48 protein-coding genes and 4 pseudogenes are annotated in these 48,507 nt (G+C 69.7%); 22 read left to right on the top strand and 30 right to left on the bottom strand.

Annotated features, from left to right (window positions below; genetic code table 11):
- Position 1 precedes the first annotated feature (1 nt).
- From narH to RB628_RS25210, 9 genes and pseudogenes are all read left to right on the top strand, one after another.
- Positions 2-1,516: a nitrate reductase subunit beta gene (gene narH, locus RB628_RS25250; protein WP_318322811.1), complete on the top strand. Its 1,515-nt coding sequence runs from the start codon at positions 2-4 to the stop codon at positions 1,514-1,516.
- On the top strand, positions 1,513-2,340 hold the full coding sequence (gene narJ / locus RB628_RS25245) for a nitrate reductase molybdenum cofactor assembly chaperone (protein ID WP_318322810.1): 828 nt from the start codon (positions 1,513-1,515) through the stop codon (positions 2,338-2,340). Before narH ends, narJ begins: the two co-directional genes overlap by 4 nt.
- Positions 2,337-3,113 (top strand): respiratory nitrate reductase subunit gamma, encoded by a 777-nt coding sequence (narI, locus tag RB628_RS25240; protein ID WP_318322809.1) that lies wholly within the window; start codon positions 2,337-2,339, stop codon positions 3,111-3,113. Before narJ ends, narI begins: the two co-directional genes overlap by 4 nt.
- Positions 3,114-3,118: 5 nt before the next feature.
- The gene (locus RB628_RS25235) at positions 3,119-3,754 is read left to right on the top strand and encodes a vitamin K epoxide reductase family protein (protein ID WP_318322808.1); all 636 of its coding nucleotides are present in this window, start codon (positions 3,119-3,121) and stop codon (positions 3,752-3,754) included.
- 111 nt (positions 3,755-3,865) lie between these two features.
- Positions 3,866-4,318, top strand: a pseudogene (locus tag RB628_RS25230) (peptidoglycan bridge formation glycyltransferase FemA/FemB family protein); the annotation flags it as partial.
- Entirely contained in the window at positions 4,300-4,581 is a 282-nt protein-coding gene (locus tag RB628_RS25225) for a hypothetical protein (protein WP_318322807.1), read from the top strand. The pseudogene RB628_RS25230 and the gene RB628_RS25225, both read left to right, overlap by 19 nt.
- 193 nt (positions 4,582-4,774) lie before the next feature.
- The gene (locus RB628_RS25220; RefSeq protein ID WP_318322806.1) at positions 4,775-5,218 is read left to right on the top strand and encodes a pyridoxal-phosphate dependent enzyme; all 444 of its coding nucleotides are present in this window, start codon (positions 4,775-4,777) and stop codon (positions 5,216-5,218) included.
- 436 nt (positions 5,219-5,654) lie between these two features.
- Positions 5,655-5,846: a hypothetical protein gene (locus RB628_RS25215; RefSeq protein WP_318322805.1), complete on the top strand. Its 192-nt coding sequence runs from the start codon at positions 5,655-5,657 to the stop codon at positions 5,844-5,846.
- Between the two features lie 13 nt (positions 5,847-5,859).
- Positions 5,860-6,210, top strand: coding sequence for a cupin domain-containing protein (locus tag RB628_RS25210; RefSeq protein WP_318322804.1), 351 nt, complete (start codon positions 5,860-5,862; stop codon positions 6,208-6,210).
- A 29-nt stretch (positions 6,211-6,239) separates the two neighbouring features.
- Here the strand turns inward: RB628_RS25210 and RB628_RS25205 are convergent, their stop codons facing one another.
- Positions 6,240-6,941, bottom strand: coding sequence for a PE-PGRS family protein (locus RB628_RS25205; RefSeq protein ID WP_318322803.1), 702 nt, complete (start codon positions 6,939-6,941; stop codon positions 6,240-6,242).
- A gap of 439 nt (positions 6,942-7,380) precedes the next feature.
- Entirely contained in the window at positions 7,381-8,376 is a 996-nt protein-coding gene (locus RB628_RS25200) for an Acg family FMN-binding oxidoreductase (protein ID WP_318322802.1), read from the bottom strand.
- 717 nt (positions 8,377-9,093) lie between these two features.
- On the opposite strand from RB628_RS25200, the gene RB628_RS25195 reads away from it, so the two are divergent.
- The 6 genes from RB628_RS25195 to RB628_RS25170 all read left to right on the top strand — a co-directional run bounded on the left by RB628_RS25195 (position 9,094) and on the right by RB628_RS25170 (position 16,386).
- Complete coding sequence (locus tag RB628_RS25195; protein WP_318322801.1) at positions 9,094-9,486, top strand: hypothetical protein; 393 nt, start codon at positions 9,094-9,096, stop codon at positions 9,484-9,486.
- Positions 9,487-9,570: 84 nt separating this feature from the next.
- Positions 9,571-10,464, top strand: a complete 894-nt coding sequence (locus RB628_RS25190) for a terpene synthase family protein (protein WP_318322800.1) — start codon at positions 9,571-9,573, stop codon at positions 10,462-10,464.
- Between the two features lie 290 nt (positions 10,465-10,754).
- Positions 10,755-12,146 (top strand): prenyltransferase/squalene oxidase repeat-containing protein, encoded by a 1,392-nt coding sequence (locus RB628_RS25185; RefSeq protein WP_318322799.1) that lies wholly within the window; start codon positions 10,755-10,757, stop codon positions 12,144-12,146.
- Complete coding sequence (locus tag RB628_RS25180) at positions 12,143-13,519, top strand: SDR family NAD(P)-dependent oxidoreductase (RefSeq protein WP_318322798.1); 1,377 nt, start codon at positions 12,143-12,145, stop codon at positions 13,517-13,519. Before RB628_RS25185 ends, RB628_RS25180 begins: the two co-directional genes overlap by 4 nt.
- Positions 13,520-13,559: 40 nt before the next feature.
- Complete coding sequence (locus RB628_RS25175) at positions 13,560-15,194, top strand: wax ester/triacylglycerol synthase domain-containing protein (RefSeq protein WP_318322797.1); 1,635 nt, start codon at positions 13,560-13,562, stop codon at positions 15,192-15,194.
- A 151-nt stretch (positions 15,195-15,345) separates the two neighbouring features.
- Entirely contained in the window at positions 15,346-16,386 is a 1,041-nt protein-coding gene (locus tag RB628_RS25170; RefSeq protein ID WP_318322796.1) for a beta-ketoacyl-ACP synthase III, read from the top strand.
- Positions 16,387-16,443: 57 nt separating this feature from the next.
- Here the strand turns inward: RB628_RS25170 and RB628_RS42695 are convergent.
- The 6 genes and pseudogenes from RB628_RS42695 to RB628_RS25145 form a co-directional block, all read right to left on the bottom strand.
- Positions 16,444-16,677 (bottom strand): annotated as a pseudogene (locus RB628_RS42695) (DUF3375 family protein); the annotation flags it as partial.
- 168 nt (positions 16,678-16,845) lie between these two features.
- Positions 16,846-17,679, bottom strand: coding sequence for a citryl-CoA lyase (locus RB628_RS25165; RefSeq protein ID WP_318322795.1), 834 nt, complete (start codon positions 17,677-17,679; stop codon positions 16,846-16,848).
- The gene (locus RB628_RS25160; protein ID WP_318322794.1) at positions 17,672-18,862 is read right to left on the bottom strand and encodes a CoA transferase; all 1,191 of its coding nucleotides are present in this window, start codon (positions 18,860-18,862) and stop codon (positions 17,672-17,674) included. Before RB628_RS25160 ends, RB628_RS25165 begins: the two co-directional genes overlap by 8 nt.
- A 3-nt stretch (positions 18,863-18,865) precedes the next feature.
- Entirely contained in the window at positions 18,866-20,341 is a 1,476-nt protein-coding gene (locus RB628_RS25155; RefSeq protein WP_318322793.1) for an amidohydrolase family protein, read from the bottom strand.
- A 5-nt stretch (positions 20,342-20,346) separates the two neighbouring features.
- Positions 20,347-20,868 (bottom strand): DoxX family protein, encoded by a 522-nt coding sequence (locus RB628_RS25150; RefSeq protein WP_318322792.1) that lies wholly within the window; start codon positions 20,866-20,868, stop codon positions 20,347-20,349.
- Positions 20,865-21,746: a dioxygenase gene (locus RB628_RS25145; RefSeq protein ID WP_318322791.1), complete on the bottom strand. Its 882-nt coding sequence runs from the start codon at positions 21,744-21,746 to the stop codon at positions 20,865-20,867. The genes RB628_RS25150 and RB628_RS25145 overlap by 4 nt, the downstream gene beginning before the upstream one ends.
- Positions 21,747-21,852: 106 nt before the next feature.
- On the opposite strand from RB628_RS25145, the gene RB628_RS25140 reads away from it, so the two are divergent.
- Positions 21,853-21,987: a hypothetical protein gene (locus tag RB628_RS25140; protein ID WP_318322790.1), complete on the top strand. Its 135-nt coding sequence runs from the start codon at positions 21,853-21,855 to the stop codon at positions 21,985-21,987.
- 1 nt (position 21,988) lies between these two features.
- Here the strand turns inward: RB628_RS25140 and RB628_RS25135 are convergent, their stop codons facing one another.
- The 10 genes from RB628_RS25135 to RB628_RS25090 form a co-directional block, all read right to left on the bottom strand.
- Positions 21,989-22,828: a class III extradiol dioxygenase subunit beta gene (locus RB628_RS25135; protein WP_318322814.1), complete on the bottom strand. Its 840-nt coding sequence runs from the start codon at positions 22,826-22,828 to the stop codon at positions 21,989-21,991.
- 1 nt (position 22,829) lies between these two features.
- Complete coding sequence (locus tag RB628_RS25130; protein WP_318322789.1) at positions 22,830-23,186, bottom strand: protocatechuate 3,4-dioxygenase; 357 nt, start codon at positions 23,184-23,186, stop codon at positions 22,830-22,832.
- Between the two features lie 42 nt (positions 23,187-23,228).
- The gene (locus RB628_RS25125) at positions 23,229-23,999 is read right to left on the bottom strand and encodes an SDR family NAD(P)-dependent oxidoreductase (protein ID WP_318322788.1); all 771 of its coding nucleotides are present in this window, start codon (positions 23,997-23,999) and stop codon (positions 23,229-23,231) included.
- A complete protein-coding gene (locus tag RB628_RS25120; protein WP_318322787.1) occupies positions 23,996-24,277 on the bottom strand; it encodes a muconolactone Delta-isomerase family protein in 282 nt (93 codons plus the stop codon). Before RB628_RS25120 ends, RB628_RS25125 begins: the two co-directional genes overlap by 4 nt.
- Positions 24,278-24,300: 23 nt before the next feature.
- Entirely contained in the window at positions 24,301-25,008 is a 708-nt protein-coding gene (locus RB628_RS25115; protein WP_318322786.1) for an alpha/beta fold hydrolase, read from the bottom strand.
- A complete protein-coding gene (locus tag RB628_RS25110; protein ID WP_318322785.1) occupies positions 25,005-26,075 on the bottom strand; it encodes an aromatic ring-hydroxylating dioxygenase subunit alpha in 1,071 nt (356 codons plus the stop codon). Before RB628_RS25110 ends, RB628_RS25115 begins: the two co-directional genes overlap by 4 nt.
- A 64-nt stretch (positions 26,076-26,139) precedes the next feature.
- Entirely contained in the window at positions 26,140-27,201 is a 1,062-nt protein-coding gene (locus RB628_RS25105; protein WP_318322784.1) for a PDR/VanB family oxidoreductase, read from the bottom strand.
- Positions 27,202-27,351: 150 nt separating this feature from the next.
- Positions 27,352-27,660, bottom strand: a complete 309-nt coding sequence (locus RB628_RS25100; RefSeq protein ID WP_318322783.1) for a hypothetical protein — start codon at positions 27,658-27,660, stop codon at positions 27,352-27,354.
- 41 nt (positions 27,661-27,701) lie between these two features.
- Positions 27,702-28,451, bottom strand: coding sequence for a PIG-L deacetylase family protein (locus tag RB628_RS25095; RefSeq protein ID WP_318322782.1), 750 nt, complete (start codon positions 28,449-28,451; stop codon positions 27,702-27,704).
- 46 nt (positions 28,452-28,497) lie between these two features.
- Entirely contained in the window at positions 28,498-30,135 is a 1,638-nt protein-coding gene (locus RB628_RS25090) for an AMP-binding protein (protein WP_318322781.1), read from the bottom strand.
- 421 nt (positions 30,136-30,556) lie between these two features.
- Here RB628_RS25090 and RB628_RS25085 point away from each other — a divergent pair, with 421 nt between their 5' ends.
- From RB628_RS25085 to RB628_RS25075, 3 genes are all read left to right on the top strand, one after another.
- Complete coding sequence (locus tag RB628_RS25085; protein ID WP_318322780.1) at positions 30,557-32,224, top strand: ATP-binding protein; 1,668 nt, start codon at positions 30,557-30,559, stop codon at positions 32,222-32,224.
- Positions 32,218-32,859 carry a response regulator transcription factor gene (locus RB628_RS25080; RefSeq protein WP_318322779.1) on the top strand — a complete coding sequence of 214 codons (642 nt, stop codon included), beginning with the start codon at positions 32,218-32,220 and terminating at the stop codon, positions 32,857-32,859. The genes RB628_RS25085 and RB628_RS25080 overlap by 7 nt, the downstream gene beginning before the upstream one ends.
- A 174-nt stretch (positions 32,860-33,033) precedes the next feature.
- Positions 33,034-33,945 (top strand): SDR family NAD(P)-dependent oxidoreductase, encoded by a 912-nt coding sequence (locus RB628_RS25075; protein WP_318322778.1) that lies wholly within the window; start codon positions 33,034-33,036, stop codon positions 33,943-33,945.
- A 60-nt stretch (positions 33,946-34,005) separates the two neighbouring features.
- Here RB628_RS25075 and RB628_RS25070 read toward each other — a convergent pair whose 3' ends face one another.
- Entirely contained in the window at positions 34,006-34,797 is a 792-nt protein-coding gene (locus RB628_RS25070; protein WP_318322777.1) for an IclR family transcriptional regulator C-terminal domain-containing protein, read from the bottom strand.
- A gap of 257 nt (positions 34,798-35,054) precedes the next feature.
- Between RB628_RS25070 and RB628_RS25065 the strand changes: the two are divergent.
- A pseudogene (locus RB628_RS25065) lies at positions 35,055-36,478 on the top strand (aldehyde dehydrogenase family protein).
- A 419-nt stretch (positions 36,479-36,897) separates the two neighbouring features.
- Here RB628_RS25065 and RB628_RS25060 read toward each other — a convergent pair.
- The 9 genes from RB628_RS25060 to RB628_RS25020 form a co-directional block, all read right to left on the bottom strand.
- Positions 36,898-37,113 (bottom strand): hypothetical protein, encoded by a 216-nt coding sequence (locus RB628_RS25060; protein ID WP_318322776.1) that lies wholly within the window; start codon positions 37,111-37,113, stop codon positions 36,898-36,900.
- A 787-nt stretch (positions 37,114-37,900) separates the two neighbouring features.
- Entirely contained in the window at positions 37,901-38,875 is a 975-nt protein-coding gene (locus RB628_RS25055) for an NmrA family NAD(P)-binding protein (protein ID WP_318322775.1), read from the bottom strand.
- A gap of 68 nt (positions 38,876-38,943) precedes the next feature.
- A complete protein-coding gene (locus RB628_RS25050) occupies positions 38,944-39,978 on the bottom strand; it encodes an alpha/beta hydrolase (protein ID WP_318322774.1) in 1,035 nt (344 codons plus the stop codon).
- A 33-nt stretch (positions 39,979-40,011) separates the two neighbouring features.
- Positions 40,012-40,713, bottom strand: coding sequence for an SDR family oxidoreductase (locus RB628_RS25045; RefSeq protein ID WP_318322773.1), 702 nt, complete (start codon positions 40,711-40,713; stop codon positions 40,012-40,014).
- 801 nt (positions 40,714-41,514) lie between these two features.
- Entirely contained in the window at positions 41,515-42,663 is a 1,149-nt protein-coding gene (locus RB628_RS25040) for a CocE/NonD family hydrolase (RefSeq protein ID WP_318322813.1), read from the bottom strand.
- Positions 42,660-43,475, bottom strand: a complete 816-nt coding sequence (locus RB628_RS25035; RefSeq protein WP_318322812.1) for an oxidoreductase — start codon at positions 43,473-43,475, stop codon at positions 42,660-42,662. The genes RB628_RS25040 and RB628_RS25035 overlap by 4 nt, the downstream gene beginning before the upstream one ends.
- 377 nt (positions 43,476-43,852) lie before the next feature.
- On the bottom strand, positions 43,853-44,422 hold the full coding sequence (locus RB628_RS25030; protein WP_318322772.1) for a TetR/AcrR family transcriptional regulator: 570 nt from the start codon (positions 44,420-44,422) through the stop codon (positions 43,853-43,855).
- Between the two features lie 235 nt (positions 44,423-44,657).
- A complete protein-coding gene (locus tag RB628_RS25025) occupies positions 44,658-45,956 on the bottom strand; it encodes an SNG1 family protein (RefSeq protein ID WP_318322771.1) in 1,299 nt (432 codons plus the stop codon).
- A gap of 389 nt (positions 45,957-46,345) precedes the next feature.
- Positions 46,346-46,600: a lipoyl protein ligase domain-containing protein gene (locus RB628_RS25020; protein ID WP_318322770.1), complete on the bottom strand. Its 255-nt coding sequence runs from the start codon at positions 46,598-46,600 to the stop codon at positions 46,346-46,348.
- Positions 46,601-46,737: 137 nt separating this feature from the next.
- Here RB628_RS25020 and RB628_RS25015 point away from each other — a divergent pair, with 137 nt between their 5' ends.
- The gene (locus tag RB628_RS25015; protein ID WP_318322769.1) at positions 46,738-47,118 is read left to right on the top strand and encodes a hypothetical protein; all 381 of its coding nucleotides are present in this window, start codon (positions 46,738-46,740) and stop codon (positions 47,116-47,118) included.
- 23 nt (positions 47,119-47,141) lie between these two features.
- On the opposite strand, the gene RB628_RS25010 is transcribed toward RB628_RS25015, so the two are convergent.
- Positions 47,142-47,741 (bottom strand): MMPL family transporter, encoded by a 600-nt coding sequence (locus RB628_RS25010; protein WP_318322768.1) that lies wholly within the window; start codon positions 47,739-47,741, stop codon positions 47,142-47,144.
- Between the two features lie 98 nt (positions 47,742-47,839).
- On the opposite strand from RB628_RS25010, the pseudogene RB628_RS42690 reads away from it, so the two are divergent.
- A pseudogene (locus RB628_RS42690) lies at positions 47,840-48,043 on the top strand (hypothetical protein); the annotation flags it as partial.
- 8 nt (positions 48,044-48,051) lie between these two features.
- Here RB628_RS42690 and RB628_RS25000 read toward each other — a convergent pair.
- Positions 48,052-48,507, bottom strand: a 456-nt coding sequence (locus RB628_RS25000) for an SMP-30/gluconolactonase/LRE family protein (RefSeq protein ID WP_318322767.1), incomplete at its 5' end; no start/stop codon positions are given.

Raw genomic sequence — 48,507 nt, 5'->3', positions numbered from 1 at the left:
GATGAACCTCGACAAGTGCATCGGCTGCCACACCTGCTCGGTCACCTGCAAGCAGACGTGGACCAACCGCACCGGGGTCGAGTACGCCTGGTTCAACAACGTCGAGACCAAGCCCGGCGTCGGGTATCCCCGGCGCTACGAGGACCAGGAGCAGTGGAAGGGCGGCTGGATGCTCGACAAGCGCGGGCGTCTCGTCCTGCGCTCCGGCGGCCGGATCAAGAGGCTCCTGTCCCTGTTCTCCAACCCGGACCTGCCGTCCATCGAGGACTACTACGAGCCGGTCACCTACGACTACGACAACCTCGTCAGCGCCCCGGCGGGCAAGGACATGCCCGTGGCCCGCCCGCGCTCGGTGCTCACCGGCAAGCCCACGTCCATCACGTGGGGCGCCAACTGGGAGGACGGCCTGGGCGGTGCACCCGAGAACGCCGCCGGCGACCCCAACCTGACCGGCGAATGGGCGGAGAAGGTCAAGTTCGAGTTCGAGCAGACCTTCCTCTTCCACCTGCCCCGCCTGTGCGAACACTGCCTCAACCCGGCCTGCGTGTCGGCCTGCCCCTCGGGCGCGATGTACAAGCGGGTCGAGGACGGCATCGTGCTGGTCGACCAGGATCGCTGCCGGGGCTGGCGCATGTGCGTGACGGCATGCCCGTACAAGAAGGTGTACGTCAACCACGCCACCGGCAAGGCCGAGAAGTGCACCTTCTGCTTCCCGCGCATCGAGGCCGGCCAGCCCACCGTCTGCTCGGAGACCTGCGTCGGCCGCCTGCGCTACCTCGGGCTGCTGCTGTACGACGCCGACCGCGTCGGCGAGGCCGCGGCCACCCCCGACGAGAAGGACCTGCTCGACGCGCAGCGCGGCGTCTTCCTCGACCCGCACGACCCCGACGTGATCGCGGCGTCGCGGGAGGCCGGCATCCCGGAGGACTGGCTGGACGCGGCCCGCCGCTCCCCGGTCTACGACCTCGTGACGCGGTACAAGGTGGCGCTGCCGCTGCACCCGGAGTACCGGACGATGCCGATGGTCTGGTACGTACCCCCGCTCTCCCCCGTCCTGGACGCCGTCGACGCCGCGGGCGGAAACCAGGACGACCCCGACCACGTCTTCGCCGCCGTCACCCGGCTGCGCATCCCGCTGGAGTACCTGGCGGAGCTGTTCACCGCCGGGGACGCCGATGTGGTCGCCGGGGTGCTGATGAAGCTCACCGCCCTGCGCTCGTACATGCGTGAACGCACCCTCGGGGAGGACGGCGACGAGGCAGCGCTGAAGGCCGTCGGCCTCACCTCGCGCGAGGCGGAGGACTTGCACCGGCTTCTCGCCATCGCCAAATACCAGGACCGCTACGTCGTCCCGGCCGCCCACAAGGAGGATGCCGCCGCGCTCAGCGCGATGGAGAACCGCTGCCCGGTCGAATCGTCCGACGGCCCGGCGGACGCCGGTGGCCGACGAGTGATTCTCGGCATCCCCACCCTGCGCCGCCGTGCGCCCGAAGCCCCCGTCGGAGACCGTCCGTGAGCCCGCTGCCCTCCCCCAGTGCTAAACGCCTGGGGGGACCCCCATCCATTCCCGCCCTCGTCCGCACCCGCGTCCGCGCCGCTGTACGCCGCCCGGCCCGCCTCACACCCGAGGAGGCCGAGTCACGCACCCTGCTGCTGCGGCTGTGCTCACTGCTCCTGCAGTACCCGGACGCCGAACTCGCCGCCTGCCGAGCGGTGTTGACCGCGTCCATCGAGACGTTGCCGCCCTCGCCCGCCGCCGAGCACCTGGCCGACTTCACCACATGGTTCGCCGACCAGGAGCCGGAGGCACTGGAGCGCCACTACGTCGAGATGTTCGACCTGCGCCGCAAGAGCAGCCTCTACCTCACCTACTACCTGCACGGCGACACCCGCCGCCGGGGCATGGCCCTGCTCACTTTGAACCAGCGGTACAAGGCCGCGGGCTGGGACATCGACGGGGGTGAACTGCCCGACCACCTGCCGGTCGTGCTGGAGTTCGCCGCCCTGGCGGGCCCGGGTGGCGGCGAGGCCCCGCTGCGCCAGCACCGCCGCGGGCTGGAGCTGATCCACCGGGCGTTGGCCGACGCCGACTCGCCGTACCGGCACGTCCTGGCCGCGCTGCTCACCCTGCTGCCGCCGCCCACCGAGGCGGACCGCGCGGCGGTGGCCCAGCTCGTCGCCGAGGGCCCGCCGAACGAGGAGGTCGGCCTCGACCCCTACGGAACGTACGGGGAAGGGGAGTTCGCCCCTCCGGGCACGTTCGTGCCGCCGACGGCCGCTCCGCCGACCCGTGTGCCGCCCGCCGACCCGACCACCAGCCGTATGGAAGGCACCCGATGAACGCCGCATCCCTCTCCCCGTCGGCCGCCGCGGCGGCGAGCGGCACCGACCTCCTGCTGTGGGTCGCCGTCCCGTACGTCTGCCTCGCGGTATTCGTGGTCGGACACATCTGGCGCTACCGCCAGGACCAGTTCGGCTGGACCACGCACACCAGCCAGCTCCTCGAACACCGCTGGCTGCGCTGGGGCAGCCCGCTGTTCCACCTGGGTGCCTTCATGGTGATCGCCGGGCATGTCGTGGGACTCGCCATTCCGGACTCGTGGACCGAGGCCGTCGGCATCAGCGAGCACACATACCACACCACGGCCGTCTGGGCGGGCTCGGTGGCGGGCATCGCCATGGTCGCGGGCCTCGGCATGCTGTGCACCCGCCGGCTCCTGACCCGCAGGATCCGGCTCACCACCGACCGCAGCGACAAACTCCTCTTCCCCCTGCTGTCCGCCACCGTCGTGCTGGGCATCACCGCCACCGCCGCCCACAACGTCTTCGGCGCCGGCTACGACTACCGCTCCACCGTCTCCGTCTGGTTCCGCGGCCTGTTCGTCCTCCAGCCGCACCCGGAGGCGATCGGCGGCGCCCCGCTGCTCTTCCAACTGCACGCCCTGACCGCCTTCCTGCTCTTCGCCGCCTGGCCCTTCACCCGCCTCGTCCACGTGTGGAGCGCCCCGATCGGCTACCTGGCCCGCCCGTACCTCGTCTACCGCAGGCGGGCCACACCGGCGGCAGCCCCGACGTCCGCGGGCCGGACCCGGTCGGCCTCCGGCTCCCGGTGAGCCGCATGAGCCACGGACCCGCGCTCGCACCGGACGCCACGACCATCCGGCGCGCGAGCGCAGTGGGCGCGAGCCGCCGAACGGGCCTGGTGATGCTCCTCACCGGAACCGTCGGCTGGCTCGCCTCGTTCCAGCTCACCGTGGACGACTGGCGGCTCCTGCGCGACCCCGCCTACCAACCACCCTGCAATATCAGCCCCGTCGTGAGCTGCGGCAGCGTCATGTCCAGCCCGCAGGGCAGCCTGTTCGGCTTCCCCAACATGCTGCTCGGCCTGGGCGCCTTCGCCGCCGTGGCCGCCCTGGGCGTCGCCGTGCTCGCCGGGGCGCGCCTGCACCCGCGGCTATGGCTCGCGCTGGACGCCGGTGCACTGGTGGCGGTGGTGTTCGCGCACTGGCTGATCGCGCAGTCGCTCTACGAACTCAACAAGCTCTGCCCCTACTGCGCCGTCGTCTGGGTCGTGACCATCGCCCTGTTCTGGTACGTCACCCTGCACTGCCTGGAACGCGGCATCATCCCCGTGCCCAGCGGGGTGCTGGCGGTCGTGCGGGACACGCACTGGATGCTCCTCGGCGCCTGGTACGGCGTGATCGCACTCCTCGTCCTCACCCGCTTCTGGGCGTACTGGAGCAGCCTGCTGTAGCCGACGCCGCACTCCGCTCAAGCCGCTCGCAGGTCACACGGACGAGAGAACAACGATCAATCATGGACGACGTTCTGAAGGAATGGACGGCCGCTCTCAAGGCCGACCTGGGCATCGAGCTCGAGACAGGGGCCGCCCGTGGCAGCCCGCCGCTGGAGTGCCGAGGCGGTCAAGGCTGCGATCTCCGACCCGCAGGCCCGGCGGCTGCGGGACATGGAGGCCAGCGTGCACGGGCCGCGGGCCTTCGACATCGCCGACCGGCTGCGCCGGATGGGCTGGCAGCAGACCGAGCCCGCCGGCGAGGACGGCTTCGCAGCGGGCCAGCCGCGCCACGTTCTCCAAGTACCCTTCGCCGGAGGATACTTGGAGGACCTGCAGCGGAGCATCAACCAGCGATGGCGCCCCAACATCAAGAAGGCGGAGAAGGTCGGCGTCAAGGTCGTCCAGGGCGACTACGAGGACCTGCCCGCCTTCTACGACATCAATGTGGAGACCGCTGAACGGGGCCTGTTCATTCCCCGCCCGCTGGCCTACTTCCAACGGATGTGGACCGCGCTCGCCTCGCCCCGGCATGCGGACGTGGCCCTGGTGACCGGACCGGTGACCCGGAACATGGCCGAGCCGCTGCGCCGAACCGTCGCCGCGATGCCCCGAGCTGCGGCTGGTGGTCGCGGTCCGCGACTGCGCGATCAACTGCGGGGTTCGCCGGCGGGTACGGCGTCGAGGGCGCCGTCTCCGACGTCGTACCGGTTGATCCGGCCGTGCCCGGATGCCCGCCGAAGCCGGAGAAGATCGTCGCGGCGCTGCAGAGAGTGACCGGGCGGTGAGCGTGATCCCGGGTCATGGCCCGCAGCGCTTGCGCCGACTGTTCGGGCTCCTCGGCGGCGACGACCTGTCCGAGAGGGTGACGAAGGTCTCACGGGCGGCCTGAGCGGACAGTACGCCGACGTTGATGCGTCAGTCGAGGCCCAGCGGATCGAAGACGGGGGCGACCAGCCGGCCCAGATCGGCGGCATAAATGTGGTCGACGGTGTAGGCGAACACGGCGACGGCGTCGGTGGTGTCGACGCCGGCCGCGCGCAGCTGCGCGTCGTAGAGCGGCGCGCCCTACTGCGCGCCCACTGCGCGGATCTGATCCTGACCCCGGCCGCCGAGGGCATGCCCGGCGCGGTCGCCCGGGCCACCGAACTGGCCGAGCGCAACAGATGGTTCATGCCGCAGCAGTTCCGTAACCCGGCCAACCCCGACGCCCACCGCCGCACCACTGCCCAGGAGATCTGGCACGACACCGCCGGACAGGGCGACATCCTGGTGGCCGGTGCCGGCCAGGTACTCAAGGAGGAGAATCCCGACATCACCGTGGTGGCCGTAGAGTCGGCGGAGTCGGCCGTCCTGTCCGGCGACGCCCCCGGCCCGCACCGCATCCAGGGCCCCGGCGCCGGCTTCGTCCCCGATGTCCTCTGACACCGAGGTCTATCACACCGTGCAGCGCGTCTCCGCGCTCAGGCCCGCGCCGAGGCCCGCCGCCTGCCCGCACCGAGGGCATCCCCACCGGAGTCTCCGGCGGAGTAGCCCTCCACGCAGTCACCACCCTCGCCCGCTACCCACAGGCAAGGGCGCCCTGATCGTCGTCATCCTGCCGGGAGCGTTACCTCAGCACCGACCTGTTCCGCTACCAGTAGTGACAGGCCCACCGGCCCTTCAATCGGGACGTTCGGCCCCCGCGCCCCGTCACCTCTCCGGATTAGGTTTACCTAAGTAATACCGATGCAGGCAGAGAGCGAGGCACCATGACTCGCGGGAGGCCGTCCACGTCGGCGCCCGCCCCCTGACCCCCACCGCTTGGCGTGAACTCCTCGCCGACGAGGGCTTCACCGTCACCGCCCACAAGACCGCACCGATGGCACTGCTCGAACCACGCCGCCTCGTCGCCGACGAAGGACTGGTTTCCGCCCTGCGCATCGCCGGCCGTGCCCTGCGCAACCCGTCCGCACTGCGCCGAGTGCTGCACATGCGCCGCGACTTCCAACGCCACAGCGCCCACCTGGGCGCGATCAGCCTGCTCGCCGTCCCCACCCCGTCCCGGCCCTGAGGAGCTGTCCCAGATGACTGCCACCGTGATCACCGACCTGGCCGCCGAATTGACCGTGCCCGAGGACGGCACACTCAGCCGCGTCCTGTACCGCGACGACCGCCTGCGCGTCGTCGGCTTCGCCTTCGCCGCCGGCCAGGAACTGACCGAGCACACCTCCGCCCTCCCCGTGGTGATCCAGGTCGTCCAGGGCCGCCTCGACCTCGTCCTGGGTGACGAGAAGACCGAGGCGACGCCCGGGAGCTGGATCCACCTGCCCGCACGTCTGCCGCACACCGTGCGCGCCACCGAGCCCAGCGTCATGCTGCTGACCATGCTGCCCGCCCCCGAGCCGTCCGGATCCGGGGCGCCTTCCGCAGCATGACCGACGCCTGGCCGAGTGCCCTGCGCTGATCAGCGCACCAGCGCCGCTGCCACCATGGGCGGCAGTACGTCGCACAGGTCGGTGACCCGGACATGGCCGGCGTGGCGCTCGGTGAACTCCGCGACCGAGACGTCCAGGGAGCCGAAGGACTCCTCGAAGACGCGGCGCGCGTGCGGCGTGCGGTCCAGTGCCCAGGCCGCTGTCGCCCTGGAGGTCCGCAGGAAGCGGCCGGGCTCAGGTCCGACGACGAACAGCTCGGCGCGCCGGCCCGTGCCGTCGGCGGCAAGCATGACCAGGTCCTTGAACGTCTGCCGCTTGCGCATGGCGTCCGCGCCACGCCACCGCGCAAGTTTGAACTCCGCCACGCGCCGGTCCGTCTCCAGGTCGAAGGGCCGGCCCGGGTCGTTGCCGGCGGCCAGCGAAGGACGTACGGCGATCTCCTCCCCGTCCTCCAGGAGATGCGGCAGCGCCAGCACGATCCCGGCCGCGTGGATGAGGTCGTTCAGCCGGCCGAGGCTCTCACGCACGGTCAGCGCAGCCACCATCAGTTCAGGACTGATTCCCCGAGTGGCGGCCATGTCACCGATCTCCCTCGCCGGCCTTTCCGCCAGGTCCCGCTCCAGTGAGGTGATGGCCGCGGTCAACGGCTCAGCGCCCAGGAAGCCCGCCAACAGCGCCACGGCCTCACCCAGTTGAGGAGCATCCATGCCATCGCCCGCGTCGTCTGTCATGAACGGCATTGTGCCCGGCGGCGCTTCGGCAGCCGACCGGGCCCAGCCGGCCTTTCACAACGGGGCCGATCGGCCCTCGCAAGACGACCCCGTTGGTCTCTGCCTCCACCGGTCGCCGATCCGTCACCGTAACGGTGTGATGTTCAGGTGAGGTTCCCCCTGCACCTGGTGCACGCCTGGGACTGGCAGCGCTACGCCCTGCCGGAGCCTGACACGCGGCACACCGGTACTATCCGTCGACCGCAGGAACAGAGGCCCGCGGCTCCCTGCCGAACCGCAGAATCTCACGCCCGTCCCGCGGAAACGCGCCTGCTCGCCGCGTGCCCCCACCGAGGCGGATCACACCAGCTGAACCACACGCGGCGCACACAAGCGGCGTCGGACCCGTCGACGGCCGGAGAGCCACGTCTTCCTGCCCAGCCGGGGCCGGGGGCCTCGGTCACACGATGTCGAGGACATCTCTCACCGGGCGACGGGGGGTAGCCGGGCCCCGGGGGCCGTAGCCGAGTCGCAGCACCATCTGCACCTGGCCCGTGCCCAATCCGGGGTCGCGGGCCAGCAGGCGCAGCTCGCGGTCTTCCAGGGCATGAGAGGTCAGGGAGGTGGCCAGGTCGGCCAGGGTTGCCTCCAGCAGAACCCGTTCCAGGGCCTGTCCGGCGCGCAGCCAGTCGGCGGGTCCGTCACCGGGGGTGCTCAGCAGGGCCAGCTGCGGGGTGTGCTCGAAGGCGGTGCTGCCGCGGTCAGCCACCGGTCGGCGTCCGGTGAAGTCCCGTACAGGAGCCTTGCCGTCCCGTTTGCGCGGGCCGAAGGCGTACTCGGGGACGCCGTCGACGGCGGTGTCCGCCTCCGCCCCGAGCCGGGTCCAGCGGATGAGGTCCGCGCGGGCGCCGGAGTCCATGGCGTCGCGGCTCTCCGCATCGCGGACCAGGTCGAGCACGGTCTCGGCGTGCCAGGGGCCGGGGAAGAGGAGGACGGCCGACTCGCGCGCCGCCGCATCCTGCAAGGCGGCCTGGACGTCCTCAGGGATGTCCTTCTCGGCGAAGGGATGGCGGCTGGTGTGCCGCTGCCGGATCGCCTCATGCAGCCGCGCCAGGTCGTCCTCCCGCAAGCGTCGCTCGCCCGGGTCGGCCAGGTGGACGGCCGCGAGCAGCAGCGGATCCTGTGGCTCGGGCAGCAGCCGGATGCCGGGGGTGAGGTCCGTGTGCGCGGCGGCGACGCGCAGGTTGAACAGCGCCGCCCCGCAGCCGATGTGCAGCGCCCGGTTGCCGGGATCGGACCGGGGCATGGCCCGCGCGAGGTCGGCGCGCAGCAGCAGGAGACGCTCGTCGGCGACGTACTGGAAACGCCAGGGCTGCGCGTTGTGCATGGACGGAGCCGCCGTGGCCTCGGCCACGAGCATGGTCACCGTCTTCTCGTCGAGTTCGCGCGAAGCCATGGAATCCTCCTGTCCTGCCCCGCCGTGACGCGGGCCCCACCAGGTACCGCATCAGCGGGCCGGCCTACGACGACGGCCATCCGGCCCGCACCCGATGGGCCGATTCCAGTGTCTGCCCGGCGGCACCTCCGAGCACCCGGAATCCGCACACCGACGCGGCCATGACGGAACACGGTGCGCAGGGGCCTCAGTGTTGCGGCCGATCGCCCCTCTCGCCTCTGTACCCACAAACCGATGATGGAGTCAGGCGCGGACGCCGAAATCGATCTTCCCGGTTTCCACCATCCCGGCCATCCGGCCCCGCAGGTCGCGGCCCATCAGCCCGTCGAGCCTACCGATTAAAGGTGGACCGACGTGCGGGTTCTTGTCGCCGCTCAGCAGGTGCAGGCCGCTGGCTCACGCCTTCAGGTGAACTTCAACTGCGATAACGTTCATTCACCCGATGTTGGGGGTGTTGTAGGCAATTCTGACGGTCCTACAACGGAAGGCTTGCCCATGCGGCGTCGTGCTGTGATCGCCACTGCTCTGGTTTCCCTGTCCGCCATTGCCGTGTCCGCGGCTGTGGCTGCGGGACCGGTGGTGCCTGTTGCCGGGACGGTCACGTGGTGCTTGTCGTCTGCGGCTGCTGAGCATCTGGCGGCTGACGGGGTCGTGGTGTCGGCTGGTGCTCCGGCTGTGCTCGACTCTTCGGGGCCGGCCCCGTGCGTGCAGTGGCCGATGGAGGGCAAGATCAGTCTCGATCTGACTGAGGGGTCCTGGACTGCGGGTGGTGGCATGACCTTCACCAGGGTCTCGGACGGGCGCAGTCTGCGCTTCACCGGGGCGCACGGTAACTTGGCGCAACGGTCGATTTCGATGGATGCGGCTGTGGGAGATGAGGCAGCGAATCCGGTTGATCTCTCCACGTACGAGCTCGACATGACGAAGATGACAGTCACCATGCCGTCCCTGAACTCGCCTGGCTCGGTTGAGGGCAAGCCGTTCGACACGATGCTCACGCAGGACGGTGCGGCGGTGTTCTCCCGGGCGTTCGGTGCGTCGCCGGTTCCCACGGGGAGCAGCCTGGCCACGCTCGCGGGCCGTGTCGATGTGGTCCCGACGCTGGGCTGAGCTGCAATGTTGAGGGAATCTGACGTCGGCCTTCCCTGTCTTGGCCTCCCGGGTGATGTCCGGACTGAGAAGGCCGACGCCGCAGTGCTGGCGTGGGCGCGGGATTTGAGACTGGTGGTTGACGCTTTTGAGGAGAAGCGTCTGGTTGCCATGCGGCTGGGGGAATTCGCTGGCCTGACCGTGCCGGAGGCGAGCGTCTGCGACCTGGAACTGACGGCCCAGTGGGCTGCGTTCATCTGCCTGCTCGACGACCGGTTCGACCGCAGCCGGGTCGATGCCCACCCAGAGGAGGTCGCGGCGTTGTTCGACCGGCTGCTGGCCGTGACCACCGGCGGCGCGGCCGGACCGGGCAGCGGGATCGAGCAGGCCCTGGATGACCTGTGGCGGCGTACAGCTCCGCGGATGTCCACTCAGTGGCGGGAGCGGTTCGTTGCCGACTACCGCGACTTCGCCCTGGCCACGCGTGAAGAAGCCATCAGCCGTACAGACTCGGTCCGGCTGGGGCTCAGCGACTACATCCTGCGGCGCCGTAGGACTATTACCGCGTTGCCCATGGCGGACATCCTGGAGTGCACCGCCGGCGCGCCCTGGCCCGGGCTCCCCGGAGGGGAAGACCTCATGAGCGCGTTGCGGCTGGCTGCGGCTGATGTGGCCGGCTGGACCAATGACCTGGTCTCGGCCGAGGACGACCTGCGGGAGGACCGCGACAACCTGGTGACCGTGCTGGGCCGTGAACGCGGCTGCTCCCTGTCCTCTGCACGCGAGCAGGTCACCGGCATGCGAAATGACCGAGTCAGGGTTTTCCACGCCCTTGCCGCTTCATTGACCGCGCTGTCCGCTCCCGGAACTGAGCGGGACGGAGTGCAGCGTTACGTGGCGGCTCTCGGGTCCTTTGTCGCCGCGACGCTGCGCTGGCTCGGTGTCACCGATCGCTTCGACGCCCGTTGGTCGCTCGAGTGCCCCGGTCTATGTGACTGATCTCGTTCACTCCCACCCCTATCGGTTCGCATTCAACGTGTTTGCCGTGCCCAAGGACTGTGCTATCGATGAGACTTCCTGCCGCCGAGCAGCTCCCCCCGGCTTGGCCGTCGTCGCATTTCCCGGCAGCGCTGCCTGCCGGACGTAGGCGTCTTCTGGCGCACGTGCTGAACCGGGTGGGAGCGGACGGTGCTGTGCGCGACTCCTGCCGAAGCCGGGTCCTTGAATCCGCGCTCGCCCTGTCACTGGTGGAGCGGTATGGATCTGGCCACCGTGACGCACGTGACCGCATGGTGCGCTACCTGGAGCGGCACCGGGGCAGCGGAGATCTGATGGACGCGGCCGTGGCCGCTGCCGCCCTGGGCCGGAGTACCGGGCACCCGGCGCGTCACCAGGCCCTTGAGAACATCGTCAGCCGTGTCCCGGACTTCACCGGACCTCGCAAACGCGCTCTGGGCCACGCCATCTTCACCATGTTGGGCGCGGCCTGCGCCCATGCCGACGATGCTCACCATGCCTTCGACGTGAGCGCGCTGCATCCCTGGGCCGCGGTGCAGGCCGTTGCCGTGAACGCGATTCTGGGCCGGGCAGCAGGCAGAGCTCTGGCCGGCCAAGACGATGTCGCCCTGCTGGTCTCCACCCTGCGCCCGGGAACGGCGTGGGAGGGAAACCTCTTCATCCACCTGTCAGTTCTGCACGCCCTGGTGGACATGCCCGGCATGGACAGCGTCGTCGACGCCGGCCTGCGTACCGCCCTCATGCACCAGCGGGAGGACGGCGGCCTGCCTTTCGTCACGGACACCGACACGTGGAGCACAGTCACCGCGGGCCTCGCCCTGTGCAGCGCCGGCGCACCGCGCGAGGTACTGCACCGCATCGCCCGGCACCTCGTGCGCATCCAGCACGAAGACGGCCGCTGGTCCTACACCGACCACGCTCAGCTCTCCGACACGGACTGCACCACCGTCGCGGTCGAATTCCTACATCATCTGGACACGGACGCCTACCGGGACCCGATTCAGCGTGCCCTGGACGCCCTGATCTCGGTCCGCGGCGCCGACGGCGGATTCCCCACCTACGGATCAGGCACCCCCTCCGAGGCGTGCATGACCGCCGCCGCGATCAACGCGCTCAGCACCCAAGGCCACCACCAACACCTCATCCAACCGGCTCTGCGCTTTCTCGCCGACCGCCAGATGCCTGACGGCTCCTTTCCCCCCGGCTGGAGCAGCAGTCGCCTGCACACCCTCTTCAGGGCGCACCTTGCCACTCGCCCCCACCGCCGGCAGTCCCCTTTGACCGTCCATGACATGAGCGGTCGGATCGTCGGCCTGGTGCAGAGCGCACAGAACGCGGACGGCGGCTTCGGACAGCAAAACGGCGCCCCGAGCGATGCCATCAGCACCGCCTATGCCCTGATCATCCTGGCCGGACAGCTCGACCCGGCTCCCGCTGCGCGCGCCACTCGCTACCTGCTCGCCCAGCAGCGTCCCGACGGCAGCATCATCTCCGTTCCCGACATGGTCGGCCCGCGTCCTTTCCCGTATCACGTCCCCGTGTTGACCGACGCGTTCACTCTGCTCGCCCTGGGCCACCTCACTCATCGCATCCGGCCATCACGCGTCGTCATGCCGGGCCGCCGGCACAGCAATGCGCAACCCGCCGAAAGGACAGCTTCATGAATCCGTTCCGCTCCAAGCCGGCTCGCCCTTCCCTGCCCGGGCGCGTATGCCTGGTCACGGGAGGTGCAGCGGGCATCGGCTGGGCCCTGACCCGCGCTCTGGCCGCGGCCGGGGCCCACGTCTACGTGTGCGACAACTCCCAGGCGAGCCTCGACCGAGCCGCTGCCGACCTCACCCAACTGCCTGGGGCGCCATCCGTCCAGTTCGCGCATGTCGACGTGACCGACCGCACCGCCCTGGAGGAGTGGATCGCCAAGGTCCATGCCGAGCACGGGCGCATCGACGTCCTGGTCCACAACGCCGCCTACATCCACTGGGCCGATGTCGAAGAGATGACCGTCGAGCAGGCTCAGGTGTCCATGCGCACCTCCTACGACGCTCTGGTCTCTTCCGTCAAAACAGTGCTGCCGCTGATGCGGGCGGGCGACGGGGGGCAGATCGTGGCGATGGGCTCGGCCGCAGGACGGATCTTCGTCAAAGGACCATCGGCGGCCTACGCCGCAGCGAAGGCCGCCGTCGAGGCGTACACAGAGATGCTGCGCATCGAATTGGCCGGGTCGAACATCGGCGTGACCCTGGTACGTCCGGCAACCGTCGTGGGCACCGGCTTCTTCAAAATCCACGTCCCCTCGGCCCGCATGCCCAGGGTCGCCGACTTCCTGCCGCCCACCACGCCGGAGAAGGTCGCAGCCGCGACCGTTCAGGCCATCAGCAGCCGTCGGCCGACCGTCGACATCCCCGGCTATCTGCCCTCGTTCTACCGTGCCTACGCCCTGGCTCCCGAGCTCGCCCGCAAGGCCGCCGCAACCGGTGGCAGCGCCCGACGCGACTATGCGGCCGAGCGCCCCACAGCCGCCACGCCAGCGCAGTCCGAGCCCATCCGGACCAGTGGCGCACACCAGGACGGGCTCATCGCCCGCGGCCTGAAGAAAGCGGGGGGAAACGCCCACTTCGTGCGCGTCATGTCCCATATTGCGCCAGGCGTCGACAAGGCAGCTCACCGCCTCAGCGGGGGCCGGATGCTCCTCATGCCCGCCACGCTGCCCTCCCTGATGCTCACCACCCTCGGTCGCCGCAGCGGCCAGCCCCGACAAACCCCGCTGCTGTGCCACCTCGAAGCAGACGGAAGCTATCTCGTCGTCGACACCAACTTCGGCCGCCCGCCGAGCCCCGCCTGGTCCCACAACCTCATCGCCACACCCCGAGCAAGCGTGACCCGCCGCGGACGCACCCTGTCGGTGACCGCCACCCTCCTGGAAGGGACCGAGCGGGCCGCCGCCTGGGACCACCTCGTCGACATCTGGCCCGCCTACGTCTCCTTCGCCCAACGCTCAGGGCGCCGCTTGCGGATCTTCCGGCTCACACCGGCCTGACCCCTGCCCACCCCACCGGACCACCACCGCGGAGAACACCGTGACCGTGCCCCTTCGTCCCACCCCCATGGACCTGACCATGCACGACATGGCCCAGGCCCACCCCTCGACCTCCCAGACCATCGGAGTGATCCTCCACCTGGAAGGACCCGCTCCAGCACTCAGCAACCTCCGCGCGCACGTCGCCTCCCACCTGGAGCGCGAGCCGCGCCTGACGCACTACCTCCACGGCCCCGGACTCAAAGCCCGCTGGCACCACGCCCCGGACCCCGACCTGAACCACCGCGTCCGCGAACAGCACCTCCCATCAGGGGACCAGCACCTCGAGACGGCTCTGACCGGCCTCGTCGCGCACCCCTTGCCCGACACGGGCCCTCTGTGGGACATCTGGCTGCTGGCCGGGTATGCCCCGGGGCGATATGCCATCTGCCTGCGAGCGCACCACAGCACCCAGGACGGCATGGGCCTGATCGGTACCCTGACCGCGCTGTTCGGCACCGCACCCGCGCCCACCACGCACCCAGCGCCCCGGGCAGGCGCCGGAGCCTACCTGGGCGCCGTGCGCGGCATGCTCTCCGCAAGCGCCACCAACAACGTCTGGAACGACACCGCGCTGCCCCTCACCGGCCACCGTGACATCAGCTGGGCGCATGTCCCCACGCAGCGATTGCGGCAAGCCGCCACCGCCCGCGGCGGCGACACGAACGACGGCTTCCTGGCCGCCCTCAGCGGAGCCCTGCGCACGTGGACATCACAATCCTGGCCTCGCGGCGCCGACAGGCCGCTCCCGGCGATCACGATGGTCAACCTGCGCCGGGCCGAGGAACACGACCTGCCGGGAAACTACTGCACCTTCGCACCCGCGCCCCTGCCGTGCCACGAGCCGACAGCTGAAGGCCGCCTCGACCACGTCATCGCCGCCACCCGCACTGCGAAAGACCCGGCCCGCCACAAGGCCATGCGTTCAGTGATGGACCTCGTCCCCGCACGCTCCTTCCAGGCTCTGGCGACCCGGCTGACCACACCCGACCGGGCCACCATCACCACGTCCTACCTCGCCATCCACCGGCCGCTGCGCTACAAACAGGACCCCGTCACCCGCCTCCAGCCCTTCAACTGGCTCCCACGACACCAGCCGGCGTCGATCGTGGCCTGCAGCTACAACGGAACCACCAGCGTCTGCTTCGTCACCGACGCCGTTCTCCCCGGCCTGAGCCAGCTGCCCGGTCTGTTCCATGACGCCGTGGGCGACCTCCCGCGCTCTCACGACGACCCGCAGGCGGGCAGCCGACCGGACCAACCTCCCCACACCGGCGTGACGCTCCGCGCACCCGCCTCTGACCGTGGCACCACCGCCGTGATCGATTTTGACCTCATCAAGGGCATCCTGGTCCACCAGGGAAACCTGCCGGCCGACTCGATCACGCACCGGGCCACACAGGAAGAAGCCGGCATCGACTCCCTGGCGGTGACCGCGCTGTCCATGACTCTCGAAGACCGCCTGGGCGTCGCGATCACCGAACACGAACTGGCGAAGCCGACCACCATTGCCGACCTGGTCAAACTGGTCGAACTGGTGGCTCAACGGGCAGCGTCATCCTCCGACCACGAGAGTCCGGAAGAGCAGGGCCCCCACCCCCAGGCAGATCGACCTCACGCGGCGCCCGAGACGTAGTCGCGCCCCGGCTCCTCGCCAAAGCTCCGGCCATCACCCTCGGCAGCACACCGGTATCAGCGGGGCCGCAACGAGCGTCCAGTCAGAAGCAACCTCGAAGACAGGCCCTCCGCTGCCAGTGACGCGAACGAGCAAGCACAGAGAAGACAAAATGGTGATCTTTGCGCGCAAAACCACTGCCCCCTCGCCACCGCAGGCGGCGCGACTGATCGGCCTGGGGTCCTACCTGCCCCCGCGAAAGGTAGACAACGCCGACTTCGCATCACGCCTGGACACGACGGATGAATGGATCCGCACCCGTATCGGCGTTACCGAGCGACACATCGCCGACCCGGCCACAGCCACCAGTGACCTGGCGGTAGAAGCAGGACTACGGGCGATGAAATCAGCGAGTATCGAACACGTCGACGCAGTCATCCTGGCCACCGCCACTCCGGACCACCACGTGCCTGGCACTGCACCGTTGGTGGCCCACCAACTCGGCTTGCGCCAAGTGCCCGCCTTCGACCTCGGCGCCGGCTGCTCGGGCTTTGTCTACGCAACGACCGTCGCAGCGGGACTCATCCACGCGGGAACCGCTGGCACCGTACTGGTCATCGGAGCGGAGAAGATGTCGGCCGTCATCGACCCCGCCGACCGATCCACCGCGCCGATCTTCGGCGACGGAGCGGGCGCGGTCGTGCTCAGAGCCGGACACGCTGACGAACCCGGAGCCCTCGGACCAGCCGCATGGGGCAGCGACGGCGGGCACGCAGACGCCATCTACATCCCCGGCGGCGGTTCCCGCAACCCTTCACGTACGACCGCCGACCTGAAGAACCGCTACGTACACATGAAAGGGAACGATGTATTCCGTCACGCGGTGCGCCGCATCACTCACGTGACTGAAGAATCAGCCGCCGCAGCAGGGTGGGCCATTCAGGACATCGACAGGCTGATCGTCCACCAAGCAAACGCACGCATCAGCGTAGCTGTGGCCAACACCCTGGGAATCCCGCCAGAGCGCGTACCGTCCAACATCACCCACGTCGGCAATACCTCCGCAGCCTCCATCCCCCTTCTGCTGAGTCACTCCGCGATCAACGGGCAGCTGAAACCCAGGCAACGAGTCGTCGTGACCTCTTTCGGCGCAGGCTTCACCTGGGCGGCCACCACTCTGCTGTGGCCCATCGGCCTCCAGGTTCTCGCCTGAGCGCACCTCCAGCGAGGGGATCCACGAAATGGCCTTCTCCGGCACCGACCAGACATCCAGATACGCCTTCGCAGACTGGGGAAACGCGCTCCGCCCCAGCCGCTCATTGAGCGCGAACAACTTGTCGTCCAGCCGCCCAACAAGCTCCGCACCGGCAATCGAGCGCGCCCCCTGCTCGACGAACACCTTGTTGAAGAAGCTCAGCATCAGCGCCGCGTTACCGGCCGCCAGCAGCCGCCACGCGGAGCTCTGCCTCCGTAACGCGACCAGACGGTCGCAGTCCAACTCCATGCATCCTGCCCCTCACTACCCCACCAACCACTACTCCATCGGACTCGCACTGACCCAGAACGTTCGCTTCCTCTGAGGGGGCTCGCTCCTTTCAGTGGAACCGCCGCCCCAGGTCGCTGCCGCCGTCCCGGGGCCGGGCCCTCGTGGACCCGGCCCCGGCCAGTGAGGTCACGCCTGCCCCGCGCGGCGTGGGTCGTCGCGGGGCTGCGGCGGGACGGGCCGGTTGTTCAGGTCCACCGACAGGAAGATGTCGTTCGCGACGGGGTTGCGCATCTCCTCGGCGAGCTGGCCGATGAGTCCGGCCGTGCGGGCGAGCAGGGCGAAGGCGCGGAGCAGGTCCAGCGGAAGACCTAGGTCGGCGAGTGCGGCACCGCAGACCCCGGCGCCGTTGAGCGGCAGGGTGCTGCCCAGCACCTGGGGGTGGACCCGGCCGATGGCCGCGAACAGCGACAGGTGCGGGCCGAACAGCCCCTCCTCCGTGGCGAGTTGGAACAGCCTCGGAGTGCGGGGGTCACCTTGTTTGTGGACGTGGTGTCCGAGGCCGGGGATGAGCCCCCGGGCCTCTCTTCGGGAGCGTACGGTGGCCAGGGCGAGTTCGTCCCAGCCGGCCTCGTCGGTCGGGTGGCCGTTCTCCAGCGTTGACAGGGCGTCATGCAGGAAGCGGCCGCAGTCCTCGGTCACGCCGAGGAAGCGGGAGCCGCCGCCGAGAAGCCCTGCGGCGATGGCTCCCTGTATCGAGTCGGGGGCTGACAGGTATGTCAGCCGGGCCGTTATGGCGGTCGGGGTGAAGCCGTGGTCGGCGAGTGCGGCGAGCACCGCCTCGAACACCCGTGTCTCCCCGGAGGTGGGGCGGCGCTGCGTGGCCAGCCAGAACGCCAGCTCGCCGAATCCCACCTCGCCCATCACATCGGCCGCGAGGTCCTGGCCGAGCAGGGTGATGCTGTCCAGGGAGGACGCACCGAGGGCGGTCGGGTACTCGGGCGCATTCGGTTTCTCAGGCATTCTCGTCCTCCGGATCGTCCCCCACTCCGTCCTCCAGCCACTTGCGGAGTTCGGTCCGGTGCTCGTCCAGCTCGGGCGGGGGCAGGCGGTAGGTAGCGGGCGTCTCGGAGAAGCGGATCGGGTGCCGTGTCGTGGGTACGGTCCGGTCTCCCTCGCCGACCTCGACGACCGGGTCGAGTCCGAAGCGTTCGGCCATCGCGAATCCGCCGTCGATGGTGTTGATCGGTCCGCAGGGGACCCCGGCGTCGACGAGCAGCTCGAACCACTCCAGGGCGGTCCTCGTCTTCAGCCGTTCGAGCAGGAGGGGCCGGAGTTCCTCCCGTCGCTCGGTACGGTCGGCGTTGTGCCGGAAGCGGGGATCGTCGGCGGTCCCGGGGATCCCGAGTACTTCGCACAGCTTGCGGAACTGCCCGTCGTTGGCCGCGGTGACGATCAGGTCCTGGTCGGCCGTCGGCAGCGGTTCGTAGGGGAAGACGCTGGGGTGCGCGTTGCCCATCCGATGGGGCACGGTGTCGCCGGCGACGTAGGAGGAACTGTGGTTGACCAGCCCGGTCAGCGCCGACGACAGCAGGTTCACCTCGACGAGCTGGCCCCGGCCGGTGGCGTCGCGGTGGCGCAGCGCGGCGAGGATACCGATGGTGGCGTGGTTGCCCGCCATTACGTCGAAGACCGAGATCCCCGCCCGGTACGGCGGCCCGTCCGGATCACCGGTCAGGCTCATCAGCCCGGAGATCGCCTGCACCATCAGGTCGTAGCCGGGTACGTTCCGGCCGGGTCCGGCTCCGAAACCGCTGATCGACGCGTACACCACGCCCGGGTTCCCGGCGCTCACCGAGGCGTGGTCGAGGCCGTACCGTGCCAGTCCGCCCGGCTTGAAGTTCTCGATCACTACGTCCGCGCGCCGTGCGAGCTCCCTCGCCAGCCGCGCGTCCGCCTCGTCGCGGAAGTCGAGCGCGAGCGACCGCTTCCCGCGGTTGATCCCCAGGTAGTAGGTCGACACACCGTCGCGCACCGGCGGCGTCCACGTGCGGGTGTCGTCCCCTTGAGGACCCTCGACCTTCACCACGTCGGCCCCGAGATCGGCGAGCAGCATCGTCGCGTACGGACCGGCGAGGATGCGGGAGAAGTCCGCCACGAGCAGCCCGTCGAGCGGTCCGCGTGAGCCGCCTGAACCGCTGCTCATGGGCTACGCCCCCTCGTTCTGCACGGCGACGCCTTCGCCGCGGTACTCGCTGTAGGTGTAGGGGTTGGAGATCACCTCGGTTGTCGGGATCTCCGGCTCCACGGCCTCCCGCCACGCGTCCTCGCCCATGGTGGTCCGCGCGTGGTCCACGGTCGCGGCGACGGCGGTGCGGGCCCGCTCCAGGTCAACGCCGACCAGTTGGTGCGCGTACTTCACCACGGTTCCGTTGACCAGCACGGTGTGCACGTCGGCGCGGGTGGCCTGGTAGACCACGTGCCCGTAGGGGTGCAGGATCGGGTACATCGCCGGGCTGCGGTCGTTCTTGAGCAGGACGAGGTCGGCCTTCTTGCCCGGGGTCAGCGAGCCGATGGCGTCGCTGAGGCCGAGTACTCCGGCGCCACCGATCGTGGCCCACTCCACGACGTCCCGGGCCCGCAGGCTGTGGTGCACCACCGTCTCCCCGGCAGCGTGGGCCGCCATGTGCTCGCGCGTGCGGTCGGCCGACAGGGTGGCGCGCATCGCCGAGAACAGATCGGCGCTGAACCACACGCTGGTGTCCATCGACAGCGACACGGGGATGCCGTGGCGCCTCAGCCGCCAGGTGGGAGGGTAGCCCTGGCCGGCGTTGTGCTCGCTCTCCGCCGACACCGAGACCGTGCCGCCCGAGGCAGCGATCCGGTGGTACGAGTCCTCGCTGAGCGTCGCCGAGTGGACATAGGTGACGTCGGGCGTCATGAACCCGTGGTCCCACATCAGACGTATGCCGTTGTCGTTCGTCGCACCCCAGACGCCCGCGTGGGTGGTGACGGGCAGCCCGAGTTCACGCGCCGCCTCGAACGCCGCCTTCTCGGGGAACGCGTCGTCACCGGTCACGTCGAAGGCGAGTTGCAGGCCGAGCATGTCGTCGCGCGAGGCGAAGTTGCGGTCGATGAACGACCGGAACTCCGGTGAGGTGGTCCACTCCCAGGGCGCACCCAGCAGGTTGCCGTAGGCCAGCACGAAGCGGCCCGGCACCGCGCGCAGGGATTCGACGGCCGCGTCCCCGTGCTCGGGCGTCTGCAAGCCGTGCGACCAGTCCAGCGTGGTGGTCACACCCGCGTCGATGGCCTCGATGCCGGACAGCAGGTTGCCGGCGTGGATGTCCTCGGGGCGGAAGATCTTGCCCCAGGTGAGGTAGTAGAAGACGAAGTACTGCGACAGGGTCCAGTCGGCGCCGAGTCCGCGCAGCGCCGTCTGCCACATGTGGCGGTGCGTGTCGACCATGCCGGGCATGAGGATGCCGCCGGCGCAGTCCACCACCACCGCGTCATCCGGTGCCTGGAGGTCCCTTCCGACCTGCTCGATCAGCTCGCCGCGGACCAGGACGTCACCGCGGTCGAGCAGGCCGATCGCGGGGTCCATGGACAGTACGGTCGCGTCGCGGAACAGGATCGGGCGGCCCGGGGTGAAGTCTTCGTGGCGCGGTTCTTCGATCGTCATGCGGGTCACCTCGTTGTCGATGGTGGTGTCGTGCGGGCGCTGAGGACCCGGGAGCGGGCGATGAGCGGCACGGCCGCGGCGGCCAGGCCAACGGCCGACGCCGCGAATCCCCATGCGTAGCCGCCCAGTTGGGTCAGTCCGAGGGCGTGGTCGAGCGACCAGGTCCCGGGGCCGGTGAAGGCGAGGACGGCGGCCATCGCGCCGTACCAGCAGGGCACCTCGCAGCCGCCCTGCTGGGCCCAGAAGCCGTTCGGCGCGGTCGCCACCGCGGCGACCGTCATCGTGCCGACGACCACCGCGCAGCCGCCGGGCGTCAGCAGGCCGGCCGCGATCAAGGCCGCTCCGGCGAGTTCGGCCGCACCGGCGACGAGCACCATCCGCCGGGCGGGAACGAAACCCCACCGGTCGAAGACGGCGGCGGTCCCGGCGCGCCCGGCCCCGCCGAACCAGCCCAGCAGCTTCTGGGTGCCGTGACCGAACAGCAGCGCGGCGAGCAGCAACCGCAGCAGGAGCAGCCCCAGGTTCACGGCCGCGGCTCGTCCGCGGGCCGGGGCTGGAGCACGAGGTCGAACTCGGCGCGCAGATAGGGCTCGTCGACCGTGCCGCCGTCGGGAGAGGCACCGGCGGGCTCCTCCGTGAAGCGCACGATCAGCTCGTCCTTCGTGCCGAACACGACGTCGGTGTCGAGGAATTCGGAGCCCTGCCGGAACAGGTGGGTGATGAGCTTCTGGTAGCCGGGGTGCTCGATCAGGAAGTGGATGTGTGCGGGACGGAAGTAGCTGATGTCGGTCCCGCTGATCAGGTCCCCGACCGGGCCGTCCATCGGGATCGCGTAGCCGCGTGGGGCGATGGTGCGCACGCAGTACGTGCCGTCCACCCGCGTTCGGTACTTCGCGCGCAGCCGCGCCTCGTCGATCTCCGGGAGCTGCGCCTCGTACGTACCGTCGGCGTCGGCCTGCCACACGTCCAGGACGACGTCCGGGAGCGGTGTGCCGTCGAGGCCCAGCACGCGGCCGGTGACGAACAGCGGGGTGCCCGGGACGCCGTCGGACAGGTCCGCTCCGAACGGCGCCGTGGGCGAGCCGTCGATGTGGAAGGGGCCGAGCACCGTCGCCGGCGTAGCGCCTGCCGAGAAGCGGTGGTTGAGCTGGACGACGAGCGTGCTCAGGCCGAGGACGTCGGAGGCGAGGATGAACTCCTGGCGCCTGTCGTCGCTGATCCGGCCGGTGGCCGCGAGCCACTCGACGGCCGCCGCCCACTCCTCCTCGGTGAGTTCCACCTCGCGGGCGTACGCGTGGAGGTGCCGCACCAGCGCTGTCATCAGCTCGGCGAGCCGGGGCGAGTGAGCGGTGCCCCACCGTTTCACCACGAGGTCGGTGAGATTGTCCTCCGTCACGAAGGCCATGGAATCCTCCTTGATTCATTCCGGCCCGACCGCTGTGCGGACAATCGTCCGCACAGCGGTCACCATGACGTATGGTTGATGCCTGAATCAAGCCCCCGGGGCGGGATTGGCTCAGAACATGGTCTTCTTCGGCACCCAGGGCAACCAGTTGCTCCCGCAGGTCTACGCCGACCGGCTCAAGACCTGGGCTGACTGGTCGGACCTGTCCGACCGGGCGCAGGGCGGCGGACAGGCCGCCTGACTCAAGGGACCCTGTTGTCGAACAGGACCATCCCGGCCGCCGTGTTCGACGCGGGCACATGGTAGGTCTCGTGCACACGGCGCAGCCGGGGGCCCAGCGCGCCGCGCATGATCAGCCACATGATCAGCTCGATGCCCTCGGAGCCGGCCTCACGTATGTACTCCTCGCGCGTCAGCGCGGCCAGTTTCTCGGGGTCGTGCTCGATCGCGTCGAGGAACATCCGGTCGAAGTCCTGGTTGATCAGCCCCGCGCGGGCTCCCGCGAGCTGGTGGGACATGCCTCCGGTGCCGAAGACGGCGACCTTGAGGTCCTCGGGGAAGGACCGGATCGCCTCACCGAGCGCGCGGCCGAGGGCCAGGCACCGCGCGGCGGTGGGCTGCGGGTACTGGATGACGTTCACCAGGAGGGGAACGACCGCACACGGCCAACTCTCCCCGGGATCTGGGCAGTACACCGACAGGGGCACGGTCAGCCCGTGGTCGACGTCGAGTTCCTGATAGACGGTGAGGTCGAAGGAGGCGTCTATCAGGCCCTCGACGAGATGGTCGGAGAACTCCGGGGCGCCGCGGACGACCGGAACAGGGCGGCTGCCCCACCCCTCGTCGGCCACCCGGTACGACTCCGCCGTCCCGAGCGCGAAGGTCGGGGTGATGCTCATGTCCAGGGCGTTGGCGTGGTCGTTGTAGATGACGACCGCGACATCGGGGGTGTGCCGCGCCATCCACTCCCTCGCCGGTGCGTACCCGTCGAACAGAGGCTTCCAGTACGGGTCCTCGGTCTTCCCGTGGTCCATGGCCGCACCGATGGACGGTACGTGCGAGGTGGCCAGTCCCCAGATCACCTCAGCCAAAGCTCCGCCCTCCCGCCTTCAACGCGTCCGCGAACTCCTCGGTGGTCATACCGGTGAACACCCCGCCGAGATACTGCATGGACTTCTGGTCGAGCACGGCGAGCTTGAAGACGTAGAAGATGGATCCGCCCAGCTCCATCATCCGCGTCCAGTCCCGTCTCAGGACGGCGTCGCGCTGCTGTGCGTCGAGCCCGTACGCATGGCAGTACGCGGCTTCGTCGGCCTTGAACCGCGCGCGGTTCCCGGCGTCCTTCAGGGAGCCGCAGAGCCGGTTCAGTGCTCGGCCGCGGCGGCTCTCGGCGGCGTCGAAGACGTACGTGCCGGGGACCTGGGGTGTGGTGCTGGACATCCCGTTCCTCTCCCTTCCCTTTCCCTTGTTCTGCCGTGCCGGTCAGTGAAGGAGGCCGCCGCCGTCGCAGACGAAGGTCTGGCCGGTGACCATGGCCGCGTCCGGCGAGACGAGATAGGAGACGAGCCCCGCGAAGTGCTCCGGGGTGACGAACTCCTTGATCGCCTGCCGGCGCATGGTCGCGGTGAACACCTCGTCGTCGGAGTGCGCCCTGGTGCCAGGGGTCGCGATCTGTGCGGGCGCCGCCGCGTTGACCGTGATCCCGTGCTCGCCCAGTTCGAGCGCCATCACCCGGGTCATGCCGATGAGCGCGCCCTTGCTGGCCACGTAGGCGATCTGTCCCGGCGACCCGGTGAAGAAGGTGCGGGAGGCGACATTGATGATCCGCCCGCGGTGCGGACTCTCGCGCAGCCAGGGTGCGCACGCCTGGACCATGAGCAGTGGGCCGACGGCGTTGACGTCGAAGAAGCGGTGCAGCTCCTGCGGGGTCGTTTCCAGCAGACCGGCGCGGCCGGACAGCAGGCCTGCGTTGTTGACCAGTACGTCGATACCGCCGCCGTAGGCCCCTGCGATCTCGTCCACTGTGTGGCGGGTCGCGACCGGGTCGCTGACGTCGCAGCGCCAGCTCCGCACTCCGGCAAGGCCGTTCGTGCCGTCCGGTCCATCTGGTCCGTCCGGTTCCGGTTCGGCGATGTCCAGTGCGGCGACGGTGAATCCGTCCGCGGCCAGTCTGCGGGCGATGACGAGTCCTAGGCCGCGGGCGGCGCCCGTGACCACCGCGACCCGTGGGCCGGTGTCGTCCGGACCGGTCATGGCGCCTTCTCCTGCGGGTGGGTCGCGAGCGCCTCCACGGTGATGTCCATCCACTTCCACATCGGCAGCGAGACCAGCGCGTCGTGCAGCTCCGCCGGATCGGCAGCCTCGTACAGGCCGATGGTGGCGTTGCGTCCCGGAACCCGCCACAGCCGCTTGAGGATTCCTGCCTCGCGGAGCTGCTGAGCGCGTTCGCGTTCGCCCTTGCGCAGGCCCTCGCGGACGTCGTCGGGGGTGTCCGGGGGCAGGGTGTTCTCGGTGCGGACGAGGAATTCCATACGGCGTCCTCTCAAGGGTCGGGTCACGCTGCCGCGATCCGCAGCAGCAGTTCGGCCAGTTCGACGGGGGCCGTGACCATGGCCTCGTGCCCGGTGGCGATCTCGTGGACCGGCCAGCCGCGGGCGGCGGCCCGCTCGGCATGCGGGGTGAACACCCGCATCCAGTCGGTGCACTCGATGAAGGCACCGGAAACCTGATCCGCCTTGCCGGTGAGCCGCAGTGGCTCGGTGTAGGTCAGCCACGGGTGCGGAGTCAGCCGGGGGCCGAGCCAGTCGAGGTCCGACTGCTCCTCGACTCCGAGCACACTCAGCGAGCGCACCGGAATCAGCCAGCCGAAGCCGGGTCCGGACACGGACTCCCGGTAGTGCCCGGCGATGCGGGCGGGGAGCAGATCGATCGCCGCGTCGCCGTCGTCGCCGACGAAGGCGTCGAGGTGGACCCGCTTCGACAGCCGCTCCGGGACCCGGTCCGCGACGCCGGTGACGACCTGGCCGGCGTAACTGTGCCCGACGAGTACGACGTCCCGGGCGTCATGGGCCTCGATCAGTGCCACGACGTCCTGGACGTGCGTGCCGAGTCCGACCTGCGGGCTGAGCAGATGGGCGCGGTCGCTCACCCCCGTCAGCGTGGGGGCGTGTACCTCATGTCCGGCCGCACGCAGCAGCGGTGTCACGCGCTGCCAGACCCAGCCCCCGTGCCAGGCTCCGTGCAGCAGAACGAAGACGCTCATACGGACTCCTTGGGGCGGGCGGTGCGGTCACCCTGCTCTCCGCGCTGTCCGGGTTGGCCGTGCTGTTCGCGGGCGAGCATCTTCATCAGCGCACGGCGACCGCGGAGCGCGGCGAGGTCTGACTTGATGCTGGACTCGGCGGTGCCGCCCGGGTCGGTGGCGTACATCAACTCCTGTGCCTCCAGGGCGTCGACGTCCTCCTGCATCACGGCGAGCTGCTGCTCGTGCTGGAACGCCGTCAGCTCCTCGTCGTCGATGAGGTAGTCGCGTCCCAGGGCGTAGAAGTCGTGCGTCTCGTTGCCGCGCGCGGGCGTCATCCCGTACAGCACCCGCATGTGGAAGCCCTCCGGTTCCTCGGTGCCGGTGGCCGCCACGCGGATGTGGAGGATGAAGACGCCCGGGGGGTGGAACTCGCCGTCCTGCCAGCGGTCCACCGGAGAAGTCAGGCCGCAGGACTTCTCGTAGAAGGGAGGAGCCTCGATGCCGGTCATGCGGCGGCTGAAGGCGACCCGGTCGCCGTCCACGGTCACGTCGATCGGGGTGGCGGCGACGGCGGCGTTGCCGATGCTCGTCGGGTGCAGGAACGTCTCGTGGGTGAGGTCGAGCAGGTTCTCCAGGAGCAGCAGGTGCCGGGCCTTCAGCGGTACGACGCCGTGCACGTGGGTCCACCCGGGATCGTTCAGCCACGACGTGTCGGGCAGGAGGCTCTCGTCGGCCAGCTCCGGGTCGCCGGGCCAGATCCATATGACGCCGTCCCGCTCGACCAACGGGAACCGGCGCAGCGCCGCCTTGGGCCGGTCGGTCTGCTCGGCGACCCCGACGCACACGCCCCGGCCGTCGAAGCGGTAGCCGTGGTAGTCGCACTGGAGCGTGCCCTCGTCGTCCAAGTGACCCAGCGACAAGGGGTACTTGCGGTGGGGGCAGCGGTCTTCGACGGCGGTGACGGTCTGGTCGGGCAGCCGGTAGAAGCAGACCGGCATGTCCGTGATCCAGCGCTGCGTGAGCGTCCGGCCGATTTCGTCGGACCAGGCTCCCAAGTACCAACCGTTGCGTACGTGTGGGGACATGGCAGCAGCTCCTTTCTCTGCATGAGTTCTCTTATCATGAGGTCTCTTCATGGGGTGCGGGGAGTCAGATGTCCAGGACGAGACGTCGGCCGCGTGCACGGGAGACGCAGATCAGCATGGTGTCGCCCGCGGCCCGCTCGTCCTCGGTGAGCAGGGAGTCCCGGTGGTCGATCTCGCCCTCGATGACAGCGGTCTCGCAGGAACCGCAGATGCCTTCCTCGCAGGAGGACAGAACCGGAACGCCCGCCTGTTCCACGGCCTTGAGGACCGACAGCTGCGGGGGAACGGTCAGTGTCACCCCGGATGCCCTCAGCTCGACCTCGATCGTTGGGTCGTTCTCGCCGCCGACTGGCTGCTGCCCGGTCACCGCGGCAAACCGCTCCACGTTCAGGGACCCCGCCGGCCAGCTCGCGCAGCGTGCCTCGACCGCGTCGATCAGCCCCGCCGGGCCGCAGCAGTAGACGAGGGCGGAAGGGTCGGGATCGCCGAGGAAGCCTGCGAGGTCGGGCAGACCGTGCTGGTCCTGTGGCCGTACGTCGACGCGCTCGCCGTACGGCTCCAGTTCGGGCAGGAACGCCATGGATGCGCGCGTCCGGCCGCCGTAGAGCAGGGACCAGTCGGCCCCCGCCGCCTCGGCCTCGGCGATCATCGGGAGCAGCGGGGTGATGCCGATGCCGCCACCGATGAACAGGTAGCGCGCCGCGGGCCGCAGCGGGAAGTTGTTGCGCGGACCGCGCACCCGGAGTTCGGTGCCCTCGTGGACGGTGTCGTGGATCCACTGCGATCCGCCGCGTCCGGCGGGTTCCCGCAACACCGCGATGCGCCAACGTGAGGTGTGTCCCGCAGGACCGCAGAGCGAGTACTGCCGGGTGATGCCCGTGGGCAGTACGACGTCGATGTGCGCTCCCGGCTGCCAGGCCGGCAGAGGTCCGGGTCCGGCCGCCCCTTCACCTCCCGCCTCCCCTTCGCCGGAGCGCGGCCCGAGTTCGAGTGACACGACTCCGTCCGCCACTTTCCGCCGGGACAGTACGACGAGGGTGCCGTCGAATACGGCCTCGTGCCGCGAGGCGGTCCCGGGTTCGGTGGTGGTGAGCGTGTCCAGGACAGCGGCTGACGGGTCCGTCATCGATCATCTCCTCAGCACTGCCGGTCGGATCGTCGCGACCGCGGTCGGCCAGGGGGGCAGGGGTACGCGATCGACGCTATGGGCCGTGGAACGCGGGGTCATCGCTCGGATGACCGGAGCCCGGCGGCACATGGTCGTGGCCGGGATACGTCATCCGTCGTGGGTCAGTCGGCCGTGCGGTCCGCGGGGGACTTGGTCGAGGTGGATCCGCACCGGGCGGCCGGTGCTCCACAGGGCCTCGACCACGGTGTGCAGGTCACGGGCGTCTACGCGCCACAACGGCTCGCCGTAGCGGGCGTCCCGGGTGACGTCGCCCCGCGACAGGGCACCGGCCAACAGGGCTTGCCGGCCCGGCGTCCCGTCGTCTCCGTCCGGGAAGGCCACGTAGAGGAACGTGTCGCGGAAGGGAACCCAGACGTGGGTCACTCCGAAGACGTGGGTCACTCCGGACTGCTTCACGGTGCTCTCCGCTGCCTCCGCGCTCTCTGCCGCCTCCGCCGTCACGCCAGGGTCCCCGTCGTCTCCGGGTAGAGCCGTACGTACGCCTCGGCCATGGTCGCGTGTGTCAGGCCCAGGTTCGGGCCGGCGTTCCGCTTCAGCTGTACGCCCCGGCGCTTGGCGAGGTCGGTGTAGTAGTCCCACATGTGCTGCTGGGCGGCCAGGCACTCCATCGCCTTGCGCTTCTTGTCGAAGACGGAGGTGATGTCCAGCAGGACGTTCGGCTTGAAGTCGCACTGCTCCGGCTGGTGCGGCTCGAAGAAGAACACCGGGGGTGCGCCGAGGGGCTCACCGGGGGCCTCGTAGCCGATCGCCTGGGCGAGCACGCGTGCCTGGAGCGCCATCCGGGAGGCCGCCGGGTGGTCGCCGTTGTACGGGTCGGCCGGCGGGTGGGTGAGCACGACGGCCGGGCCGATGTCGCGATAGACGCGGACGATGCGGTCCACCAGCTCCGGGGTCTCGATGAGGGGATAGTCCCCGGCGTCCAGGAACTCGATCTCCGCGCCCAGTGCCGCGGCGGCATCCGACGCCTCCGTGCGGCGCAGTTTCTTGATCTCGTCGAGGCCGAGGCCGTCCCGCCAGGCGCGGGCCGACTCCCCGCGCTCACCGAAGCTCAGGCACAGCACCTTGGCACGCTCACCGCGCTCGGCGGCCAGCGCGATGGCGCCGCCGGCCCGCCAGACGAAGTCACCGGCGTGCGCGCTGATCACCAGCAGTGAACCTGCGGAGGGGCTGGAGGTGTTGGGGGTCATCGGGGCTCCTTGGACTTGCGGAAGAGGAGGCTGTGTCGGGCGAGCGTCAGGTTGCGGCCGCGTCGGAGTCCTGGGCCGTCTTCCTGGCCCAGGCGACTTCGAGCTTGCCGGTCGGAGTCCGGGGCAGGGCGTCCATGAGGACGACGGAACGCGGCACCTTGTAGCCGGCGAGGCTCCGGCGGGCCCAGTCGCGCAGTTCCTCGCCGGTGACGGCGGTGCCCGGCGGGACCGCGACGACGGCTGCCACCCGCTCGCCCCAGGTCTCGTCGGGGACGCCGACGACGACGCAGTCGGTCACACCGGGGTGCGTGAGCAGGACGCTCTCGACTTCCTGGGGGTGCACCTTCTCCCCGCCCGTGTTGATCACGCCGGAGCCGCGCCCGAGGAAACGGATCGCACCGTCGGCCTCGAGCCGGGCGAGATCGCCGGCGATCGCGTACCGGACCCCGTCGATGGTGCGGAACGTCGTCGCGCTCTTCTCGGTGTCCTTGTAGTAGCCGAGCGGCATGGGCCCGCGGAAGGCGAGATACCCGGTCTCGTCGCTGCCGGGTTCGACGAAGCGGTCGTCCGTGCCGATCACGCGTGTCGCGGATACGGGGAAGAAGCGGGCCGGCAGATCTCGTACCGACGAGGTGATCGCGAAGGCGAAAGGGCCTCCTTCGCTCGACGCGATGGCGTCGATGACCGTCACGTCGGCACGTTCGTGCAGTGCCCTCTTGAGCGGATCGCCGAGAGCGGTGCCGGAGCTGAGGATCCTGCGCACGGAGCGCAGGTCGTGCGGCGTCCCGGTCTGTTCCGCGCGGACGAGTTCGTCGACGAGCGGTCGGCACACGGCGTTGCCCGCGATGATGACGGTGCCGACCCGCTGTTCGGCGATCGTGCGCCAGACGTGTTCCGGGTCGAGACCCCCCGGCCGCGCGGTGACTGCCCGGCCTCCTGTCATCAGGGCGCCCATGGTGTTGAACAGTCCGGTGGCGTGCATCAGCGGCACAACGGGCATGGTGATCGGCGCCCCGCCCCCGTGGTGGGCCTCGGTCGCGATGGCCACGGCCTCGTCGAGGGTCGCCGGGAGGTCGGTGACACCGAGCGGGTGGAAGATCGGGACCACGAGGGAGTGCAGCAGATCGCTCTGTCGCCACACCACGCCCTTCGGTTTGCCCGTGGTCCCGCCGGTGTACATGAAGAGCCGGTCCGAGCCGGGCCGCGGCCGCGGCGCACGTGGTGCGTGCGCCGCCAGCAGGTCCTCCAGCTCGGGCACGTCGGGCCCGGCAGGGCCGTCGGCCGGCGGATCGCCCGCTCGCACGAGCAGCTTCAGCGTGGGCACGTGACCGGCGGCGTGCGTGACCCGGTCGGCCAGGGCGCCGCTGAAGACGAGCGCGGCCGCGCCGGCGTCGGTGAGGAGTTCGGAGAGTTCCTCACCGGTGTAGCGGTAGTTGGCGTTCACCGGCACGGCGCCGAGTTTGAAGGCGGCGAAGACGGCCTCCAGGTAGGCGGCTCCGTTGTACAGGTAACAGGCCACGGTGTCGCCCTGCCCTACCCCGGCCCTCTCCAGTGCCTCGGCCAGCCGTGACGCGCGCTCGTCGAACTCCCGGTAGGTGGTCTCACGACCGGGCTCGGCGACGGCGACGGCATCGGGCAGCGTCCGGGAGACCGCCTCCCAGATCGTGCCGATGGACACGTCCATGCCTCAGACCTCCTCGTCCTCGGGGGTGTGCACAGACCGCCTGGCCGTTCGCACCTGTCGGGCGGCCCGCGGATCCGGCGGGGGAGCAGGCCGGATCCGCGGGTGCCCTCCTCAAGGTAGACAGCGGCTCTCTCCGCGGGAACGCGCGCAATGACTCAACCGGCGCGGCGCTTCGACCGGGCGGCGATCACGTCGAATACCTGGCGGTGAACAGGTCGAATGACGTAGACCCGCTCCGAATGCACCGGGCTACGATGCTCTGGCCGACCGTCGGTCGCCCCCCGTCCGCCCACCAGCCGCCCGATCTGCCGACACCTTCGACGCCGGCCGCGTTGCCTGCTTCGACGTGTCGACGTCGCACGGCGGTTTTCAGGGCTGGGTTCGTCGCTCGTCAGCGATGACGATGATGAGGAGATCGGTCATGTCCGGTTCGCCGTCGCCGCTCGTGTGCTGGGACGATGTCGCCGCCGTCGCACCGGACGGGCTCGCGGTCCTGGACTGCGCGGGCCGCTTCGTCCGGCTGAACCCGGCGGCGGTCGCGTTGTGCGGCGCGGGCGAGGAGGCCGACCTGCTCGGCACGTCGGCCCCGTTCGCACAGGTGGAGGGGGCCGCCACCTGCCACGTGGGTCTGCTGGAGCACCAGTCGGACGAGCAGGTGGCCCACTGGGTGCCCGCCTCCGGAACCCGGCGCGAGTTCGCCTACCGGGCCCGCGGCCTGCCGGCCGACCCCAGATTCACGATCGTGTCGTTCCGCGACGTGACCGACGAACGGCACCGGCAGCGCAGGATCGCGGCGATCGCCCAGACGTCGATCGCCCTGGCCTCGGAGGGATCGCTCGGCTCGACCCTGGACGCCGTGGCCCAGCAGATCGTCCAGGCCGACGGACTGGCCGGCGCGCAGATCCTCACCCTGGACGACACAGGCCGGGAACTGCGGCTGATGGGCTCCGCGGGGCTGCGGCACTGGGACGCGTTCCTCGACCGTCTGCTGGAGTGCCAGGACCGGGGCGCCCGGCTGAGCATGCTGGACGCCTTGAGGGAGCGCGAGCCGATCGTCGTCCCTCACCGGTGGGCCCAGATCCTCGCCGACCCGGCCTGGGAACCGCTGCACGCCTACCTCGGCGAGCTGAACTGGGACTCCTTCGTCAGCGTCCCGCTGATGGCCCGCGGCCGTCCCGAAGGAGTGCTGAACGCGTACTTCGCACCCGGACAGGAGATCGGCGGCCGGACCCTGGAATTCCTCGCCGCCATGGCGGAACAGGCCGCCCTCGCCGTCGACTACGCCGCGCTGCTGCAGCGCGAGCGCGAAGGGGCCCGTCGCAACGAACGCCAGCGCCTGGCCCGCGATCTGCACGACTCGATCGTCCAGCAGGTGTTCTCCATCGGCATGCAGGCCAATGCCGTCGGAGTGCTGGGCGCGCGTGGCGAACCGGTTCCCGCGGAGGCCGTCCGGGCCTTCGCGGAGGAGATCGGAGTGCTCTCGCAGACCATCCGCGCCGACCTCCGGGCGATGGTGCACGAACTGCGCCCGTCCTCCTCCACCCGGCTCGGGCTGGAGGACGCGGTCAGCGCGCTCGTCAAGAGCACCGAGAACCGGACGGGTCTCGGCATCCGGCTGCTGTACGGAAAGGAAGTGACGGATGTCGAACCGGAACTGGCCGAGGACATGTACCGGATCGTCGCGGAGGCCATCCACAACGTGGTCAAGCACGCGGAGGCCACCACGGTCACCATCCGCCTCGGTGTACGCGACCACACACTGACCGCGAGCGTCCGCGACGACGGTCGCGGACTGCCGGAACCCGGCGAGCGAGGGACCCCGGCGGACGGGGAGGGCGGCCGGACGGCCGGTACTGCCTGGGACCACGGCTACGGCTACGGACTGACGACCATGCGGGAAAGGGCGGAACGATGGGGCGGCACCATGAGGATCAGATCCCGCGCGAAGAGCGGTACGACCGTGCGGATCGTCGTTCCTCTCCCCGTGCGGGTGCCGGAGCCGCCTCCCACGGCCTTGGACGGCTCCCGGAGCGACCCACCGGCGGTGCCGCTCCGGAAGGCACCGGGCCCCGTGCCATCCGAGTGCTGATCGTCGACGACCACGCTGTCGTACGTCGCGGAATCCGCGCCTATCTCGAGGTCCTGGACGACATGGAGGTGGCCGCGGAAGCCGCGGACGGGCAGGAGGCGCTCACCAGGCTGGACTCGATGGCAGCACATCGGGAGCTCCCGGACGTGGTGCTTATCGACCTGCTGATGCCGAAGCTGGACGGAGTGACGGCGATCGGGATGATCAAGAAGCGCCACCCGCAGGTCCGGGTCGTGGTACTGACCAGTTTCGGCGAGATGGAACGCGTCCACGCCGCACTGGAGCAGGGCGCCGCCGGCTACCTGCTCAAGGACGCCGAAGCGGGCGAAGTGGTCGCCGCCATCCGCGCGGCGGCCTGCGGCGAGGTCTTCCTCGATCCCGCGGTGGCCAGGGGACTCACCCAGGAGATCGTCTCTGCGCCGACCGGCCTCGCCTCGCTCACCGGCCGGGAACGCGATGTCCTCGTCCTCGTCGCCGAAGGGCGGTCGAACCAGCAGATCGCCGACGAACTGGTGATCAGCGAGCGCACCGCCCGCACACACGTGAGCAACCTGCTGCGCAAACTCCGTCTCACGTCACGGACCCAGGCCGCACTGCTCGCCGTACGGCAGGGACTGGTGCCGCCGCGCGGCTGACTGCCGTGGCGGAGTCGTGCCATGGGGACGATCGCCGTGCCGACCGCGACGGATGTCCCGGACCGGCCGGGACACAGGTCGGCGGCAGGTGCCGTCATCGGCGGGATCCCTGCGGGCCCTGGCGTTCTTACGCTCAGGGAGTCGCCGTACCGGCGCCCAGCTCAGGAGGACATCATGCTCGACGGCCGAGTCGCCATTGTGACGGGAGCGGGCCGAGGCCTGGGACGGGCCTACGCCCGCGCGCTGGGGGCGGCGGGGGCCGCCGTCGTCGTGAACGACCTGGACGCCGAGGTGGCCGAGGAGACGGCCGACGCGATCACGGGCGCGGGCGGAGCGGCCGTCGCCCATGTCGGCGCGGTCGGCGGTTCCGAGTTCGCCGACGCGTTGGTGCGGCGGGCGGTCGACGAGTTCGGCCGCCTCGATGTGATGGTCACCAACGCCGGCGCGCTGCGCGACAGAACCCTGCGCAACACCACCGACGACGACTTCGACCTCGTCGTCACCAGCCATCTGCGTGGCACGTTCACGTGCGGCCGTGCCGCGGCGGCCCGCTTCCGCGAACAGGGCGGGGGCGGCCGGCTCATCCTGGTGGGGTCCCCTGCCGGACAGCGGGCCAGCTTCGGCCAGACCGCGTACTCGGCGTCCAAGGGGGCGATCGTCGCGATGACACGTACCTGGGCGGTCGAGCTCGCGAAGATCGACGTCACCGTCAACGCCATCGTGCCGACCGCGCTGACCCGCATGGTCGCGACCATGCCCACCCTCGGGGACCTGGTCGCCAAGGTCGACGCGGGGGAGCCGGTTCCCGAGGCGGCCCGGCGGCAGGGCCTGGGATCGCCGGACGACGTCGCACCGGTCATCGTGTACCTGGCGTCGAAGGCGTCGGTCCACGTCACCGGACAGGCCATCGCGGCCGGGGGCGACCGGATCGGCCTGTGGACTCACCCCGGCGAAGTCGAGCAGCAGTTCCGGCCGGGCGGCTGGACCACCGAGTCGGTCGGTGAGCTGTTCGCCGGTGCCTATGTGGACCGGCTCCAGGAGTTCAGGCCCACGCCGCTCGATCTCGAGGCCATCGAGAATGCGTGACGGCGGCCATCGAGCAAGCGTGACGCACACCGGACGGATGTCCGTTCGGGGCCCGTCGTCTCAGGCGTGCGGTACCGCGGAGGTGCGAGCGAAGTCAGCGCTGATGTCTCCCGCGGTCTGCAGCAGCAGCGGCAGATGCGCCTCCACGAGCCGCTCGACCGATGTCTCGGCCGCGTGGCAGTTGACGTTGAGAGCCGCGAGGACCCGGCCGGAGCCGTCCCGCAGCGGGGCCGCGACCGACCGGATGCCGGGCGCCAACTGTTCGTCGGTCAGTGCCCATCCGCGGGCCCGTACCTCCCGCAGGACCGCGTCACGTTCCTCCCGGTCGGGCTGCCAGCACGGCGTCACCCCCGAGCGCGAAGGCTCGGCGAGCACCCGCGACAGTTCATCGGCCGACAGAGCCGCGAGCAGCACTTTACCCAAGGAGGTCGGCAAGGCCGGGAAACGCGTTCCGATCCGCACTGACAGCGTCACCAGCTTGGGGACGGCCACCCGGGCGACGTAGATGATGTCCGATCCGTCCAGCTGGGCCACGGAACACGACTCGTTGGTCCGCTCCACCAGCCGCTCCATATGAGGCCGCGCGATGTCCCACAAACCCATGGACTGCACGTAGGCGACCCCGAGTTCGAGCACTCTCGGGGTCAGCGCGAAGCCGATCTCGCCCGAACGGACATAGCCGAGTTCCTCGAGGGTGAGCAGAATCCGGCGGGCGGTCGGCCTGGCGAGTCCGGTCGCGCCGGCCACCTGGGACAGTGACATCTGGGCTTGCCCGGGCCGGAACGCGGCGATGACCTCCAGACCCCGGGCCAGCGCCTCGATGAAATCCGGTCCTGCTCCCTGGCGTGGCACGTGACTCCTCGGCTGCGGTCCTGCTGCGGTACCCGCCTCAGCCTAGCGGGGGTGTCCGTGATGCGGACAAGGTGTCCTCCTGGGCTTCTCCCCGTCGAGGTGTTGACGCGCCCGTGCGCGTGCAGTGACTCTTTCTTCCGCCTGTCCGTCATACGGATATCTGTCCGTTGACCAGGACTCAGTTGACGTTCCACGTGCACTCCGCCTTCTGTGCACGGTTCTCAGCCTTTCCTCCACTTGATCCCCTGGAGAGCCGCATGTCCGAGAAACTCGAAACAGAACCAGCGCAGACCCGGGCGGACACCGTTCGGACCGGACTGTTCATCGACGGCAAGACCGTCGAGACCGACAGCTGGGCAGCCGTCCACGACCCGGCCTCTCCCGGCCGGATCGTGGGTCATGCCGCCGCGGCGACTCCCGACCACGCCCGCGCGGCGGTGACGGCCGCGGACGCGGCGTTCCCCGGCTGGGCCGCGACGCCCGCCCGGCGACGAGCGGAGATCATCGGTCAGGCGCTCACCCGGCTCGACGACAGCGCGGCCGAGCGAGCGGCCCTGATGACCCGCGAGAACGGCAAGATCGCCTTCGAGAGCCAGGTCGAGATGGGGGTCTTCGTCGCGAGAACCCGGGCGGCGATGGACCTGGTCGACTCCCTCGACCGGGTACGGCTCCTCGACGGCCCGCCGCTGACCTCGCACGTCCACCGGCTGCCCATGGGCGTCGTCACCATCATCGTGCCGTTCAACTGGCCGATCGCGATCCTCGGCGCGAGCCTGCCGTACGCGCTGCTGGCGGGGAACACCGTCGTGGTCAAGCCCCCGCCCACCGTGCCGCTGGCCATGGTGCGCACCCTGGAACTGTTCGCCGCGGGACTGCCCGACGGCGTGCTGAACGTCGTGACCGGCACGAACGAAGCGGTCGCCCCCCTGCTCACCGATCCCCGAGTCCGGAAGATCGTCTTCACCGGCAGCACGGCCGCCGGCAAGCACATCATGGCCGCCGCCGCACAGAACCTCGCCTCGGTGACTCTGGAACTCGGCGGCAACGACCCCGCGATCGTCCTGGACGACGCCGACCTCGGCCAGGAGCACATCGGACGGCTCGTCCAAGGCGTGTTCCTGACGAGCGGCCAGGTCTGCATGGCGGTGAAGCGGCTGTACGTCCACCGGTCCCGCTACGGCGAACTCGTCGACGCACTCGCCGCCGCCCTCGGCACCCAGCGGGTGGGCCCCGGCTCCGACCCGGCCTCGACCATGGGCCCGCTCAACAGCGCCGCCCAGCGCGACAAGGTCACCGCCATGCTGGCCGAGGCGGCCGACGCCGGAGCCGAAATCCGTGAACTGGGCACCCTGGCCCCCGGCGCCGCCTCCTCCGGAGGACACTTCCTGCGCCCCGCACTCGTCCTCGATCCCGACCCCGGCCTGCGGATCGTCACCGAGGAGCAGTTCGGCCCCGCCCTGCCGATCCTGCCCTTCGACGACGTCGATTCCGTACTGGACCAGGTCAACAACGACTGGTCGGGGCTGTGCTCCTCGGTCTGGAGCGCCGACCCCGCCCGCGCGGCCGCCTTGGCACAATGCCCTTCGGCGGCGTCAAGCAGTCCGGCTACGGACGCGAATCCGGCCCGGAAGCGATGGAGGCGTACACAAGGACGAAGTCCGTCATCGTCTCCCTCGCATGAACAGGTCCGGGCACCCGCCGCGGCCGTTCACCGACCTTCCGGCTCCGCCGAATGGCAGCCGTACGATGCGCAGTCGTACCGCAGCGGAGGCGGTTGCGAGGCAGGGCTACCCGCTGTCGATGCGGGAGATCGGCAAGGCCGTGGGCCTCGTCGGTGAGACGGTCAACAGGCTGAAGATGATCTCCCATCGCGGATTTAGGCCAATCCCGCGCAGCAGCTCCGAGATCTCGACTCGGCGAGCCGCACCCGGGCGCCGAGCTCGTTCAGGGTCAGCCCCCTGTTCATGTGGGTCTCACGCATCGGTCCCAGCCAGGCGCGGTGGGCACTGCTTCGTTCTTCCGCGATCGGCCCCAGCTTGCGGCCGGGCCGTGCTCGTGCCGGCCGCAAAGGTGGTGGTGCGGGCGGCTCGAAGGACGTGGTCACGGGGCGCCGCCCTCCTTGTCCGGGACCGCCGCCACGCGGTGTCCCGAGGCCGGTGCGGTCTGCTGCCGCGCCGCGAGAACTATCTGATGCATCGTCAGCCCGAGGGCCGGGGCGAGTGTGGCGATCGCGGCCACCCGGCCCATCACCACCATCACCACGCTTGAGGCGAACACCGTCGCCGTCGCCGTGATGATCAGGACTTGCTTGTTCATCCGCACTCCTTCAGGGTCGGCCGATGCCCGGGCGGCCATCCGGAAGCCGCCAGGGTCCCCGGAAGGCGGGTGCCGAGGCCGCAGCCGGGGAGGTCAACCAGCATGGCCACAGAAGGATTTGCTACGCCACGTGATCGTGAATCACGGAACAATGACAGTCACGGGACGGCACGTTGGCGAGCAGACCATTCCGGCGCAGGTAGCGCCCAACACGGGGCGCCTCAGAGTGGATGTTCCCGGTTTTCCTTGCAATCGGACCGCCCACCCCCGGCAATGGAACCAGGACACCCCTGGCGTCGGCCTTCCATCCGGAAGGGCCGGCTCCCGTGCCGAGAACAATGGTGAGCGAGCATCTGACTCTCGCCTGGCTGTGACCGTACGCGGCTGCGCGATATGCAGGACGATGCGCTGCAGCGCCATGCCACCAGTTTCGTCGTGGAGCCGGCCGCGGTGCTGGGCGGCATCGAGGTCTCAGACCGGCCCACCTACCTGGCTCGGTACTCGGCGAGGTCGCCCCAACAACGCCACCGGGTACACCGTTCCGCGTCCGGCACCCCGCCGGTTCCCTCACCGTCGAGTTCGACGTGAATGGCCCCCGCCCTGCAGATCCGCAGAGCGACCCAGGGAACCCTCGGATGTCTGTTTCTACAGGTGAGAACATTGTGCTGAACCTCTGAGGGTTCCGGCACTGCCTGTGCAAGGGCTCTCAGAAGGCGTTCGGTCACCTTCACGCGTCAAAGAGCGGGATCCGACGACCTGGAGAGGGGGGCCGGATCGCTCAGCGGGTTCAGGCAGACGCCAGCTTCCGGATGCGCGGATGGTTGTCCAACGCCCACCGCACGGTCTTCGGCGGGCATCCGAGCAGGGTTTCCAGTTGGTCAGTGGCTCCGCGGTATCCGCCGCCGCCCATCAGCCGGGTCAGGGTCTTCAGGTGCTCCGCGGTGTGCGGGAACGCGGCCAGGGCGGTGTCCACGTAGGTCTCGTTCCAGGTTTCGACGTCTACGGGAACGTAGACGACCCGGCGTCCCAGTACGGCCGCGTAGTCCTCCGAGAACCCGTGCATGTCCTTCATTTCCGGGCCGTTGAGGTCGTAGGACTTCGAGATGTGCGGCTCCGGGTCGGCCAGGATCCTCACGCACAGCTCCGCCACGTCGTAGCCCGCGATGGGCGCGAGCCGGTGGGGGCCGAAGGGCAGGCGCAGTTCGCCGTTGGCCAGCGGCTCCAGCGCCAGCCAGGTCATCAGGGGGTTCTCGACGAACATGGCCGCCCGTATGTTGACGGTCGGGAGGCCGGACCACTCCAGTACCTGTTCGGCGACCCAGTGGGCCCGTTGCTGCGGCGACCAGTTGGCGACGAGTCCGCCGAGCCATGCACGCCGCTCTTCCTCCGGCGCGGTCATCTTCTCGAACGTCATGAACGACTGCTCGTACTCGGAGATGTTGACGAAGACCTCGATGTCGCCCTGGGCCCGTGCCGCGGCGGCCATCAGGCTGACGGCGTCTGTGTAGTACGGCGACAGGCTCATGCTGAAGTAGATGCGGCGGACGCCCTTCAGCGCGGCGCTCACGTCGGCGATGGTGAGCAGGTCACCGACGAGGACCTCGGCCCCGGCCTGGCGGAGCGCATGCGCGCGTTCGTCGTTCTGGCGCACGAACGCGCGCACCGGGTGCCCTTGTTCGAGCAGCATGTCGACCATCGTTCGGCTCACACCGCCGACTTCGCCGGCGGCACCGGTGATCAGGATGGGATTGCGCTCAGGCATCAATGTGTCCTCTGTCTGGTGGGGGGAGTCAGTCGTTGAGAAAGCCACGAGGCGGATGCCGCGTAACGTCATCGGGACGCGGAGTGGTCGATGCGGGTGAGGAAGTCAAGGAGTGCGACGTTGACCTCGGCGGGACGCTCCTGCTGTGTCCAGTGCCCGCAACCCGGCAGCACCACCGGGCCGTGCAGTTGAGGCGCGACAGCGGTCAACGGATTCTCCGATCCGCCCTGGCCACGGAAGATCTCGCCCAGCGAGGGGCCCCCGCCGGGGGGACGCAGCGCGGTGACCATGTCGCGGTCTCCCACCACGTACAGCGCGGGGACATCGATCCCGCGCCCCCGGAACGGCGCGAGCAGCTCGTTGTTGCGTTCGATGTTCCGGTACCAGTTGAAGGCCCCGGTGAACGCCCGCTCGCCGTGCAGGGCGAAGTCCTCGGCGTACGCCTGGATGTCGTCCTCCGTCAGCCAGGCCGGGAGGGCGGGCGACTCCGGCATGGCGTCCAGGAGGCCCAGACCGTCGGGTACGACCAGCGGGCGGGGTTCCTCGCCGAGCGGATTGTCACCGGAGGCGCCGACCAGCATGCGGCGGAAGGAGTCCGGGATGTCCTTGGCGAACTCCGCGTCAGCGACTCCCGGCTGCTGGATGTAAACCTGGTAGAAGCCCTCGCCGTACTGGGTGCGGGTGATCGAGGGCGGGACCATCCCGCCGGGCAGGATGGGCGGAATGCTGAGCCCGGCCACCGCACGGACCTTGTCCGGGCGCAGCATCGCCGCGGTCCAGGCGGCGGGTGCGCCCCAGTCGTGGCCCACCACGACCGCCTGCTCCTCCCCGAGTTCCTCGATCAGGGCGATCACGTCGCCGACGAGGTGGAGCAGGGTGTACGACGCGACGTCCGGCGGTTGCTCGCTGCGGGCGTAGCCGCGCTGGTCGGGGGCGACGACCCGGTACCCGGCCGCCCCCAGAGCGCCGAACTGGTGACGCCAGGAGTACCAGCTCTCCGGCCAGCCGTGCAGCAGCAGGACCAGCGGTCCCTGCCCCCGCTCGGCGATGTGCAGCCGGACCCCGTTCACGTCGACGAAGCGGTGGGTGAGCGGACTCTCCACGCGGATCTCCTTGAAGTGCGTAAGTGTGGGCTACTACTTCGCCAGCTGGGCGTACATGGCTTCCAGGTCGGCGGACAGCTGGGACTTGACCCAGCGGGTGGTGTCGTCGGCCAGCACCTCGTGCGCTCCCGCCTCGATGCCGTCGAGTGCGGCCACGGCGATGTCGCGGGGGTCGGCCTTGGGCGCGTCGACACCCGACGTCATGTCGGTGTCCACGTAGGCCATGTGGAGCCCGGTCACCGCGATGCCGCGCGGCTGCAACTCCAGGCGCAGGGAGTTGGTCTGCGACCACAGGGCGGCCTTGGAGGCGCCGTAGGGCGTGCCGTCGGCCAGCCAGGACAGGGCGGAGTGGGCGTTGAGGATGTGTCCTCCGCCGTTGCGCTCGATGACCGGCACGAAGGCCCGGGTGACCAGCAGCGGCCCGTAGAAGTTGGTCTCCAGATCCCGGCGCACGTCCTCCATCGGGGAGTTGAGGTACGAAGCGCGGACGGAGGCCCCGGCGTTGTTGATCAGGATGGTGACGTCCTGGGCCTGCTCGGCGGCGGCTGCCACGGATGCCGGGTCAGTGGCCTCGAGCGCCAGCGGAACGGCATCGGGGTGAGTCACCGTGCGCGGGTCACGGGCCGTGGCGTAGACCTTGCCGGCCCCGCGCGCATAGAGCTCCTCGACCAGCATCTTGCCGATGCCACGGCTGCCTCCGGTGACGAAGACGCCGGCGCCCTTGATTGCTGTCATGACTACCTCCACGAAGGTGAAAACCGATCGGTTTCACCACCGTAAACCGATCGGTTTTGTGATGCAAGTCGGGTTGCGCGGCGGATGACCACGGCACGCGGGGTCGGGGGCGCTCAGGCTTCAGGGGCTGGCTGGCCTCGTGTCCATCGGCGAAGTCCGTACTGGCCGGGCGCAGGCCGGTGAAAGCCGCGAGTTCGCCGACAGTGATCGACGTGGCCTGGCTGGATCTCAGGCGGGGTTCAGCGGAGTGACGTGAGGAGTGGCGTGCCGTACGGCTCGGTGTCGCCGACGTGCTCGGCCGCGCGCCCTTGCGAGCCGGCCTGGGGTCGGCGACCAAGGACGGCCCGGCTGCCGGCGGCGCAAGGACAGCTCAAGTACGCCGGGCGGGTCGGCGAGGCGCGCGACGACAGGGAAGACAGGCCCGATGACCCCGAATACCTTTGTGGCGACGCGGCCTCGCGACGAGAGGCCCGGTCCGCGGGGGCCGGCGCGCGGCCCCGTACAGACCGGTCACGCATTCTGCGTGAGCTGGAGCCCACGTACCAGAGTCGCGGGATGATCGGGCCCCTGCTCCGGCCCTCCTTGTTTCGACTGTCGCCGCCGCGACACCGCGCCGGTCGCCGAGCGCCTCGACGCCGCGCGCAAAGGCGACCCGGTCGCTGGTGCGTTGGGAGGGAAACGGGTGAGGCCCGTGGGTGACGGTCAATCCCGCGACTGTGACGGCTCGACGGACGTAGTGCTGAGGGTCACCCTGTGCGAGATGGAGTCGCCCATGTCCGCCGTGTGGATCTCCGGTGCTTCTTATGGGACCGGCACCACCGGCAGGACGATGCGGGAGGGTCGGGCTGGGTCGTGGAAGACGCGCTGGCGGGCCACTCGGGCCATGGTCGCGCTCTCCTCCGGCTCGCCCGTGCTGAGGTTGCGGTCCCAGCGGGGGAAGTTGCTGGAGGTGACCGGGACCCGTATCCGGTGTCCCGCCCTGAAGACGATGCTGGTCGACCACAGGTCCACGACGTGCTCTGCCGGCTCGCCCGGTGTCGCCGCGCGCACCCGCACGATGCCGTCGGCCACGTTGAGGGAGACGCCGTTCTCGTCGACGTCGCACAGGCGGGCCACCCAGTCGGTCGAGGGTCCGTCCGTGGCGGCGAAGAGCACCGCCCGGACCCGGCCGGTCACCTCGACGTCCTCTGTGAGCGGTTCGGTGGTGAAGACCAGGACGTCCTCGCGCGCCTCGACGGCCGCCTGGTCGAGCGGTCCGGGACGGAACTCGTCGGCGTTCAGGAGCCCGCCGCCCATGAGGAGCGCTCCGCCGGTGGTCGGTACCGGGTCCATGGGGTCGTAGGTGAACTCCTCGGCCTGCTCGGCGGTGGACGGCGGCTCCTGCGTCAGGCGTCCGTCGGCGCGCAGGTGGAAGTCCGTATCCACGGCCCGCGACAGGGGCCATTCCGTCTCCTCGCGCCACTGGTTGATGCCCATGACGAACAGCAGCACCGTGCCCGTGTCCGGCTCCACAGCTCCGCCTTCGCCGCCTTCGCCGCCTTCGCCGAGGGTGCGCCGGAACCAGTCGAACTGCATGTCGTGCAGGCGTCCGCGCATGCCCATGAAGTCGGAGTGCGCGCCGAACCCGAGGTTGACGTCACCGACCATGTGCCGCCAGTTGGTGTGGGTCCACGGGCCCATGACCAGCGTGGCGGACCGGCCGGCGCGGCGCATGGCGGTGAAGTTGTCGAGCGTGCCCTGGCCGAAGATGTCGAACCAGCCGCCGACCTGGAAGGTGGGCAGATCGACCTCGCCGTGCCGGCCCGCGACAGTGCAGGACGCCGCCCACTCCGGCTCGCGCCGGGAACGCTCGTAGCCCAACTCGGGCAGGTCGTGCCGGGCGAACGCGGGAACCGCCCGGCGGGCAGCTCGCCGTAACTTGCGGGGTGCTTGAGTGCGGGCAGGCGTCAGCCGGCCAGCTTGTTCATCTTGCGGATCTGCTTGTCGAAAACCTGGGCGGGAGCGACGCGGCGCAGTATGCGCGCGCGTCCGGCCAGGGGGCCGGCGGTGTAGCGCAGCCTCGGTTTGGCGTCGGTCGCCGCCGCGACGATCGCCTTGGCGACGACAGCGGGCGCGTCGCCGTCCCTGATCGCCTCCGCCATCACGCGGTCGACGCTGAGCCGTTGCTTCGCATAGGCCTGCAGGGGCGTGTCGGGCTTCGCGCTGTTGGCCTCGAATCCCGTCTTGGTGTAAGCGGGTTCGACGATGAGCGCACGGATGCCGTGGTCGCGGACCTCGTGGTCCAGGGACTCGGTGTAGCCCTCGATCGCGTGCTTGGAGGCGGCGTAGGCGGCCATGTAGGGCTGGGGCAGGAACCCGAGTACGGACGAGATGTTGATGATGCGCCCGCGTCGCTGAGCGCGCATGTACGGCAGGACCTCGTTCACCATGCGCATGACCCCGAAGACGTTGGTGTCGAAGACGGACTGGGCCTGCTCGACAGAGGTTTCCTCGGCCGCACCCATCGAGCCGACGCCGGCGTTGTTGACGAGGACGTCGATCCGCCCGAACCGCTCGCTCACCTCCTGGACCGCCGCGGAGACCGAGGCGTCACTGGCGACGTCGAGCCCGAGGAACGTCACGCCGTCGAGCGGGGTGACACGTGAGGTGTCACGGCTTGTGCCGACCACGTCGAATCCGGCTGCGACCAGGGCGAGCGCGGCTGCCTTCCCGATGCCGGATGACGCACCCGTCACGAGTGCCACCGGCCGGTTCGTCGTCATCATGGATGCCTTACTCGTCAGAAACTGATCAGTTTCCATCCACAGTAAACTGATCGGTTTCCAAGCGCAAGCTCAAGTGCCAACCGATCCGGGCCGCGCCAGCGTCTGCACGCTGAAGCCGATCGGGCTGCGCGGTGACCGCGGCGTCTCGCCCAACGTGGGGCGGAGCGCTGTTTGTGACGCGCGACAGGCAGGAGCCCCGGCTCATGGCGGTCGGCCGCCACAAGGCCCTGCGGACCAGCGCCCGATCAGGCGCCTTGCCGGCAGACGCAAACCGACCGGCGCCTTGAGGCCATGGGCGCTGCTCCGGCTGCCGGAGTCGGGCATCACCCCGAAAGAGCGCTTCGGTCGCCGATCCTGCTCGAAGACGGGGCCGATCAGTACATGCCTGCCGCATCGAGCAGGGTGGTCACAGTGGGCGCGATGAGTCCGGTCAGATTGTCGGCGCGGATCCCCGCGCGGGCGCTGGCGCCGTCGAAGACCAGGATGAGCTGCCGGGCCAGCAGGTCGGGGTTGCTCGCCCCACCCCGTTCGGCCTCGGAACGGAAAAAGGCCGTCAGGTCCGCTTTGATCTGGTGGGCCACCCGGCTCGCGGGGTGGGTCTGATCCTTGAGCTCGATCTGCACAGCCAGGTACCGGCAGCCCCGGAACTCGGCCGCACCCGCCTGCGACTCCACCCGCTCGAAGACGTACAGGATCCGCTCGCGGGGGGAAAGGCCATCGTCCGCCGAGGGCAGGGCCCTAGCCACGAAGGCAGCGGCACGCTCCTTCAGGCTCGCCGCCAGCAGTTCGTCCTTGCTCTCGAACAGCTGGTACATGGAACGCTTCGACACCCCGGCCGCCTTGCACAGCGCCTCGACGCCGATGCCGACGCCGTCGCGGTAGGTGAGAGTGGCCGCGGCCTCCAGCAGCCGCTCCCGGGGGCTTTGCTTCACTTCGGTAGTCATACCGCGAGGTTAACTCGAATCGGACGAAATAGAAACCGATCGGTTTCCGCGCGGAGTGTCGGGGAGATGCCCGCCGCCGGTCGGACACCTGCAGGCCACTCAGAGGCTCGGCGACGGTCCCGGGGGAGAGACCGTCGCCGAGCCCTGATGGTGCGCGCGCCTCCCGTCCCCACGGGGCGACTCACGCCGGGGCCACTCCGAGTAATGGCCCCGTCCTTGGTGGGCCGCCCTTCCGCTACGCCGGGGCAGCGGTCTTCTCGGGCTCCGTCCCGGCGGGGATGCGGTGCAGCCCCTTGCGGTCGTACCAGCTGGTCATGCCGAAGCCGAAGAGGGCGGCTGCCGCGAGGCCGACGGCCATCATGACCCAGCCCCGGGTCAGACCGGCGTCGGCCTGGGCGTCGTAGTAGAGGATCGAGCGGATGCCGCCGGTGATCTGCCGCAGCGGTTCGAACTCCGCCAGGAAGCGGTAGAAGCCGGGCAGTGCCTGAAGCGGCGTGGTGGCGTTGGCCGTCGGCACCGCCATCCCGATGAAGACCAGCGTGACCACCAGCATGCCGGGCGTGCCGAAGACGGCGAGCAGGGTGAGCGCACCGATCCCGGAGACCGCGATGGCGCACACCGAGAACAGCCACAGCAGCGGCAGATGGGCGGCGTGCATCCCCATGAGGCCGACCGCGCCCACCATGACCAGGCTCCCCATCAGCAGGGACAACCCGGCCATGAGAGTGCTGCTGATGGCGAGGGTCTGCACCCGGGTCGCCCGGATGAGCGGGCGGTGCAGGCGCAGCGGGCCCATGTCGTTATGGGTGTAGCCGAGGGCGTGGTCCACCTGGCCGCTGATGACGTTGGCGGAGAGCATGCCGCAGACCACCAGGACGAGCGCGTAGTAGAACGCTGTCAGGCCCAAGCCGCTGTGCGAGTCGAGAGGATGGCCGTCCTCGACGGTGACGGCGGCCGGGTCGGCGAGCAGGACGCGTGCCGCGGCGGGCAGCTTCCCCTGCCCGGCCCCGCCCTGGGACGTGAGCCCCTCGCCCACCTGGAGCGAGGCACTTTCGGCCGCCTGCGTCGTCACAGTCCGGGCCAGACTGGAGCCCACACTGCCGGCGGACTGGTTGGTCAGTACCGTCAGCGTCGGACGGGTCGGGACCCCGGTGGTCGCGGCACTGGTGAGTGCATAGGTGGCGGAGGTGAAGTCGGCGGGAACGACGAGCGCGCCGTACAGCTTGCCCTTGCCGAGTTCCTCCTTCATCTCCTTCTCGTCCATCACCTTCCAGTCGATCTTGTCCCCGCTCGTGGTGGACCTCTTGATCGACTCGGTGATCCGAACCCCCAGGTTGACCTGCTCGCCACCAACAGCGGCCCCCTTGTCGGCGTTGACCAGGCCGACGGGCAGATTCTTCATGTGATCGACGGGATCGATGTTGGCCCCGACGTAGAACACGGTGAACAGCAGCGCGAGGACGCCCGTGATGACGCCGTTGGCGATCCACAGGGGTTTGGCGCGCAGGACGCGGAACGGGTGAATCCCATTCATGACTTACTCCGGTCTCGGACAACACGCTCGTATCCGGAGAAGGGCGGACAGCTTCATTGCGGTCCGGTGACCCTCGGAACGTTCAATCTCGGCACACACGGCCGTCGACGCAGAACCGGGGACGCAGCACCCCGCCGGGACTCCGACTGATGAAACCGATCGGTTTCAAGCTCATCGTAAACCGATCAGTTTACAAATTCCAAGTCGAGACGCCGGCCCACACCCAGCAACGCCAGGAAGCCGCGTGCCGGCGCCACCGGCGGCTCGGGGTGTGTCCCGGCGTATCGCCTCGAACCCGAGTGATCCCAACGCACGGATCAGGGCGTGTTCGATCCGTCGTATCAAGCCGCGCGGTCCTAGCTCGCGTACGTTCAGCACGAGATACCCGATCAGCTGCCCTGGCCGTGATAGGTGGCGTGACCTCCCCGGTCGACTTCAACCAGGCTGATCGGTGAAGCCGGTACTGGCAGTTGGTCGGCCGGTGTCCGCGCCGCGTAGGTGATCACGGGAGGGTGGGTGAGCAGAAACAACCGATCCCCGGTACGCCCCTGCTTCCGCTCGGCCACCCAACCGGCCATGTCGGCCTGCGCCACCTCATACGGCACCTCACCCAGATCGACCCGCTCCATCTCCCCTGGCTGCATTACCTCTCCTGTGCCTTCGAGACGACGTCGCCTCGCGCCGCGCATGCGAAAACGAGGACGGTCCCGGAGCGGAGAGCGCCGCCAACGAGGCGATACCAGGCGGAGCCGCCGCGAGGGTCAGCGCTCTCATCGAGAACATGGGCTGCCAGATCTCCGACGCGTCGCCGCACCGCCCCGCACTCGCCGAAAGTCTCGCGGCGCTGAGCCGCCTCGGCACCGACTACACGGCCGACGACCTCATCCCCTACGCACGGCTCGCCACCTCCACCGCCGATTTGGACTTCGCGCAGTTCGAGGAGATCGAGGACCGCATCGCCCTCGCCGAGCGGGCGGTGGTCCTCACCGTGCTGTTCGAGCCGGTCTCCGGCTGCTGCGGGCCCAGGAGGACGCGAACCACCGTCGCCATGATCGCCGTTCATGCGGGCGGGGCGAGCATCCAGAGGAGTGAGTCCCCAGCAGTGCACCGCCGGCACCCCCCGCTCGCGACGGCAGCGAGGGCCGAAGTGCCGCGGGTGTAGGCACTTCGGCCTCTCGGGAGGGTTCAGCCCGTGGTGACGGGGACCCGCTCGTCGGCGGTGTCGTCGGCCGGCAAGTCGGTCTCCTTGATGCCGAACCGGTCGTAGAAGCGGGCGAGTGGGCCTGCAGCCCACCAGGCCGCCCTGCCCAGCAGCCTCATGACGGCCGTTCCCAGCAGGACGCGCACCACCAGCACGTCCACCAGGACCGCGAACACCATGCCGACGCCGAACAGCTTGATGGTCAGCACATCGCTCATCCCGATCGCCGCGAGCGGCACGCACATCAGCACCGCCGCGCTCACGACCAGGCGGCCGATGGACTGCAGCCCGGTCGCCACGGCCTCCGTGCTGTCACCCTGCTTGTCGTACTGCTCCCGCATCCGGGCCACCAGGAACACCTCGTAGTCCATGGAGAGCCCGAAGATCAGCGCGAACAGCATGATCGGCATGTTGGGCTCGATGTCGCCCGTCGGATCGAAGCCGAGCAGGTTGTGCAGATGGCCGTCCTGGAAGATCCAGACCAGGACCCCGAAGGTCGCGGACAGCGACAGCATGTTCATCGCGATCGCCTTTAACGGCAGCAGCACCGAGCCGAACACGAGGAACAGCAGGATGTACGTCATGCCGGTCGGATCCTGCGGGACACCGGACGGACTCGGCTGTCGCGTACCCCTGTGCCGCAGAGTGGCTTCGATCGCTTGACCGACCAGGGGTGGATTTCATGGCTGCTGACCGGGCTCTGACTCTGATGGCAGTGCACGCCCACCCGGACGACGAAGCAACGGGAACAGGGGGTGTCCTGGCGCGTTATGCGGCAGAGGGCATCCGACCGGGTCCGCGTTCAGGCAGCGCCCGGGCCGAGGTCGCCCGCTGCACGGCTGGGGTGCGCTCTGATCCAGCGACCAGGCGGCCGCCTGACGCGGGCCGGAGAGGTCACACGAGCCTGACCGGCCCGGCGTCGATCGGCAGGCGGACCAGGAGATAGGGCTTGCGGCGCAGGTCCTTGCCCTCGTGGAAGGGCGACAGCCGGTTGAGCTGGTTGGCGATGGCGTACAGGTGCCGGTCCGAGGCGACGGACAGGGTGTCGACCCAGAGCAGATCGCGTCCCTGGGCGAGGGTCCGGTAGGTGCCGTTCGGGCTCCTGCGCCAGATCGCGTTGTGTTCGAGGTCGCCGCCGTAGAGCCGACCCTTGTCGTCGCTCTCCAGGCCGTCGGCCATCGGCTTGAACCCGAGGTCCTCGACCGTCGCCGCCACCTCGGCGTCCGTGGCCTCCGGATCGGCGAGGGCGTCGGTGGACACGCTGTGCAGTCGGCGGCTGGACAGCGGGCAGTAGTAGAGGCGCGTGCCGTCGGCGCTGAGAGCGATGCCGTCGGAGCCGGTCTCGTAGTG

It is taken from the genome of Streptomyces sp. ADMS, from assembly GCF_033441795.1.
GTDB lineage: Bacteria > Actinomycetota > Actinomycetes > Streptomycetales > Streptomycetaceae > Streptomyces.
The sequence above is the reverse complement of the archived record's forward strand: the minus strand, read 5'-3'. Positions and strand labels throughout refer to the sequence as shown.

Bases quoted from the DNA above. Each gene is read 5' to 3' on its own strand.
- RB628_RS25015 (WP_318322769.1), top strand. From the start codon at position 46,738: ATGGGCTGCCAGATCTCCGACGCGTCGCCGCACCGCCCCGCACTCGCC.
- RB628_RS25130 (WP_318322789.1), bottom strand. From the start codon at position 23,186: ATGTCCAGCACCACACCCCAGGTCCCCGGCACGTACGTCTTCGACGCC.
- RB628_RS25155 (WP_318322793.1), bottom strand. From the start codon at position 20,341: ATGACGATCGAAGAACCGCGCCACGAAGACTTCACCCCGGGCCGCCCG.
- RB628_RS25030 (WP_318322772.1), bottom strand. From the start codon at position 44,422: ATGACTACCGAAGTGAAGCAAAGCCCCCGGGAGCGGCTGCTGGAGGCC.
- RB628_RS25180 (WP_318322798.1), top strand. From the start codon at position 12,143: ATGAATCCGTTCCGCTCCAAGCCGGCTCGCCCTTCCCTGCCCGGGCGC.
- RB628_RS25055 (WP_318322775.1), bottom strand. From the start codon at position 38,875: ATGCCTGAGCGCAATCCCATCCTGATCACCGGTGCCGCCGGCGAAGTC.
- RB628_RS25110 (WP_318322785.1), bottom strand. From the start codon at position 26,075: ATGTCCCCACACGTACGCAACGGTTGGTACTTGGGAGCCTGGTCCGAC.
- RB628_RS25045 (WP_318322773.1), bottom strand. From the start codon at position 40,713: ATGACAGCAATCAAGGGCGCCGGCGTCTTCGTCACCGGAGGCAGCCGT.
- RB628_RS25195 (WP_318322801.1), top strand. From the start codon at position 9,094: ATGGAGGGCAAGATCAGTCTCGATCTGACTGAGGGGTCCTGGACTGCG.
- RB628_RS25125 (WP_318322788.1), bottom strand. From the start codon at position 23,999: ATGACCGGTCCGGACGACACCGGCCCACGGGTCGCGGTGGTCACGGGC.
- RB628_RS25085 (WP_318322780.1), top strand. From the start codon at position 30,557: ATGTCCGGTTCGCCGTCGCCGCTCGTGTGCTGGGACGATGTCGCCGCC.
- RB628_RS25210 (WP_318322804.1), top strand. From the start codon at position 5,860: ATGACTGCCACCGTGATCACCGACCTGGCCGCCGAATTGACCGTGCCC.
- RB628_RS25235 (WP_318322808.1), top strand. From the start codon at position 3,119: ATGAGCCACGGACCCGCGCTCGCACCGGACGCCACGACCATCCGGCGC.
- RB628_RS25115 (WP_318322786.1), bottom strand. From the start codon at position 25,008: ATGAGCGTCTTCGTTCTGCTGCACGGAGCCTGGCACGGGGGCTGGGTC.
- RB628_RS25020 (WP_318322770.1), bottom strand. From the start codon at position 46,600: ATGCAGCCAGGGGAGATGGAGCGGGTCGATCTGGGTGAGGTGCCGTAT.
- RB628_RS25165 (WP_318322795.1), bottom strand. From the start codon at position 17,679: ATGCCTGAGAAACCGAATGCGCCCGAGTACCCGACCGCCCTCGGTGCG.
- RB628_RS25035 (WP_318322812.1), bottom strand. From the start codon at position 43,475: ATGACGACGAACCGGCCGGTGGCACTCGTGACGGGTGCGTCATCCGGC.
- RB628_RS25170 (WP_318322796.1), top strand. From the start codon at position 15,346: ATGGTGATCTTTGCGCGCAAAACCACTGCCCCCTCGCCACCGCAGGCG.
- RB628_RS25185 (WP_318322799.1), top strand. From the start codon at position 10,755: ATGGTGCGCTACCTGGAGCGGCACCGGGGCAGCGGAGATCTGATGGAC.
- RB628_RS25060 (WP_318322776.1), bottom strand. From the start codon at position 37,113: ATGAACAAGCAAGTCCTGATCATCACGGCGACGGCGACGGTGTTCGCC.
- RB628_RS25090 (WP_318322781.1), bottom strand. From the start codon at position 30,135: ATGGACGTGTCCATCGGCACGATCTGGGAGGCGGTCTCCCGGACGCTG.
- RB628_RS25200 (WP_318322802.1), bottom strand. From the start codon at position 8,376: ATGGCTTCGCGCGAACTCGACGAGAAGACGGTGACCATGCTCGTGGCC.
- RB628_RS25010 (WP_318322768.1), bottom strand. From the start codon at position 47,741: ATGACGTACATCCTGCTGTTCCTCGTGTTCGGCTCGGTGCTGCTGCCG.
- RB628_RS25205 (WP_318322803.1), bottom strand. From the start codon at position 6,941: ATGACAGACGACGCGGGCGATGGCATGGATGCTCCTCAACTGGGTGAG.
- RB628_RS25075 (WP_318322778.1), top strand. From the start codon at position 33,034: ATGCTCGACGGCCGAGTCGCCATTGTGACGGGAGCGGGCCGAGGCCTG.
- narH (WP_318322811.1), top strand. From the start codon at position 2: ATGAACCTCGACAAGTGCATCGGCTGCCACACCTGCTCGGTCACCTGC.
- RB628_RS25145 (WP_318322791.1), bottom strand. From the start codon at position 21,746: ATGGCCTTCGTGACGGAGGACAATCTCACCGACCTCGTGGTGAAACGG.
- RB628_RS25025 (WP_318322771.1), bottom strand. From the start codon at position 45,956: ATGAATGGGATTCACCCGTTCCGCGTCCTGCGCGCCAAACCCCTGTGG.
- RB628_RS25105 (WP_318322784.1), bottom strand. From the start codon at position 27,201: ATGACGGACCCGTCAGCCGCTGTCCTGGACACGCTCACCACCACCGAA.
- narI (WP_318322809.1), top strand. From the start codon at position 2,337: ATGAACGCCGCATCCCTCTCCCCGTCGGCCGCCGCGGCGGCGAGCGGC.
- RB628_RS25160 (WP_318322794.1), bottom strand. From the start codon at position 18,862: ATGAGCAGCGGTTCAGGCGGCTCACGCGGACCGCTCGACGGGCTGCTC.
- RB628_RS25120 (WP_318322787.1), bottom strand. From the start codon at position 24,277: ATGGAATTCCTCGTCCGCACCGAGAACACCCTGCCCCCGGACACCCCC.
- RB628_RS25095 (WP_318322782.1), bottom strand. From the start codon at position 28,451: ATGACCCCCAACACCTCCAGCCCCTCCGCAGGTTCACTGCTGGTGATC.
- RB628_RS25215 (WP_318322805.1), top strand. From the start codon at position 5,655: ATGGCACTGCTCGAACCACGCCGCCTCGTCGCCGACGAAGGACTGGTT.